Origin of the sequence: Priestia sp. D3YE.R1 (assembly GCF_049199565.1) — a bacterium.
Taxonomy (GTDB): Bacteria; Bacillota; Bacilli; order Bacillales; family Bacillaceae_H; genus Priestia; species Priestia aryabhattai.
Genome location: NZ_JBLTHW010000012.1, coordinates 1 through 49,605, shown reverse-complemented (window position 1 = coordinate 49,605; position 49,605 = coordinate 1). Strand labels below are relative to the sequence as shown.

The 49,605-nt window shown below is 37.7% G+C and carries 51 protein-coding genes, 2 tRNA genes and 1 rRNA gene; 3 read left to right on the top strand and 51 right to left on the bottom strand.

All coding sequences use genetic code 11. The annotated features are described in order from the left end of the window. Nucleotides 1-303 precede the first annotated feature (303 nt). The 15 genes from lysS to spoIIE form a co-directional block, all read right to left on the bottom strand. Nucleotides 304-1,788 (bottom strand): lysine--tRNA ligase, encoded by a 1,485-nt coding sequence (lysS, locus tag ACOZIR_RS27250; RefSeq protein WP_013054894.1) that lies wholly within the window; start codon nt 1,786-1,788, stop codon nt 304-306. A gap of 272 nt (nt 1,789-2,060) precedes the next feature. Further along, nucleotides 2,061-2,606 carry a 2-amino-4-hydroxy-6-hydroxymethyldihydropteridine diphosphokinase gene (gene folK, locus ACOZIR_RS27245; RefSeq protein ID WP_045294797.1) on the bottom strand — a complete coding sequence of 182 codons (546 nt, stop codon included), beginning with the start codon at nt 2,604-2,606 and terminating at the stop codon, nt 2,061-2,063. Next, nucleotides 2,607-2,966, bottom strand: a complete 360-nt coding sequence (gene folB, locus ACOZIR_RS27240; RefSeq protein ID WP_013054892.1) for a dihydroneopterin aldolase — start codon at nt 2,964-2,966, stop codon at nt 2,607-2,609. Between the two features lie 21 nt (nt 2,967-2,987). Beyond that, the gene (pabC, locus tag ACOZIR_RS27235; protein ID WP_045294839.1) at nt 2,988-3,851 is read right to left on the bottom strand and encodes an aminodeoxychorismate lyase; all 864 of its coding nucleotides are present in this window, start codon (nt 3,849-3,851) and stop codon (nt 2,988-2,990) included. A gap of 4 nt (nt 3,852-3,855) precedes the next feature. Further along, nucleotides 3,856-4,437, bottom strand: a complete 582-nt coding sequence (gene pabA / locus ACOZIR_RS27230) for an aminodeoxychorismate/anthranilate synthase component II (RefSeq protein WP_013054890.1) — start codon at nt 4,435-4,437, stop codon at nt 3,856-3,858. 2 nt (nt 4,438-4,439) lie between these two features. Next, a complete protein-coding gene (pabB, locus tag ACOZIR_RS27225; RefSeq protein ID WP_047749540.1) occupies nt 4,440-5,855 on the bottom strand; it encodes an aminodeoxychorismate synthase component I in 1,416 nt (471 codons plus the stop codon). Nucleotides 5,856-5,952: 97 nt separating this feature from the next. After that, entirely contained in the window at nt 5,953-6,891 is a 939-nt protein-coding gene (cysK, locus tag ACOZIR_RS27220; RefSeq protein WP_013054888.1) for a cysteine synthase A, read from the bottom strand. A gap of 201 nt (nt 6,892-7,092) precedes the next feature. Continuing rightward, nucleotides 7,093-7,971, bottom strand: a complete 879-nt coding sequence (gene hslO, locus ACOZIR_RS27215) for an Hsp33 family molecular chaperone HslO (protein ID WP_045294800.1) — start codon at nt 7,969-7,971, stop codon at nt 7,093-7,095. 12 nt (nt 7,972-7,983) lie between these two features. Beyond that, nucleotides 7,984-8,751, bottom strand: a complete 768-nt coding sequence (locus tag ACOZIR_RS27210) for a type III pantothenate kinase (protein WP_013054886.1) — start codon at nt 8,749-8,751, stop codon at nt 7,984-7,986. A gap of 218 nt (nt 8,752-8,969) precedes the next feature. Next, the gene (gene ftsH, locus ACOZIR_RS27205; RefSeq protein ID WP_045294802.1) at nt 8,970-10,880 is read right to left on the bottom strand and encodes an ATP-dependent zinc metalloprotease FtsH; all 1,911 of its coding nucleotides are present in this window, start codon (nt 10,878-10,880) and stop codon (nt 8,970-8,972) included. Between the two features lie 93 nt (nt 10,881-10,973). Then, complete coding sequence (gene hpt / locus ACOZIR_RS27200; protein ID WP_028412649.1) at nt 10,974-11,513, bottom strand: hypoxanthine phosphoribosyltransferase; 540 nt, start codon at nt 11,511-11,513, stop codon at nt 10,974-10,976. Between the two features lie 27 nt (nt 11,514-11,540). Then, complete coding sequence (gene tilS, locus ACOZIR_RS27195) at nt 11,541-13,016, bottom strand: tRNA lysidine(34) synthetase TilS (RefSeq protein ID WP_421536058.1); 1,476 nt, start codon at nt 13,014-13,016, stop codon at nt 11,541-11,543. Nucleotides 13,017-13,112: 96 nt separating this feature from the next. Beyond that, a complete protein-coding gene (locus ACOZIR_RS27190; RefSeq protein WP_034263697.1) occupies nt 13,113-14,078 on the bottom strand; it encodes a protein kinase domain-containing protein in 966 nt (321 codons plus the stop codon). After that, nucleotides 14,047-14,787: a VWA domain-containing protein gene (locus ACOZIR_RS27185; protein ID WP_013054881.1), complete on the bottom strand. Its 741-nt coding sequence runs from the start codon at nt 14,785-14,787 to the stop codon at nt 14,047-14,049. The genes ACOZIR_RS27190 and ACOZIR_RS27185 overlap by 32 nt, the downstream gene beginning before the upstream one ends. Before the next feature lie 71 nt (nt 14,788-14,858). Beyond that, the gene (spoIIE, locus tag ACOZIR_RS27180; RefSeq protein ID WP_421536057.1) at nt 14,859-17,336 is read right to left on the bottom strand and encodes a stage II sporulation protein E; all 2,478 of its coding nucleotides are present in this window, start codon (nt 17,334-17,336) and stop codon (nt 14,859-14,861) included. Between the two features lie 312 nt (nt 17,337-17,648). Between spoIIE and ACOZIR_RS27175 the strand changes: the two genes are divergently transcribed. Both ACOZIR_RS27175 and ACOZIR_RS27170 read left to right on the top strand, forming a co-directional pair. After that, nucleotides 17,649-17,722 (top strand) — tRNA-Met (locus ACOZIR_RS27175). A gap of 10 nt (nt 17,723-17,732) precedes the next feature. After that, nucleotides 17,733-17,804: transfer RNA gene (locus ACOZIR_RS27170), tRNA-Glu, on the top strand. A 119-nt stretch (nt 17,805-17,923) separates the two neighbouring features. Here the strand turns inward: ACOZIR_RS27170 and ACOZIR_RS27165 are convergent. The 25 genes from ACOZIR_RS27165 to metG form a co-directional block, all read right to left on the bottom strand. Further along, complete coding sequence (locus ACOZIR_RS27165) at nt 17,924-18,391, bottom strand: S1 domain-containing RNA-binding protein (protein ID WP_013054879.1); 468 nt, start codon at nt 18,389-18,391, stop codon at nt 17,924-17,926. An 88-nt stretch (nt 18,392-18,479) separates the two neighbouring features. Further along, on the bottom strand, nt 18,480-18,851 hold the full coding sequence (locus ACOZIR_RS27160) for an FtsB family cell division protein (RefSeq protein ID WP_045294807.1): 372 nt from the start codon (nt 18,849-18,851) through the stop codon (nt 18,480-18,482). A 4-nt stretch (nt 18,852-18,855) separates the two neighbouring features. Next, a complete protein-coding gene (gene yabQ, locus ACOZIR_RS27155; protein WP_045294809.1) occupies nt 18,856-19,479 on the bottom strand; it encodes a spore cortex biosynthesis protein YabQ in 624 nt (207 codons plus the stop codon). After that, nucleotides 19,476-19,781, bottom strand: coding sequence for a sporulation protein YabP (gene yabP, locus ACOZIR_RS27150; RefSeq protein ID WP_013054876.1), 306 nt, complete (start codon nt 19,779-19,781; stop codon nt 19,476-19,478). The genes yabQ and yabP overlap by 4 nt, the downstream gene beginning before the upstream one ends. 99 nt (nt 19,782-19,880) lie before the next feature. After that, complete coding sequence (locus ACOZIR_RS27145) at nt 19,881-20,147, bottom strand: RNA-binding S4 domain-containing protein (protein ID WP_013054875.1); 267 nt, start codon at nt 20,145-20,147, stop codon at nt 19,881-19,883. A gap of 20 nt (nt 20,148-20,167) precedes the next feature. Next, the gene (gene mazG, locus ACOZIR_RS27140; RefSeq protein WP_421536056.1) at nt 20,168-21,628 is read right to left on the bottom strand and encodes a nucleoside triphosphate pyrophosphohydrolase; all 1,461 of its coding nucleotides are present in this window, start codon (nt 21,626-21,628) and stop codon (nt 20,168-20,170) included. Nucleotides 21,629-21,640: 12 nt separating this feature from the next. Next, entirely contained in the window at nt 21,641-23,245 is a 1,605-nt protein-coding gene (locus ACOZIR_RS27135; protein WP_328119964.1) for a polysaccharide biosynthesis protein, read from the bottom strand. Nucleotides 23,246-23,474: 229 nt separating this feature from the next. Next, on the bottom strand, nt 23,475-24,011 hold the full coding sequence (spoVT, locus tag ACOZIR_RS27130; RefSeq protein ID WP_028412643.1) for a stage V sporulation protein T: 537 nt from the start codon (nt 24,009-24,011) through the stop codon (nt 23,475-23,477). 424 nt (nt 24,012-24,435) lie between these two features. Then, on the bottom strand, nt 24,436-27,966 hold the full coding sequence (gene mfd, locus ACOZIR_RS27125) for a transcription-repair coupling factor (protein WP_045294815.1): 3,531 nt from the start codon (nt 27,964-27,966) through the stop codon (nt 24,436-24,438). Between the two features lie 69 nt (nt 27,967-28,035). Beyond that, complete coding sequence (locus tag ACOZIR_RS27120) at nt 28,036-28,266, bottom strand: anti-sigma-F factor Fin family protein (RefSeq protein ID WP_013054869.1); 231 nt, start codon at nt 28,264-28,266, stop codon at nt 28,036-28,038. Nucleotides 28,267-28,325: 59 nt separating this feature from the next. After that, entirely contained in the window at nt 28,326-28,883 is a 558-nt protein-coding gene (pth, locus tag ACOZIR_RS27115) for an aminoacyl-tRNA hydrolase (protein WP_052942422.1), read from the bottom strand. 139 nt (nt 28,884-29,022) lie between these two features. Continuing rightward, a complete protein-coding gene (locus tag ACOZIR_RS27110; protein ID WP_028412640.1) occupies nt 29,023-29,652 on the bottom strand; it encodes a 50S ribosomal protein L25/general stress protein Ctc in 630 nt (209 codons plus the stop codon). A 186-nt stretch (nt 29,653-29,838) separates the two neighbouring features. Then, complete coding sequence (locus tag ACOZIR_RS27105) at nt 29,839-30,792, bottom strand: ribose-phosphate diphosphokinase (protein ID WP_014462059.1); 954 nt, start codon at nt 30,790-30,792, stop codon at nt 29,839-29,841. 18 nt (nt 30,793-30,810) lie between these two features. After that, nucleotides 30,811-32,190 carry a bifunctional UDP-N-acetylglucosamine diphosphorylase/glucosamine-1-phosphate N-acetyltransferase GlmU gene (glmU, locus tag ACOZIR_RS27100; RefSeq protein ID WP_014462060.1) on the bottom strand — a complete coding sequence of 460 codons (1,380 nt, stop codon included), beginning with the start codon at nt 32,188-32,190 and terminating at the stop codon, nt 30,811-30,813. A 194-nt stretch (nt 32,191-32,384) separates the two neighbouring features. Further along, a complete protein-coding gene (spoVG, locus tag ACOZIR_RS27095; protein WP_013054864.1) occupies nt 32,385-32,675 on the bottom strand; it encodes a septation regulator SpoVG in 291 nt (96 codons plus the stop codon). A 155-nt stretch (nt 32,676-32,830) separates the two neighbouring features. Further along, nucleotides 32,831-33,208 carry a RidA family protein gene (locus tag ACOZIR_RS27090; RefSeq protein WP_045294819.1) on the bottom strand — a complete coding sequence of 126 codons (378 nt, stop codon included), beginning with the start codon at nt 33,206-33,208 and terminating at the stop codon, nt 32,831-32,833. A 21-nt stretch (nt 33,209-33,229) separates the two neighbouring features. Beyond that, complete coding sequence (purR, locus tag ACOZIR_RS27085; RefSeq protein ID WP_013054862.1) at nt 33,230-34,051, bottom strand: pur operon repressor; 822 nt, start codon at nt 34,049-34,051, stop codon at nt 33,230-33,232. 56 nt (nt 34,052-34,107) lie between these two features. After that, complete coding sequence (gene ispE / locus ACOZIR_RS27080; RefSeq protein WP_013054861.1) at nt 34,108-34,977, bottom strand: 4-(cytidine 5'-diphospho)-2-C-methyl-D-erythritol kinase; 870 nt, start codon at nt 34,975-34,977, stop codon at nt 34,108-34,110. Between the two features lie 198 nt (nt 34,978-35,175). Next, entirely contained in the window at nt 35,176-35,346 is a 171-nt protein-coding gene (locus ACOZIR_RS27075) for a small, acid-soluble spore protein, alpha/beta type (RefSeq protein WP_013054860.1), read from the bottom strand. 194 nt (nt 35,347-35,540) lie between these two features. Further along, nucleotides 35,541-35,774 (bottom strand): biofilm formation stimulator Veg, encoded by a 234-nt coding sequence (gene veg, locus ACOZIR_RS27070; RefSeq protein ID WP_013054859.1) that lies wholly within the window; start codon nt 35,772-35,774, stop codon nt 35,541-35,543. A 273-nt stretch (nt 35,775-36,047) separates the two neighbouring features. Continuing rightward, nucleotides 36,048-36,920, bottom strand: coding sequence for a sporulation peptidase YabG (gene yabG / locus ACOZIR_RS27065; RefSeq protein ID WP_025601509.1), 873 nt, complete (start codon nt 36,918-36,920; stop codon nt 36,048-36,050). 77 nt (nt 36,921-36,997) lie between these two features. Next, entirely contained in the window at nt 36,998-37,876 is an 879-nt protein-coding gene (gene rsmA, locus ACOZIR_RS27060) for a 16S rRNA (adenine(1518)-N(6)/adenine(1519)-N(6))-dimethyltransferase RsmA (protein WP_045294821.1), read from the bottom strand. Then, nucleotides 37,870-38,433 (bottom strand): ribonuclease M5, encoded by a 564-nt coding sequence (gene rnmV / locus ACOZIR_RS27055; protein WP_045294822.1) that lies wholly within the window; start codon nt 38,431-38,433, stop codon nt 37,870-37,872. Before rnmV ends, rsmA begins: the two co-directional genes overlap by 7 nt. A 222-nt stretch (nt 38,434-38,655) precedes the next feature. Further along, on the bottom strand, nt 38,656-39,426 hold the full coding sequence (locus tag ACOZIR_RS27050; protein ID WP_045294824.1) for a TatD family hydrolase: 771 nt from the start codon (nt 39,424-39,426) through the stop codon (nt 38,656-38,658). A gap of 71 nt (nt 39,427-39,497) precedes the next feature. After that, a complete protein-coding gene (gene metG, locus ACOZIR_RS27045) occupies nt 39,498-41,480 on the bottom strand; it encodes a methionine--tRNA ligase (protein ID WP_045294825.1) in 1,983 nt (660 codons plus the stop codon). Between the two features lie 565 nt (nt 41,481-42,045). Between metG and ACOZIR_RS27040 the strand changes: the two genes are divergently transcribed. Next, nucleotides 42,046-42,336, top strand: coding sequence for an AbrB/MazE/SpoVT family DNA-binding domain-containing protein (locus ACOZIR_RS27040; RefSeq protein ID WP_170836841.1), 291 nt, complete (start codon nt 42,046-42,048; stop codon nt 42,334-42,336). A 32-nt stretch (nt 42,337-42,368) separates the two neighbouring features. On the opposite strand, the gene rsmI is transcribed toward ACOZIR_RS27040, so the two are convergent. The 11 genes from rsmI to rrf form a co-directional block, all read right to left on the bottom strand. Continuing rightward, nucleotides 42,369-43,241 carry a 16S rRNA (cytidine(1402)-2'-O)-methyltransferase gene (rsmI, locus tag ACOZIR_RS27035; RefSeq protein WP_045294827.1) on the bottom strand — a complete coding sequence of 291 codons (873 nt, stop codon included), beginning with the start codon at nt 43,239-43,241 and terminating at the stop codon, nt 42,369-42,371. Further along, entirely contained in the window at nt 43,219-43,506 is a 288-nt protein-coding gene (locus ACOZIR_RS27030; RefSeq protein ID WP_421536055.1) for a GIY-YIG nuclease family protein, read from the bottom strand. The genes rsmI and ACOZIR_RS27030 overlap by 23 nt, the downstream gene beginning before the upstream one ends. Next, a complete protein-coding gene (locus ACOZIR_RS27025; RefSeq protein WP_045294830.1) occupies nt 43,493-44,239 on the bottom strand; it encodes a tRNA1(Val) (adenine(37)-N6)-methyltransferase in 747 nt (248 codons plus the stop codon). Before ACOZIR_RS27025 ends, ACOZIR_RS27030 begins: the two co-directional genes overlap by 14 nt. Nucleotides 44,240-44,317: 78 nt before the next feature. Further along, nucleotides 44,318-44,683: a DNA replication initiation control protein YabA gene (gene yabA, locus ACOZIR_RS27020; protein ID WP_013054848.1), complete on the bottom strand. Its 366-nt coding sequence runs from the start codon at nt 44,681-44,683 to the stop codon at nt 44,318-44,320. A gap of 14 nt (nt 44,684-44,697) precedes the next feature. Next, nucleotides 44,698-45,525 carry a PSP1 domain-containing protein gene (locus tag ACOZIR_RS27015; protein ID WP_013054847.1) on the bottom strand — a complete coding sequence of 276 codons (828 nt, stop codon included), beginning with the start codon at nt 45,523-45,525 and terminating at the stop codon, nt 44,698-44,700. Between the two features lie 4 nt (nt 45,526-45,529). Then, the gene (holB, locus tag ACOZIR_RS27010; RefSeq protein WP_045294832.1) at nt 45,530-46,522 is read right to left on the bottom strand and encodes a DNA polymerase III subunit delta'; all 993 of its coding nucleotides are present in this window, start codon (nt 46,520-46,522) and stop codon (nt 45,530-45,532) included. Between the two features lie 33 nt (nt 46,523-46,555). After that, a complete protein-coding gene (locus ACOZIR_RS27005; RefSeq protein ID WP_043979044.1) occupies nt 46,556-46,885 on the bottom strand; it encodes a cyclic-di-AMP receptor in 330 nt (109 codons plus the stop codon). 63 nt (nt 46,886-46,948) lie between these two features. Beyond that, complete coding sequence (gene tmk, locus ACOZIR_RS27000; protein ID WP_045294835.1) at nt 46,949-47,575, bottom strand: dTMP kinase; 627 nt, start codon at nt 47,573-47,575, stop codon at nt 46,949-46,951. A 16-nt stretch (nt 47,576-47,591) separates the two neighbouring features. Next, nucleotides 47,592-49,016: an aminotransferase class I/II-fold pyridoxal phosphate-dependent enzyme gene (locus tag ACOZIR_RS26995; protein WP_421536054.1), complete on the bottom strand. Its 1,425-nt coding sequence runs from the start codon at nt 49,014-49,016 to the stop codon at nt 47,592-47,594. Between the two features lie 153 nt (nt 49,017-49,169). Next, on the bottom strand, nt 49,170-49,352 hold the full coding sequence (locus tag ACOZIR_RS26990; RefSeq protein WP_013054842.1) for a sigma factor G inhibitor Gin: 183 nt from the start codon (nt 49,350-49,352) through the stop codon (nt 49,170-49,172). A 138-nt stretch (nt 49,353-49,490) separates the two neighbouring features. Continuing rightward, nucleotides 49,491-49,605: ribosomal RNA gene (gene rrf / locus ACOZIR_RS26985) — 5S ribosomal RNA — on the bottom strand.

Below are 49,605 nucleotides of genomic sequence, written 5' to 3'. Positions count from 1 at the left end.
CAGGATCAAACTCTCCGAAGAAATGTTTGACTTGCTCAATTTAAAAATAAAAATTAACGTTGACGTTTGTCGCTTTGTTCAGTTTTCAAAGTTCAACCGCCGCTCTTAAGCGACTTTACTATCTTATCAAGTTATCAACGTAATGTCAACAACTTTTTTTATTTCTTTTTGTTGTTTTCGCTTGTCTGCGTTAGCAACAGATATAAATATACCAAATCAATTTTATAAAAACAAGGGGTAAATTAAAAGTTTAAATTTTCTAATATTAATAACTAAAAAAAGATGGCCGTAGCCATCTCTTTTTTAGCGTTGACGCATATGTGGGAATAATAGCACATCACGGATTGACGGTGCATTTGTTAGTAACATAACAAGGCGGTCAATACCGATTCCTAGACCACCTGTAGGTGGCATACCATATTCTAATGCCTCGATGAAGTCATCGTCCATCTCATGTGCTTCATCGTTTCCTTGTTCTTTCTCTTTCAACTGAGCTTCAAAGCGCTCACGTTGGTCAATTGGGTCATTTAGCTCTGTAAATGCGTTCGCGTGTTCACGCGCAACGATAAACAGCTCAAAACGGTCAGTAAAACGCGGATCTTCCGCATTTTTCTTAGCAAGTGGAGAGATTTCTACAGGATGTCCGTAAATGAACGTTGGTTGAATTAACTGCTCTTCTACTTTTTGTTCAAAGAATTCATTTACAATATGTCCATATTGCATATGTTCAGTAATTTCTACCCCGTGTTCTTTTGCTAAAGCACGAGCTTCTTCAACAGATGTTTCTCCCCAGAAGTCTACGCCCGTATATTGTTTAATAGCATCGACCATATGAAGTCTTGTCCATTCTGGAGTTAGATCTACCTCTTGGTCGCCATACTGAATCTTTGTTGTGCCAAGTACTTCTTGCGCAATGTGTGCAATTAAGTTCTCTGTTAAAGCCATGATATCTTTGTAGTCCGCGTACGCTTCGTACAATTCGATCATTGTAAATTCAGGGTTGTGACGTGTAGATACACCTTCGTTACGGAATACACGGCCAATTTCATATACTTTCTCTAATCCACCTACGATTAAACGTTTTAAATGAAGTTCAATCGCAATACGCATATAAAGTTCCATATCAAGCGCATTGTGGTGTGTTACAAACGGACGAGCTGCTGCTCCACCTGCGATTGAATGCATCATCGGTGTTTCAACTTCTAAGTATCCATGATTATCTAAGTAACGGCGCATCGATTGAATAATGCGGCTTCTTGAGATAAATGTTTGTTTGCTTTCCGGGTTTGTAATTAAATCTAAGTAACGTTGACGGTAGCGCTGTTCAATATCTTTTAAACCATGATATTTATCCGGAAGTGGACGAAGCGCTTTTGTTAGTAACGTGAAATCTTTTACTTTAATAGAAAGTTCGCCAACTTTTGTTTTGAATAAAACACCTTCAACCCCTACCAAGTCACCGATATCTACGCTGCTGAAGATTTCGTACTGTTCTTCGCCAATTGCATCTTTACGTACATAAAGCTGAATTTGCCCTGTTAAATCTTGAACGTGAGCGAAACCTGCTTTTCCTTTTCCACGCTTTGTCATAATACGACCAGCTAGTGACACAGGCACTTCATTTTCTTCTAACTGTTCTTTTGTTAACTCGTCATACTCACTAATTAATTGCTGTGATGTATGTGTACGTTCAAAACGTTGACCAAACGGATCAATACCCTGATCTCGTAGGTTGCTCATTTTTTCGCGACGAACGAGAAATTGATCATTTAATTCTTCATGACTCATCGTTTACTCATCTCCATCGTATAATTAAGTTTTCCGAAACAGAAAAAAGGCCAGCATGTTTACTGGCAACTACTACGTTTCTTTAAAATTATTATAGGTTCAGTCGTTTCTCTATGTCAAATCGCTTTATTCTTGCTTCGCTTCTCTTTTTCTTTGATTTCTCTAACAAGCTACCGAATAAACCAACAACCTGCGAACCCAAAGCTCAAAGTTTTTACTCTAAACTCTACTTTACTCCAATATAAAAATGAATCAACTAATAAGATTCGTTTTTACTTATGTAAATCATTACTATTATTTTCGAACATATCTAGTATACCACTTGTTTGCTCTCGAAATAATTTTACATCTTTTAAATCTGATAAACGTGTTGTGATGGTTTCAACTTTTTCTTCTGCTACAGGGAGAATAAGAGATGGAGCTAGTTCGTTTAGAGGAACCATCACAAATGCTCGTTCAAACATTCGGGGATGAGGGACGCTCAGTCTATCCGTATGAATGATTTCATTACTATAAAGTAAGATATCTAAATCAAGGGTTCTAGGTCCCCATACAATCTCTCTTTTTCGACCTGCCGCTTGTTCAATGGCTTGCAAACAATCTAAAAGGTGCTTTGACGAATACGTTGTTCGTATTTTTACTACCATGTTTAAAAAACTTGCTTGATTCGTATACCCGACCGGAGCCGTTTCATAAACAGATGAAACAGCCACTACCTTAATCTCAGAGTGTTTCATCAAGCCAGTAACTCCCGACTTCAAATGTTCCATTCGATTTTCAATATTTGATCCTAATGCAATATATGCTTCTGTTGTCATTCAACGGCTCCTTTTAATTTCAATAGCTACCGATTGATAATAACCGGGAATTGGCGGATCAGGCTTATATACCTTTACAGTACAAGCCTGCACGAGTTCGTAATTAGCAAGCAATTCAGATGCAATCGTTTCGGCCACCGTTTCAACTAACTTGAACGTGCGCTTCTCTACAACTTCCTGGCATGTTTGGTATAAATCTGCATAGCTCACCGAGTATTCTAAATTATCCGTAGTACCAGCTTGTTTTAAATCCAGTTCTACAGCTAAATCCACGTGAAAACGCTGCCCTAATTTATTTTCTTCTGGAAATACGCCATGATATCCATAGAAACGCATATCATTCACATAAATTTTATCCATATTTATCCTATCCTTTCACTTTTATACATGTAGCTGGCATCGACTCATTAGCGACATCGTGTAAGAGCAATACTCTTTTTGCAACTGAGCTGTCAGCGTGTGGTCTCCTACTGAAAACTGCTTATCCTTTATACTTCGAAGAGGTACAATTTCTTGAATGGAATTTGTAACGAAAGCTTCATCACCCTCCAAGAGCTGTTCCACCGTAAATAAACCTTCTACAACCTTTATGTTTTTCTTTTGTAAAAGCGTAAAGATAAACTGTCTCGTAATTCCATTTAAGATACCTGTTTCAAGAGACGGTGTATATACACAATCATCTTTTACAAAAAATAAATTTGACACAATACCCTCAGCTAAGAACTCTTCTTTTGTTAAAAAGATACCCTCTTTATTTAAGTCTGAACCAACTTCTCGCTTAGCTAGTACATTATTTAAATAATGATGAGACTTCAACCTCATGGTTCCTTCAGGCGTATTTCGTTTCGTCTCAAGAATAAGCCCCTCTTTTACAAGGGGGCTCGATGGATGAGGCATTGATTTCATATATACGATTGTAGATGGCTTGTCGTATTCTTCCACTTGCAATCCAATTCCGCCATTTCCTGCTGAGACATTTAATCGAACATACGCATTTCTCTCATTGTTTTTCATTAACAGACTATTAATGATTCCTAACACGTCGTGTGTGGAATAGTCCCATACAATATTTAATTCACGTAAGCTGCTACGCAGTCGATCCAGATGGTCTTCCACTAAAAATGGATGACCTTCATAAACTCGTAGCGTTTCAAACAGCCCTAGCCCATACATATATCCGTGATCAAACGGAGAAATAGTGGCTTCAGACGCAGGCTTTACTTCGCCATTTACGTATATATACATATCATTACACTCGCTTTTTTTCGTAAGTTTCAATAAAATTCTTCAGCATTTCTTTACCGTAAGAAGTCATGATAGATTCAGGGTGGAACTGTACTCCTTCAATAGGTAATGATTTATGGCGAATCGCCATAATTTCATCTTCTGCTGTCCACGCTGAAATCTCAAAACAATCCGGCAGTGAACTTTTTTCTACAATCAAAGAATGATATCGCGTTGCCGTGAACGGATTATCAAGACCTTTAAAGATAGTACGGCCATCATGATGCATTTCAGATGTTTTCCCGTGCATTAATTTATCCGCACGAATCACATTCCCTCCAAAAGCTTGCCCAATCGACTGATGCCCTAAGCATACGCCGAATATTGGAATCTTACCTGCAAAATATTCGATGGCTTCTAGACTGATTCCCGCTTCGTTAGGACTGCATGGTCCCGGGGAGATCATTAAAAAATCTGGATTTAGCACTTCAATTTCAGAAAGTGTAATTTCATCATTTCTTTTTACAAGAAGCTCATGCCCTAGCTCACCTAAATACTGTACTAAATTAAACGTAAAAGAATCATAATTATCAATCATTAATATCATCTTTACTCACCCTCACTCAGCTCATTTTCGCTCTGCTCTTTTGCTTTCCATAGTGCAATTGCTTTTTTCAGTGATTCTTTGTATTCGTGTTTCGGATTTGAATCAATCACAACACCCGCACCAGCCTGCACATAAGCTTGGCCGTCTTGAATAATCATAGTGCGAATCGCAATATTTAATTCCATATCTCCATTAAACCCAATCCAACCAATCGATCCTGTATAAATTCCCCGCCTTACAGGTTCAAGTTCTTCAATGATTTCCATTGTACGAACTTTAGGTGCTCCAGTAATCGTTCCTCCAGGAAAAACCGCATCTACAATATCTACAAAATCTTTATTGCGTGCGAGCTTGCCTTTTACATTAGACACAATATGCATCACATGTGAATATTTTTCAATAACCATAAACTCGTCAACGTGAACGGTACCATATTCGCTTACTCTACCAAGATCATTACGCTCCAAATCAACAAGCATCACATGCTCTGCACGCTCTTTTTCGTTATGAATAAGCTCATCCGCTAACTGTTGGTCTTCTTGATCATCCTTACCGCGAGAGCGCGTTCCCGCAATCGGTCTCGTACTGATTTCGTCACCGGCTTTTTTTACTAATAGTTCTGGTGAACAGCTCACAATGTGAAATTCTTCTGTCTGCATATAAGACATGTAAGGAGACGGATTGATTTTTCGTACCTGTTCGTAGATATGCATAGGATGAGTTTGAAGCTGTTGAGACTGTCGAACAGATAAATTCACTTGAAACACATCGCCTTGCCCGATGTACTCATGTACGCGAGTTGTGGCATCTGAAAAAGCAGCTTCAGACATCGAGACCTCACTCTTTTCGGCAACACGATGAATCCGCTCATATGAGAGTCCTTCAGCACTTGCCTCCATCCAGTCCTTTTTGTATTGATCAATACGCTTATGTGCCTGCTCTTTACAATCTGCTTCGTCATTAACGATAATCCAGAGCTTTTCCTTTTCTTGATCGTATACAAATACGTCATCGAAAATAAGGAAATAAACGTCCGGCGTTTTCAATGAATCTTCAGCAAGATCAGGTATGGTTTCTACATAGCGGATATAATCATAGCTAATAAAGCCAATTGCTCCACCTTGAAAAGGAGGAAGATCTGGATTCACCTCTGCTTCAAACTTCTTCATCCAGTCTCGCATAAGATGAAGCGGATTACCTTTTTGAACAGTAGCTTGGCCATCCGTTTTGATATGAAGCTCGTTTTGTTCGCCTCGCAAAATGGCTACAGGTTTTAATCCCATCATTTGAAACTTTCCGCCTCGACCGCTTTCAAGCAGGATATGATTCGGTTCCTCTTTTGACAACTCTTGATATTTTTTGAACCATTGGTTTTTAGAGATAGAAATAGATTCGCCCCAAGTCATTCTTTGCTGCATTTGTTCACTCTCCTAAAAATAAATCACCTGCTTTCATTTTACATGATTCTCAGATGAAAAAAAACAGCTTCATATAGAAGCTGTTTTTTTATCGTTTTTATGCTTGTGTTTGTTCCTCGAATTGGAACAATGGAGTACTTAAGTAACGCTCGCCGTTACTTGGAATAATCGCTAACACTTTTTTACCTTTTCCAAGCTGTTTTGCAGCTTTTAACGCAGCATAAATCGCAGCCCCAGAAGAGATACCTACTAGTACACCTTCTGTTTTTGCTACTTTACGGGCATATTCAAAAGCTTGGTCGTTTTGAACAGCGACCACTTCGTCATATACTTCCGTGTTAAGCGTATCCGGAACAAAGTTTGCACCAATTCCTTGAATTTTATGAGGTCCTGGTTGACCACCGCTTAAAATCGGAGAATCAGCTGGCTCTACGGCATAAATTTTGATGTTTGGGTACTTTTCTTTTAACACTTCACCAGCACCTGTAATAGTACCGCCAGTACCGATACCTGCCACAAATCCATCTAGCTGATCGCCAAACTGCTCGATAATTTCTTTAGCCGTTGTTTGACGGTGCACTTCTGGGTTCGCTTCGTTTTGGAACTGTTGAGGAATAAAGTAGCCGTGCTCTTTTGCAAGCTCAGTTGCTTTATTAACCGCCCCTTTCATTCCTTCTGGACCTGGCGTTAACACTAACTCTGCACCGTAGGCACGAAGCAGATTACGACGCTCAATACTCATCGTTTCAGGCATTGTTAAAATAGCACGATATCCTTTTGCTGCAGCTACCATTGCTAAGCCAATTCCAGTGTTACCACTTGTTGGTTCAATGATTGTGTCGCCAGGCTTTAACACACCTTTTGCTTCCGCATCTTCAATCATTGCTAATGCAATACGATCTTTTACGCTGCTTCCTGGGTTCATAAATTCTAATTTTAAATATACATCCGCCATATCTTCTTCAACTAGACGGTTTAGTTTTACGATTGGTGTTTGACCAATTAACTCTGTAATTGAATTTGCAATACGTGCCATATGACCACTCCTAATACCAACTAATTTTATTGATTTTGTATACAATTTATCAGATGTTTTCTAAATTGTCAATCATTTTGTCTTTCCATTTACCTAATTTTGTTATATTTTTAGATCAATATATACAGAAATAGAACTTAATATCTATAAAAAAAGGCGCTCATTTATAAAATGACGCCTTTTAAGAATCTTTTATTTCATTTAAATTGCTTGTTCTTTCATTTCTTCAAGCTGCTGTTTATCAAAACGATAGGTCTCATTACAGAAATGACACTGTGCTTCAGCTTGGCCGTCTTCCTCAATCATCGATTGAATCTCTTCTTGTCCTAAGCTGATAATAGCGTTAGCAATTCTTTCTTCTGAACACTGACATTTGAACTCTACAGGCATTGTCTCCAGAAACTTTACATTTTCTTTTCCAAGAACTTCTTCTAAGATTTCCTCAGGAGAAAGACCTTTTTGAATCAGTTTTGAAATTGGTTCAATCGTCTGTAAGCGTTGTTCAATAGCTGTAATCGTTTTATCATCTGTTCCTGGCAGAAGCTGAATGATAAATCCGCCCGCAGCTAAGATCGTGTTATCAGGGTTAACAAGTACACCTACACCTACTGAAGACGGGACTTGTTCAGATGTCACAAAATAATACGTGAAATCCTCTCCTAATTCTCCCGATACGATAGGTACTTGTCCGTTAAATTGATCACGCATTCCGATATCTTTTACGACACTTAGCGTTCCATCTGTACCTACAGCACGTGCTACATCTAATTTCCCATGCTGATTTAAATCGAAGTGCGTTTGCGGATTCGTTACATATCCACGCACTTCCCCTTTAGCATTGCTGTCTACTAAAATAACGCCAATTGGGCCGCGGCCTTCAATTTTAATTGTTAGCTTTTGCTCACCCTTTAGCATGGCCCCCATCATGACTCCTGCAGTCATTGAACGTCCCAATGCTGCAGAGGCTGTAGGCCATGTATAGTGACGGCGCTGCGCTTCTCCAACTGTATCCGTTGTTTTTACCGCATAAGCGCGAACTTGACTATTGTAAGCTAGTGCTTTTACTAAATAGTCACCCATAATATACACCTCTTACTCCATATTTTTTGTATAAATTATTTGCAATCCTTTTAAAGTCAAAAATGGATCCACAATATCAATAATATCCGACTCTTTAGCAATCAATGTTGCGAGTCCTCCAGTAGCAATAACTTTAGGATTTACTGTTGCTTGCTCTTTCATTCTTGCTACAATTCCTTCTACTTGTCCAACGTATCCATATAAAATACCTGCTTGCATCGCAGATACTGTATTTTTTCCAACAATGCTATTTGGTCGCGCAATTTCAATTCGCGGAAGCTTAGATGCTCTTGAATAAAGAGCTTCTGTCGAAATATTAATACCAGGGGCAATCGCACCACCCATATATTGCTTATTTTCATCAATATAGCAATACGTGGTTGCGGTACCAAAATCAACGATAATTAAAGGGCTTCCGTACAGCTGAATTCCAGCAACAGCATTTACAATACGGTCTGCTCCCACTTCACGTGGATTTTCATATTTAATATTTAAACCCGTCTTAATTCCAGGACCAACAACAAGCGGCTTTAAATGAAAATACTTTTGACACATTCTCTCCAATGCAAACATAATAGGAGGAACAACAGAGGAAATAATAATACCATGAATATCTTTAAAAGATAAACTAACGTGCTCAAGCAAGGCTTTGATTGTCATGCCATACTCGTCTTCTGTTTTATTACGGCTTGTTTCTACACGCCAATGGTACTTTAATTCATCTCCATCGTATACGCCTAATACCGTATTCGTATTTCCAACATCTAATACAAAAATCATTTCAATCACCACTTTATATAAATTCAGTATTCACACTGAAACCATCATACCATAACTGGTAAATAGACGTGTATATTCTAGATAAAATAGGAATATAATGACACAATTCTCTAGTGTAGATCCTACTTATCCACTATATATGAAAAACCTTTTACTAAATCTAACTTCTAGCCAACAAAAAAATCAGTGGAGATAGTCTCCACTGATTTTTTATGGTCTTATGCTTTTGGCTCTTCATCGTCTGTCTTTGTTTGGATGTTTACTTTAACATCTTCATCTGTTACATGACTAGAACGGTCTGGAAGAGTTCCATGATCTACTAAGTGGTTGATCTGCTCAGCGTCTAACGTTTCTACCTCTAACAATGTTTGAGCTACAAGCTCTAACTTGTCACGGTTTTCCGTTAAGATCTGCTTCGCACGCTCATAGCTTTCTTTAATGAAACGTTGGATTTCATTATCAATTTCATGAGCAATCGCATCACTGTAGTTTTGTTCACTGTGTAAATCACGACCTAAGAATACTTGGCCTTGTTGTGATTGACCGAATTGCATTGGTCCTAACTTTTCACTCATACCGTATTCTGTTACCATTTTACGAGCGATGCTTGTTGCACGCTGGAAGTCATTGTGAGCACCTGTACTCACTTCGCCGAAAATAATTTCCTCAGCTACGCGACCACCAAGCAATCCAACAATTTTATCCAGCAGCTCTGGCTTCGTCATAAAGTAGCGATCTTCTTTTGGTAACATAACAGCATATCCACCAGCTTGCCCACGTGGAACAATGGTTACTTTATGTACCATATCAGCTTCGTCTAATACGACACCGATAATTGTATGTCCTGCTTCATGATAAGCAACAATATTGCGTTCTTTTTTAGAAATAACTCGACTTTTCTTAGCTGGACCTGCAATTACACGGTCTGTTGCTTCGTCAATGTCGACCATTTCAATTTTCTTTTTGTCCTGTCTAGCAGCTACTAAGGCAGCTTCGTTTAACAAGTTTTCTAAATCTGCACCTGAGAAACCTGGCGTACGCATAGCAATTGCTTTTAAGTTTACTGATTCATCTAAAGGCTTATTGCGAGCATGTACTTTAAGTACTGCTTCACGGCCATTTACGTCTGGACGATCTACCGTAATTTGACGGTCGAAGCGGCCTGGACGTAATAACGCTGGATCTAAGATATCCGGACGGTTTGTTGCTGCAATGATAATGATACCTTCGTTAGCACCAAAACCATCCATCTCAACAAGCAATTGGTTCAATGTTTGTTCACGCTCATCGTGTCCGCCACCAAGACCTGCGCCACGTTGACGACCTACAGCATCGATTTCATCAATAAAGATAATACATGGAGCATTCTTCTTCGCATTTTCGAATAAATCACGAACACGAGAAGCACCGACCCCAACAAACATTTCAACAAAGTCTGAACCACTGATAGAGAAGAAAGGAACGCCTGCTTCACCAGCAACAGCTCTTGCTAATAATGTTTTACCAGTACCAGGAGGTCCCACAAGTAAGACACCCTTCGGAATTCTTGCACCTAGCTCTGCGAATTTACGAGGATCTTTTAAGAACTCAACAACTTCCACAAGTTCTTGCTTTTCTTCGTCTGCACCAGCTACGTCTTTAAATTTAACCTTTTTCTTTTCTTCGCTGTAAAGCTTAGCCTTACTTTTACCGAAGTTCATAACACGACTTCCGCCGCCTTGAGCTTGGTTCAGTAAGAAGAAGAATAGGATGAAAATAATAACAAACGGAATGATTGACGTAAAGAACGTTACCCAGCCGCTTGTTTCATCAGCAGGTTTAAAATCAACTTGTACTTGATTATTTTCTGAAGCAGCGTCAATACGATCAAGAGCTTTGTCACCATCTACGATGTAAGTTTGGAACGTTTGATCCTTTTTATAAGAATCTAACTTTCCTTGCACAACATACACGCCTCTTTCAGGCTTCATAGAGAGTGATTTCACATCACCTTTGTCTAAGTGTTGAACAAATGTATCGTATCTCATTGGTTCTGCTTTTTGATTAGAGCCACTAAAGAAGCTTACCACGCCGATAATGACTAAAAATATAAGTAAATAAAAGATGGTATTACGGAAGATCCGATTCATTTCTTACCTCCTCCCACGATAAACAAATACTGTATTCAATACTAACATAGAACATTTATCCTATCCAATAAATTGCACTTGGATATGTGCTTATTAATTGCTGTATACTTGCGGTTTGAGAACCCCAATATACGGCAGGTTACGATACTTTTCTTGATAATCCAATCCATACCCTACTACGAATGCATCAGGTACTTCAAATCCAACATAATCTGCTTTAATAGCTGCTTTACGACCTGTTGGTTTGTCTAAGAGTGTGACAATCTTAATTGACTTAGCTTTACGGTACTTGAATAACTCCACAAGATAGCTAAGTGTTAAGCCGCTGTCGATAATATCCTCTAAAATAAGAATGTCTCGACCTTCAACTGATGTATCTAAATCTTTTAGGATTTTTACTTCACCAGAAGAAACCATTGCATTGCCATAACTTGATACATCCATAAAATCCATTTCTAAATATGTATCAACACGCTTAATTAGATCAGACATAAAAGGCATAGCACCTTTTAGTACACCGATTACCAAAGGAAAACGGTCAGCGTATTCCTCAGATAATAGCTTACCCAATTCTTTTACTTTCTGTTGTATTTCTTCTTCTGAAATCAAAATTTCTTGAATATCCTGCTTCATTCCTTACTTGCCTCCTAGAAGTTTTCGCTACTTATAGTATAAAATAACATATCTGGACTTATGTGTATGCAGTTCATAAGCAGATTTTTTCAAACCAGGTAGCCACAAAATAGTTCCTTGGCTATCTTCCACTACCGGCCAATGATCTCTGAAGTGTAAAGGGATTTTTTCATCGATAAAAATATCCTTTACTTTTTTATGTCCCTTCATGCCCTTTACTCGCATTTTATCACCATTTTTTCGTGTCCTTACCTTTAATGATTGTAAATCGTGAGCTTCATCTAAAAGAAAAACATCGTTTCCTTTTATATCTTCGACTTTATTATGTATTTCACAAATAAGCTGGTGACCATTTGGAAGCTCGACGACCCCTGGAATCGGAACAGTAAATTCATATGGCTCGATGTTCCCCTCATTAAAGGTGAAAAGACAGTCGTTGTAAGATCGGATAATGCGTAAACCATTTGGAAAGTCAAGCGTCCCAGACGGTTTGTCACTTTCACAAAATCCTACTAACGTGTCAACATGCGCTGAGGAAAGGGTTGGAGGAATTTCTTTATAGAGATAGTTTAATATTAGTTGAATACCACGCCTTTGTAAAGGCTTGCGTATCCTTAGAAAACAATCTCTATCAATGAGAATTTCATTTTGCAATTTCTTTCTCATTACTTTATTCATCACATCGGTCGTTAATTCCTCTAAGTATGCTTGATCTTCANAACAATCTCTATCAATGAGAATTTCATTTTGCAATTTCTTTCTCATTACTTTATTCATCACATCGGTCGTTAATTCCTCTAAGTATGCTTGATCTTCATGCAAGTTCTCGCTAAATTGTTGAAATTTTTCATGTACAGCGGCGTTTTCTTGCTTTAAAAATGGCAAAACGTAATGACGAAACCGATTTCTCGTGTACGAGTCTTTCTCATTACTCGGATCAATTCGAGGTGTAAGCCCATGTAGCTTACAGTAGCGATTGATTTCTTCTTTCGTTACGGCTAGGAACGGCCTAATAATAAATCCATCCCCATATGGTCGCTTGGGCTGCATCCCTGCGTATCCATTCATCGTACTACCTCGAACCATTCGCATTAACATCGTTTCAATTTGATCATCTCCGTGATGTCCTAATGCAAGAAGATTTGCTTTGTGCTTTTTCATAACATGAGTAAAAAACGTATAGCGGCATTCTCTGGCAGCTACTTGAGAAGATAACTTTCTTTCCTTCTGATAGGCAGTAACATCAATCTGCTTCGCTTCACATTTAATATTCAATTGTTTGCAGTAGTTCTGCACATATTCCATATCTTGCTGTGACTCTTTGCCCCGGAACATATGATCAACATGAGCAGCAATAATCGTAAGAGATTTTTGCTCTTTCAGACTCCATAAGAAATGCAGCAGTGCTAAAGAATCAGGACCACCAGAAATACCTACAATCACCGTAGAGCCTGCGGATAATAACTGATGTTTTGTCATAAAATTGTTCACTTGCTTTTCCATAGGAATGACTCATCCTTATAATGTACACGCAATAATGTATCATTAATTTACTTTATACGAATGACTATAAGGAAAGTTTCACAATTTCTCCAAACTTTATAGCACTTGAATAAATAGATACAAAATATAAATCAACATTACAGACGTACAAAGTAGTAGCGTCTCTAACACGTGAGAACGCTTCTTCTTTACTTTAACACGAGGGGCAGACGGTTGACGAACGTTTTGAGGCTTTGTTCCTCTACTTTTTGCCCCTCTTCTTTTTTCGACCGATAACACCTCTGTTTTCATTTCTTTAGCTGACTTATACTTTCCCGTAACCGCTTGATACAAAACATCTCCGAAAGGTTCTAACTGCTTTGTTGTTAATATAAATTGTTTTAATTGTTCAGCCGGTTTGTCTGTTTTATTAATTCGCTTGCCATAAGCTGCGTGAATCAAAACCATGGATACAGCAAACAAATCATAGGTCGGTTCTGCTTTTCGGGAGCCAAGCCCCCAGTGCGCTCGATCATAAAAGTCGGTAAATTCTTTGATTGACCGCCCTTGCAGAGTTGTTCCTCCGACGTCAATCCATCGAACTTTTACGGGGTTAGATGTTACGACCAGGTTTTCTGGTTTTAAATCGCCAAATACCCACCCTTCTTCATGAAGGTTTTCTAAGTCTGTTAAGAGCTGACTTGCAAATACTTGCAGCCATTCTGTCCCTCTTGTTGAGATAAAAGAAAGGAGAGGCTGCCCTTTCACATACTCCATTACATAGAAAGAAAGAGCGTGAGAACCATAGCTCCAATCATCTACATCCAGCAAGCGCGGTCCTAGCACTTTGTCTTTGACTTGAGACAACTTTTTTAATACATTCACTTCTGCTGTAACGGACATGTTGGAAAAGCTTATTTTTAACGCCGCTAGCGTTCCGTTGACTAATTGAACCAAGTAGACAACTCCGGTGGCTCCCACGCCTAATTTCTCAAGAATTTTATAATGGACGTGATGCCATTTTCCTTGAATTTCTGTTCCCGGAGATAGGTTACATACCTGATTCTTCAATGTATTGTTCATTATTTTTTAACAACCCTCTCAATGAGCGCTTTTTGGTGAAATAATGAGTAGCCTCTTTGATAGCCGGTCCAGTAGGCGTAATACCTCCTGCTGTTAGTTTTGGAAAAATCGTTGAAAGCGACTCTAATCTTGGATTCCAGTCCATTAGCTTCTCTACATCTTTCTTTTTCCCAGGAAATAAAAAGATTGAAAATTGATTATGCCCCATGCGAGCATTCAAGCTTAACGATAAATCTAACAGCGACTCCTTTACAGTAGGAAGCTTATTTTTCATACTTCCGCTCATGTCAACTAAAATAAGAATCTCTAAGTCAACCGTTTCCCCAAGTTCATCAACAACTTCCATGATTTCTCCTCGCTTCTCAGGAGATAACTCTTCTAATCTTGAATTAGAGGAACCTAGAATTTGCTGAAGTTCTTTATTTACAACACCTTGAAGTGTTTGCGTCATTGCCTGCCTTGTAACCATTTGAACAGTTTGAGACAGCTGTTTTACGTAAACAATTTGGCTAACGCCACCGCCTGACATAGCAATGCCTTCTATTTCATTCGTGCTTTGCTCATCAATTGTGTCCTCTTCCATCACACCAATAACGTTTACACTAATCCCTTGTTCTTTAGCTAGTGCTGCCATTGCTACCGGATCTTCACCTGTATTCGAACCACCGTCTGTAATTACCAACATCTGTTTCAATGTACCTTTTTTCATAAAAAAATCCCCTCCTCATTATCAGTATTAACATGATAGACGAGGAGGAGATAAAATATACTTCTATCTAACTATTGTGCTTTTTTACGATAAGCGTAAGAAGGAATCGATGACCATTTCGGGGTATTGTGCTGAAGTTTGGCCACAACTACCGTCATATCATCTTCAATTAAACCTGATTTTGTTCGAATAACTTCTTCCATAATTAAGTCTGCAATTTCTTGTGGATCATTTGTTTGAAGCTCGCCAATTTTTCGCTTCATCCACATTTCGTAGTTCTCAACGTGTTTCGGTCCTTCAAATACGCCGTCACTCATCATAATTAATAAGTCTTCCGCCTTCATTTGTTCATTCACAACATCTACTTCAAATTCTTCGATAATGCCCATTGGCAAATTGCTTGCCTGTATTTTAATAACCTTATCTCCGCGTTTGATGAAGCTTGGCGTGGAACCGATTTTCAAGAAATTTACATTAGCATCTTGTAAATCAATCATCGCTAAATCTAAGGTAGAAAAGATCTCATCGTTTGTACGCAGCGATAAAATAGAGTTAATCGATTTAATTGCAATTGTCTCTTCTATTCCTGTTTGTAAAATTTGTTTTAACAGCTGAAGCGTTTCGTTGCTTTCATAGTGGGCACGCTCTCCATTTCCCATGCCATCACTAATAGCTAATGCATACTTACCGGCGTTTAGCTCAATCATGGAATAGCTGTCACCGGATACAAACCCTCCGCCTTTAGCAGCGTGTGCTACGCCTGTATCAACAACGTATGCTTTTGTACAGCCAAACGAAACGTGGCAATAGCCTTGAGGATATTTAGCACATTCTTCGTTCTTTACTACGATACTTTCACCTAAAATATCTGTAAGCATTGGCGCAATAATTTTCTCGCATTCTCCTCTTCCGTGACAATATGGCACCCACATTTCAATATCTACATTTCCAGGTTCTAAGCTATAAATTTCAATTTGATTGATTTCCATTCCAAAGTTACGAAGAGCTTCTAAAATCTGTTCTTCTTGTACATTTAAATTTTCTCGCTCTCGCTTAATTTCTTTTGCAAAATTCCCCATGACTTCAGAGACACCGTGAAGCTGTTCTGCTACAATCCTTCTACTTTCTTGAATTTGGGCTTTTAAGTGCTGATTGGCTTTAAAATACGTCAGTTCATGCTCAATCACATCGATGACTTTTTTCGATTTCACACAATGTTTGTCCATCTCTCGAATTAGCCTTGGATTTTGTTCAAGAGTACCATTATCAACTTCAAGCATAATTTCCTTCATATATTCATAGGTTGTATCAAACTGCTGTGCCCAACATTGTTCTTTTTTAAAACAAAACTGGCACGTCCTTTCGGTAACGCTGCTTAAGAAATAATCAACTTCTTTATCCGCGCTTGGCTTTTCATCATAAAATCCATTTTGCGTAAAGCTTTTGGAAAGTGCTTGAAAAACATTTGAGAACTGTTCTACGCGATTCGCTGTTACATCTCGGATCTTACGCACGTACTGCTGTTGTTCAAGCATATTTTCAGATGTCCCTGGTACTAGTTTACTTAAGTTTTTCAACACAAAAGATGGGGTTAATAAAAATAGGACAACGGCCGTCAGTGATTCATACAAATTAGTCGTCAATCCTTGATCTGCCTGAGCATATAGGCCAATTAGCAATGAGCCAACAACCAGCCCCAGAGCTGCTCCTAGCTTTTTACCGTCTTTTAAAAGTCCTCCAAGCAAGCCAGAGAAAGCGAGTAAACTCATTTCATACAAACTAGAAACGTTCGCGAAACTTAAAATTAAACCGGTTACGACCCCTACCGTAGCTCCTATCGTAGGGCCAGATACAAACGCAAAAACTAATACTAAGTAACGAGATAATATATGTTCAGCCGAAAGGCCGTAAATCATCCACCCTATTGTCCCCGTCATAACAGATGCCAACAAAATAATAAGAGAAATCACTTCTTCTGTTTTTAATGATTGTTTTCGCTTTCGGTATGAAATTAAAGGCACGCTTTGTAAGAAAATCATTGTTAAGATAAAGCTCAACCCTGCTTCTACTGCCACAAATGTAAAATCATACATGGTGAATTCCTTGGTAAACACATAAAAAATAGTTAGTTTTGTAAGTAACATCGCGCTAAATACAGTAAACGGCAGCTTCTTTAACGGATCCATTGTCAGTATGCCGCTAAATCGATGAATTAGTAAGAAAACAAATAGTGTAGCAAATACGGTACCTCCATTTTGAATGGAAACACTAAATGCCCCTGCCAATACGGCTAAACTTGCTAACGGTGCTTTTTCTTTCTTTATAGCCATTACGGCTGCAAAGAATGGCAAAGCAAATGGCATGATTTTCATTAAAATTAACGCTCGTCCTAATAAAAAACCTACGACTAGCAGCAACAATCCCCATTGAAATAACACCTTTTCCGTTTTCATACCCGCCTTTGTAAATACACGGGACATTTCTAATCTAGTTCGGTTAAATACCGCCTCTGTTGTTGGACTTGCAAAATCTCTTTCCGTCTTTTGCATTCTCCCACCACCCGCTAATTATACTTATTCGTTATTATATCGCGGCGAAAGGTGAAATTTTGTCAAACGGACTAGCAAAATACCTATAATCGTTCGACTATTTTCTAGTATTATATTGAAAACTATACAAAAAGATGTACAATCTTACATGGCGATTTAAAAAATATGAGAGATACTGTTCGCCTAAGAGAAAGCCTATGCTCATCATTCTTTTTTAAAAGCAAATAAAAGTCTATAAAAATAACAAAAAAGTTATTGACAATAACCTTACTTTTTTATATTATTATAAATGTCTTTTAGAGAACGTATAATGGCGGTGTAGCTCAGCTGGCTAGAGCGTACGGTTCATACCCGTGAGGTCGGGGGTTCGATCCCCTCCGCCGCTACTCGAATAACGGCCCGTTGGTCAAGCGGTTAAGACACCGCCCTTTCACGGCGGTAACACGGGTTCGAATCCCGTACGGGTCATCAAAAAGCATGTACAATAGTACATGCTTTTTTTCTACTCTTTTTTACATATAAAAAAGCACCTTTTAGATAAAAGGTGCTTTCCAAAAACTCGCTATCTATTTGATATAAGCAGCAAGTTAACCGCGTTTTGCACCGCGTCCACCGCGTTTTGATTCGGTATGGCGTTTTAGGGAAGATAAACGTTCTTCACTGTCTTTTAAGAAACGATTCATTTTTTGTTCGAATGTTTCTTTTGTACGGAAATCATTACCGCCACCACGATTGTTATTACGTTGTGGGCGTGAATCACGTGGACGGTCTGAGCGTGGCGCTCTTGCAGGACGCTCTGGTCTTTCTGGACGTTCTGGTTTGTCTACCGCTTTCTTAATTGAAAGACCAATTTTACCATCTTTCTCAACGTTAATTACTTTGACTTCAACTTCGTCGCCCACTTTTAAATGGTCGTTAATGTCCTTTACGTAATTATCAGCTACTTCACTGATATGAACCAAGCCTGTTGAACCTCCTGGTAGCTCAACAAAAGCTCCAAAGTTCGTAATACCTGTTACCTTTCCCTGTAACTTGCTGCCTACTTCGATTGACATAAAAAAAATGCTCCTCCTTAAATGATAAAAGAAATCAATTTATTATATTATACAAAAAGCAAAAATACACTGTCAACGAACCATACGTTTAGTCTTTTTTTACATTAAAGATAATTTCCCCGTCTTCTGATAAAAAATAATCTCTGCGGGCAATCTTTTTAATATAATCATCGTCATTTAACTTGACGATTTCACCTTTTAACTGTTTTTGCTTGCTTTGTAATTTTGTCAGCTGCTGTTCTAATTTCACCTTCTCAGCTTTTTTGTTCTCAATAGCTGAGGTTTGCGTAATTAAAGCTGATACCATCAATCCACCAATGATTAAGGCCAACACTCCGAAAACAGTCAAACGCCTAATTAAACCGATACGCTTTCGATCTGTATTTTGTTTAATTTGCTCTTGTTTATGGCTATAATCAGTATTTAACTTCGCGACCTTTTTTTTTCGTATCGCACTCATTGAATTAGTCGTCCCCCTTGTTTTTTAAAGTGTTCACCCATGCAACGACTCTCATTATCATATTCTTTGCACGATTGTAAATTCCTTCTATATACCGAAAACCCATATGTAAAAATCGTTTTACAGGTTTAGGCAACATTCTCCAAAATACGAAAAGAACCCACCTGGCCGGTACGTAAATAAGCTTTAGACAGAATACGAGCAGCTTATGAACAGCTCGGTAGATCCCTAAAGCGACTACAAGTAGAATATGAATAAAGAAGCGGATAGGCTTGACCAAAAAAATATTACTAAGTGTTAAAACACCTCGATATAAACTTAATACGCTCGAGACAGTAAATGTTAATACTTTTAAATACAGTGATTGAAATAAGCTTTGATACGCGGCAAAGCCGCAAAACAAAGCAAGAAACGCATACAAACGCAGTTCTCCTTCATTCACTAAAAACAACACATAAAAAATGAGAAGAGCTTGCACCATCCAAAACAATACGTCATTCACAAATACAAACCATGGGCGTGATTTAGAGCGATTAACAAAGTAACGATAAGTATCGAGAGAAGCACCTAAACCGCTTCCCATCGATACCATCGCAAGCATTGTATAGAGCTGAATGTTTAAACTCATCGAAACAACTTACTAAAGAATCCTTTAGCCTTCTCCGATTGGTTCTCATCTAAGTAAACTATATCAAAGATTTTTCCTTTTATCGATACAATTCCTTGATCAACGTCTAAATTTTTCATTTGCAGATTTTGCCCTCTAACTGACAAGAAACCCATCACTGTTTCAAGTAAAAATTCCTCATTGTCAAAGCTCTCTACCTGCTTCACACCCGTGATATCTAAGAGACGCCGACCCTTCATCACTAAATCATGATTTGGAGTATGGTCTTTGTTTGAATTGCTTGTTTCGTAAAATTGGCTCATATCTTCATCCCCACCTCATTCATTAAGAGCATTCGCTCTTGTTATCTGTTGTTTAAAACATATGAATGAGAAAGGTGATTTAGAACAAGCCTTCATCAGTTATACTTCAGATGAAATACGCTCTTCTTTGACAATTGAGTACAAATTAGCCGCTTCTTCTTTTTTAGCTGCTTCTTGAAGAGCCTCTATTTTAACGGTAATTTTCTTCGTACCAAATGTGATGGCTAATTCATCTCCTACTTTCACATTTGTGCTTGCTTTTGCGACGATACCATTAATCGTAATACGGCCCTTGTCTGATACTTCTTTTGCTAATGTACGGCGCTTAATTAAACGTGATACTTTTAAAAATTTATCTAACCTCATAATTCCCTCACCTTTCTGTTTTACAAACCTGTTTTTTTGGCTTCTTCCCAAAATTCATCTAACTCTTTTAACGAAAAAGATTCAAATGATTTTTCAGAAGCTTTCACTTTTTCTTCAATATATTGAAATCGATTTAAAAATTTTGTATTCGTTTTAGCTAATGCAGCTTCAGAGTCAATTTTATAAAATCTTGCAATATTCACTAAAGTAAATAAAATATCTCCAAATTCATCGCTCATTTTTTCTTTATCAGCATGCTGTACTTCCTCTTGGAATTCAGCAAGTTCTTCCTGTACTTTTTCCCACATAGGTTCAACTTCTGACCAATCGAAACCAACTTTTGCAGCTTGTTTTTGGTACCCGTGCGCTTTCATTAAAGAAGGCATAGCCCCGGGTACAGAAGCTAATAGAGAAGAAGGTTCCTCTCCTTTTTCTTCTTTTTTGATTTCATCCCAATTTTTTAAGACCTCATCTGCATCCTTCACGCTCACTTCCCCAAATACGTGCGGATGGCGTCTTACCATTTTCTCTGAAACACTGCGAATAACATCATCAATTGAAAACATTCCTTCATCTTCACCAATTTGTGCATGAAGCAATACTTGCAGCAGTACATCACCGAGCTCTTCAATCATATTATCGTCATCTTGGCGGTCAATTGCATCTAATAACTCATAAGACTCTTCTAGCAAATAGCGCTTGAGCGATTCATGCGTTTGTTTTTGATCCCAAGGACATCCGTTTGGCCCTCTGAGCGTGGCAATAATCCTTCTGAATGCGTCAAATTGATGGTATAAAATTGTTTCGTCCGCTACTGGAGGGACATAGATAGTTGTTAAGTTATTGAGCGACATTTCTCTATCTAATTCATACAGCTTGACCGGCTGGATTTTTTCTTCACAGCTTCCCGCTGCCGTTACAATGTAAACGAGATAATCATCAGGAACGTGTTCCATCAGCGTTAGCTTTACCTCTGAAGCAACGAACTGATCGTACACTTGAGCAATTAGAACATGACCCGTTAATTCTATTTCGTTTCGCTTTAAATCTGTTCCGTCTAGCAGCTGAAACCCTTCAATAGGATCAATCTTTAATGCCCCAAAAATTGGGTCTAAGAAGCTTTGTCCCCCTTTAATTTCAACAGGAATGCTGCATTCTTTTCCTTTTTGTAAAAGTAATTGAACCGTACGTTCTGCCACTAAAGGGTGCCCGGGAACGGCATACACCACTTCTTCTATTGAAGCTTTATCGATTAAATCATTTGATATATGTTCATATACCTCTTCAAATGCATCATGAGATTCGTATACGTCATCATAGGATACATACGTTAAACCTTCACTTTCTAACTCTTTGATTACAGGATGTTCTTTTGTGCGCATATAAATATGCTTTTCCTGCTGTAGCAAGCGATAGATACCTACAGGTAGCTGCTCTAAATCGCCTGCTCCTAAACCAATAACTGTTACTTTACCTGTCATTGCTTCACCTTCTTATTTATTTTTTAATACATATTTAGCTAAAACACTTCCCATTGGAAGTAAACGTAATTCCTCTTCGGTAAAAATATGTTGTTTCATAATGATAAACAAATAAAACAAACCGCCTATTAAAACACCAGCTCCTGTTTCAACCACTTGTTTGCTTGTATCTAAACCATTAGACCATACAAAGTGATGTAAACAAAATAAATAGCTTTGCAAAAGAACGACCATTGCTATGCCTGTTATAAAAATACCTCCACTCGCCTTTTTCGGAACAAGAGGCACAGCTAGCTTTTTATACAGACAAAATAGATTGATTGCTGCAACAATAGCGAATCCAGCAGAGGAAGCAATGGCTGCTCCTACGGTTTGAAAATCTGGTATTAGCCAAAGATTCAATATCAGTTTAACCGTCATGCCAGCGATGACGGCTATTACAGGTGCGAAAACAGCTCCCATCCCCTGCAGCACAGCTCCAGCAGTTGCTGCTACGGTTGTAAATATAACTAACAAGCTCAAAATTTGTAAAACGTCCGTTCCGTGGGAGTCACCGTATAGAAGCATATTAATGGGTTTCATCAGCGCAATCAAGCCAAAAGCTGCTCCAACTCCGACTACAAGCGATAGACGGAGAGACAGCTGAACTTTTTCAACCACAAATGAAAGGTTCTTTTTCGCAATTGCTGAAGAAATAACGGGTACAAGCGAAAGCGAAAAAGCTGTACCTACTACTGTACCTAATTGAATCAACGGAAGACCGCGGTCGTAAATACCTTTTAAAATTTGTGCTGCTTCTTCAGCCATGCCGTGCGCCGTTAGACTAGAATATAAAGTAAAGGAGTCAATAAGCTGGATAAACAGCAGACCCATACCGCTAACACAAATTAATAAACCTTGAATAACCAGGACTTTTACTATTTTTTTGACGTCTGCTTTCTTTATACGTTGAAACATTCCCTTAGAATTTGTCTTTGTTCTAAAAACAAATAAAAACAAAACAATAAGAGATGTTAGACCGCCTGTTATGGAGCCAAAAATTGCTCCAGCCCCCGTAGTATAAGGACCATACCCATGGTGCACAAAGAAAATAGATAGATACAAAATAGTCCCTACTCGCACAACTTGTTCTGCGATTTGAGACAGCGCTGTAGGAAACATATTATATAATCCTTGATAATAACCACGAATAACAGCAATAAACGGAATAAATAAAAAGGAAAATGAAATAATTTGAATGAGAATCGTTAACTCCCGATCTCCCATCCATTCGGCGATTGTTTCTGCAAAGATATATTCGAACGCAAATATCGTGCAGCCTACTACAAACAAAAAAGCAAACGAAACTTGAAGTATTCCCCGTATTTCCTTTCTCCGATTTGTTGCCGCATAATCAGCTACTAACTTTGAAATAATTACAGGGAAACCATATGTACCTAGCTGTAGCGCAATTCCATATAGCGGATAAACTTGCTGATAGATATAAAACCCTATATCTCCCGCAATATGGTGATATGGAATACGATAAGTGGCACTTAAGATTTTCGTAAATAAACCTGCGAGCGTTAAAATAATAGCGCCGTTAAAAATAGAATAGAGCTTTGATTGTTTCTGCATTCCTACACCTTTCACCTGCAGCTTGTAATGATGTGAACAGCTCTTTTTATTAGCCGCTAACCGCAATAGAATAGAGCTTTGTTCTTATAAAACATCCTGCACTTTCCAATAAATAAAATACCGTACCATTATATCATGTTCTCTTTATTTCTAAGGTAAGACAGCATGAAAAAAGGCAGCAGAAACTGCTACCTTTTCAGTAAATAATGTAAAATAAAGATAATTACGCTTACTGCTCCATTTGACGAGATAAGAAGCTAGCTGCCGTTTCGGCTGCTTTATGCTCTACTTCACCAAGAGACTTCTCTTTTGAGAAAATGACAACGGCTCCAATCGGATCTCCATTTGCAATAATCGGACCGATTGTGTAAGAAGAAATATTTTCTTCGTATCCATCGACAAATTCAAGGTTTTTCCCATCAGTTACTAAAGAAGAACTGCGACTTTCCATAACAGATTCTACTAAAGAACTAATGTTTTTATTTAAGTATTCTTTTTTAGAGCTTCCTGCTACCGCAATAAATACATCGCGGTCACAAATAAGTACAGGATGACCTAAGCTATCGTATAGCGCTTCGCCATACTCTTTTGCAAAATCTCCTAGTTCACTAATTGGCGAATATTTCTTTAAAATAACTTCTCCATCGCGATCGACGAAAATCTCTAGCGGGTCTCCCTCTCGGATGCGAAGTGTTCTTCTAATTTCTTTTGGAATCACAACGCGACCCAAATCATCAATACGACGAACAATACCTGTTGCTTTCATTCATTGAAGCCTCTCTTTCATATGATGATTAAAATAGTTGGTGAATATCACTGATGGCTATATGATAAAAGGTTCACCTTTGTTGAGGTTAGTATTCTTCACTCTACAACTTCTATTCACCAACCATCTCTTTTTTTGTTAAAAAGTGTGCTTTTATTAAAAAAATGTCCAAAAAACCGCCAAAACATGGGGATTTGGATATTTTTATTTTGACTATACAAAAGAGGCTGGGACATAACTAACTAAACCTATCCCGCAGGAGTCTTCGTATTGCCCCCCAATCACCAGCTAGAAGGAGCCATATACATGAAACTTGCGTTCACCATATCAATAAAAAAATCCGAACGAGTTGGATTCTTTACCAAGAACCTCAATTCATCGTTCGGATTTTCCTTTAACTAAAATACTTTTGTCCTTGCCTGCTTTAATTCGTAACTTGTTCTTTTTTAACAGTGGCTACTCCTTTTACTAACTGATACACAATATTGAGCCATTCTTTTTGAGCAAGTCCTTTTACGTTAACCACTAATTTTACTTTCTTGCCTTCCATACCTAAGCTGACCATTCTGCCAAATTGATCACCTAGCATGAATAACTTTTGGCCGTCTATCGTTGAGCTCGCTTCTTCAGAAAGCAGAATAGAAATTTCTTGTTTTGACTGAAGAATAGATTCTACTAAGTTCTGCGTTGCATATACTTTTGTTTCAGCTACTTTAAACAAATACTCAACCTCAGCCGGATACTCTCCAAAACGATCAATCATTTCATCTTGCAATTCTTGAATATCCTCTAGTGCTTCAATTCCTCTAAAGCGCTTATACATCTCAATTTTCAAGCGGCCGTCTGTAATGTACTGATCAGGGATATACGCGTCTAAGTCCAGATTCATTTCCACATTAAATTTCACACTTTCTCCGTCAGACCCGCGTCTTTCCTCTATCGCTTCTTTAAGCATTTGTGAGTAGAGATCGAAACCGACAGAATCGATAAATCCATGCTGCTGAGCACCCAGTAAGTTTCCGGCGCCACGTATTGAAAGATCACGCATAGCAATTTTAAAACCAGAACCTAATTCGGTGAATTCTTTAATAGCTTGCAGACGCTTTTCAGCTACTTCTGTCAGTACTTTGTCTTTATGATACGTAAAGTACGCATATGCCACGCGATTTGAACGACCTACGCGCCCTCTTAATTGATACAGTTGTGATAATCCCATCTTATCAGCATTGTTGACAATGAGCGTATTTACATTTGGAATATCTACTCCTGTTTCGATAATAGTTGTACTAACAATAACGTCATATTCGCCTTCTAAAAAGCTTAAAATAACCGCTTCGAGTTCTGTTTCATTCATTTTTCCGTGAGCATACGTTACCCTAGCATCAGGCACGAGCATCGAAATTTCTTCTGCTTTTCGTTCAATATCTTCTACGCGATTATATAAAAAGTAAACTTGGCCATCACGTGCTAACTCGCGCTCAATCGCTTCACGAACTAGAACCGGATTATACTCCACTACATATGTTTGAACCGGAAAACGATTTTCAGGCGGCGTTTCAATAACAGACAAATCCCTTACGCCCAACATAGACATATGTAATGTTCGTGGAATAGGTGTTGCCGTAAGTGTAAGGACATCAACGTTTGCTTTCATTTGCTTGATTTTTTCCTTGTGCGTTACACCAAAACGCTGCTCTTCATCGATAACTAACAACCCTAAATCTTTATAAATCACGTCTTTAGATAGTAAACGATGTGTACCAATCACTACATCTACGGTCCCGTTTTTTAGCCCTTTAATTGTTTCCTGCTGCTGTTTACGGCTGCGAAAGCGGCTCAATAGCCCAATGTTGATTGGATAGTCTTGAAAACGCTCACGGATGGTTTCATAGTGCTGCTGAGCTAAAATAGTGGTTGGCACTAAAATAGCCACTTGTTTTCCATCTGTCACAGCTTTAAATGCAGCACGAATGGCTACTTCTGTTTTTCCATATCCAACATCTCCACAAAGCAAACGATCCATTGGTCTTTCATGTTCCATATCCTTTTTAATTTCTTGTACAGAACGAAGCTGATCTTCGGTTTCTTGATAAGGGAAAGCTGTTTCAAATTCTCTTTGTAAATCGCCATCCGGGGAAAATGCATAACCTTTACTTGCTTCACGCTCTGCATACAGTTTAATTAAGTCATCAGCGATGTCTTGAACAGAAGACTCAACTTTTCGTTTCACTTTTTTCCAGTCATTTCCACCAAGTTTATATACTTTTGGCTCTTTCCCTTCAGAGCCTACATATTTTTGTACTTGATCAATCTGTTCAACAGGAACGTACAGCTTGTCAGAGCCTTCATATTTGATATGGATATAATCTTTATGATTACCGTTAATCTCTAACGTTTCCATTCCTAAATAACGGCCAATACCGTGGTTCACGTGAACGACATAGTCACCTACGTTTAACTCTGAATAGCTTTTAATACGTTCTGCATTGGAAAGCTTTTGACGACGCTTTGATTTCTTTACCCGTTTTTTAAACAATTCTTCCTCGGTTAAAACAGCTAATTTTTGCATCGGCAGTTCAAAGCCCATTTGTAAATCGCCTTCAATAATTTGAACAAGACCTGGCACAAGCTGACCATTTCCATCTAAAATAGATGAATCAATATCATAATCTGCTAGCACACCTTCAAGTTTTTTCACGCGCTCTTTATCTGCTCCTAAGAGGACTACCGTATAATTAGCATTTTTCCAACGTTCAATTTCACTTTTTAATAAGTTCATTTGGCCGTAAAACTGCTGCATCTGCTTACATGAAATATTAATAATATTTTGCGGACTCGTATACGATACGTGCTTCAAAAATAACGATAAGTATAAAAACTGATGTTTTGCTCGCTGAATAAGAGATGGGAGCTTATGAGATAATTGAACGTCTCGAACAATTTGCCCCTGTCCTAATAATTCAGTTATCCATTCAGCTTCCTCTGTTTCAAGCTGATCAGACGTTTCTTGAATTCGAGTGGTTTCATCAAAGATGACAAGGCCGCCTTCTGGTAAATAATCTAGTAAACTAGCAGGCGATTCGTAGAAGAATGATAAATACTTGAACATATTTTCAAGAAGCTGACCTTGACGCAGCTGTTCGATTTCACCTTTAATATTTTCTGTTAAGGTAGCTTTTAGCGCTGCGTTTTTTACTTGTTGCAGCGTCGAAGCCAGCTGTGCTTCTAGTTCTTCAATTCCTTGGGCCACTTCATTTTGGTTCACAATGATTTCCGTAGCAGGACCGATTGAAATTTCTTTTAACTGCTCTTGAGAGCGTTGATCCTCGATTGTAAAAGTACGAATGGAATCAATCTCCGTATCAAATAGTTCAATTCGGACAGGTAGCTCTTCTGTTAACGGATAGATGTCAATGATTCCTCCGCGCACACTAAACTCACCCGGAGCTGAAACCATCGATGCCCGCTCATAGCCCAACTCAACTAACCTTTTTAAATAATGATCAACGTCGATGTCAATTCCCATTTGAAACGGCAGCTGCGTTTGCTCCCATCTTGCTTTAGGAGGTAGCAGCTTTCGAATCCCTGCAAGCGGCGTTACAACTACTCCACCTGTATGTTGACTCCAATAATTGAGTACTTCAATTCGCTGAGCCTTTAATTCTGGACTTGCAATCCCCACTTCTGTAGCAACTAAATCGTTAACAGGGTATAAGAAAACGTCTTTTTCCGGTAAAAGGTGTAAAAGGTCTTCATACACTTTTTGGGCTTGATATAAATTATGAGTCACTACTAATAAGGGGTATTTTTTATCCTCATTTAAGAGTGCCATTAATACAGATCGAGCTGAACCGGAAATTCCCGTTACTAACTGTTCTTTCAAACCTTCTTCTAAACTGCTGACAACAGCTCCAATTTCTTTATTTTCTTCAAATTGCTGTCTAATCCCTCGCAAAGGAATTCCCTCCTCCCATGATATGTCTAAACTAAACAGAAAAACGCTTTGGTTTGAGACCAAAGCTTTTTATTGTATAAATGTTTCGTACTGATGATAGTCTGGATTTCGTTCTAGCGCTTCTTGACAGTCTTCACAAATAATTTTAACCACGATGTCTCCACTATTATGGTAGTGAATAAAGTCTTTTCGTTCATCTGCGGTCAGGTGATTAAAACCGAGTGCTTCTGTATTGTGAGCTGTCTTTTCTATCATACCGACTTTTGCGCCACAATGTCTACAGAAATAATGAATAGACATACAAATCCTCCCAAATCTTTTAGTGTTAGTATGGACGATTGAGAGAAATTTTATTCCGCTTAATTATAGCGATTCATTACTTCTAAGAACGTTTTACCTAAAAAGTCTTCACTCGCGTGCACAGACGTTTTCATCGCTTCTTCCATATGAACCATTTCATCTTCTGTAAAGCGTCCTAGTACATAGTCAACTACTTTCATACCGTTTTTCGGACGATCAATTCCAATACGAATTCGGTTAAACTCTTGGGTTTTTAAATGCTGAATAATTGATTTTATTCCATTATGGCCGCCTGGACTTCCTTTTGTACGCAATCTTACTTTTCCGCACGGTAAATCTAAGTCATCGTAAATAACAAGCAAGTCTTCGACGTCTATATCAAAATAGTCCATTAACGGGCGAATACTTTCTCCTGATAAATTCATATATGTTAGAGGCTTTAATAATATGACTTTTTCTCCTCTTATTATACCTGTTCCATATATTCCGTTAAACTTTGTTTTATCTAATGAAATCATAAACTGTTCGGCAATTTTATCAATTGCCATAAATCCTATGTTATGGCGAGTACGGTCATATTCTTTTCCAGGATTTCCTAAACCAACGATTAATTTCAAAATAGATACTCCTTTCCACTCTATGTAAGTTGTACATAATAGGTAAATGTCTTTAATGTTTTACATTACTATATAGTATCACTTTTATTATAATCAATTCACACAAAAAGACGTAACCTTTTGGTTACGTCTTTTTATATTATTCTTCGCTATCTTTTTCTTTTGTTGCTTCAACATCGCCTTCAGCATCCTGAACTTCGCCGCTGTCCGGCTCTTCTTCCTGTTGAGGAGGTAGTACAGAAGCAACTGTATCTTCTGCATCATGCGTAATTTCTAGCTTTTTATCTACCTTAATATCCCCTACTGTAATTGTATCGTTAATTCCCAAATCTGATACATCTACATCAATAGATGATGGGATATCTTGCGGCAAGCCTTTTAATGAAATTTCATATAGAGACTGCTGTAATACGCCGCCTTCTTTTGTTCCTTTTGCTTCTCCCACTAGAGATAAAGAAACTTCAGTATCAATTTCTTTCTTCATGTCGACCACTTGGAAATCGGCGTGGACAATTTCGTTTTTTAATGGATCGGTTTGAATATCATGTAACATTACGGAATATTTTTGCTTGTCCACTTGTAATGTTAACACTCCATTGCGTCCTGCTTCACGAATAGTCTTAATAAAATCAGCACTGTTTAAGTAAATAGGTGTGGATTCTGTTTTATTTCCGTAAACAACCGCTGGGAAGTTTCCTTCGTCGCGAATTTTTCTATTTGTAGAATTTTTAAAATCCGTTCTTTTATTTGCTTGAATTGAAATACTCATTTTATTCACCTTCCAGTATGTTTTCTACTTAAAATGTACCCTTTTTAGAAGGCTGCTAAACATAAAACTCGTTTCAATCAGCAATATATCTTTGCTCACCCCGTCCAAATCCCTTTAAAATCAGGGATTAGCACATTTAATTTTTTTCAAAAAAACCTCTTTCCATTTGGAAAGAGGTTCTGTTTATCAATCAAATAACGTACTAACTGATTGCTCTTCGTGAACACGAATAATCGCTTCACCAATTAACGGAGCTACTGAAAGTTCTGTTACTTTACCAATTTTCTTATCTTCTGTTAAAGCAATAGAGTTTGTTACAGCTAGCTCTTTGATTGTAGAGTTTTGAATACGCTCAATCGCAGGGCCTGAAAGAACCGGGTGTGTACAACAAGCATATACTTCTTTTGCACCTGCTTCAATTAATGCACTTGCACCAATTGTAATTGTACCAGCTGTATCAATCATGTCATCAATCAAGATTGCTGTTTTTCCTTCCACTTGTCCAACAATGTTCATAACTTCTGCTACGTTTGGACGTGGGCGACGTTTGTCAATGATAGCGATCGGCGCTTTTAGACGTTCCGCTAAACGGCGAGCACGCGTTACGCCACCGTGGTCCGGAGATACAACAACAACGTCATCAAGGTTTTTACTCTTGAAGTATTCACCTAAAATTGGCACACCTACTAAATGGTCAATTGGAATATCGAAGAAACCTTGAATTTGAGGAGCATGTAAATCTAATGTGATAATACGAGTAGCTCCCGCTTTTTCAATGATATTTGCTGCTAATTTGGCAGTGATTGGTTCACGTGCACGAGCTTTACGATCCTGACGAGCATAGCCATAGTAAGGCATAACGATGTTAATTGTTTTAGCTGATGCACGTTTTAATGCATCAATCATAATTAATAATTCCATTAAGTGTTCGTTAACTGGAGCACTTGTTGATTGAATGATAAATACATCACAACCACGGATACTTTCTTCAATGTTAATTTGAATTTCACCGTCACTGAAACGATCAACCGAACATTTACCTAATTCCACACCAATTACTTTTGCGATCTCTTCAGCTAAAGCCTTGTTTGAATTTAGCGTAAATAACTTTAAATTTTCATCAGCATATACATTTGACATTTTATTGTGAAACCTCCGTCAGGATTTTTTATTAATATCAAGCTTTTCAGCATAGTTTTCTTTATTTACTTGTTTTGCACGAGCAATTGATAATGCTTTTCCCGGCACATCATCCGTTACGGTTGAACCAGCTGCAACATAGGCGCCTTCGCCAATTGTTACAGGTGCAATTAAGTTTGAGTTACATCCTACGAATGCCCCATCTTCAATCTTTGTTAAAAATTTATTTTTCCCATCGTAGTTAACTGTAATAGATCCGCACCCTAAGTTTACACCTTTTCCGACCTCTGCGTCTCCAATATAACTTAAATGAGAAGCTTTGCTACCTTTGCCAAAAGATGCTTTTTTAATTTCTACAAAGTTTCCTACGCGCACTTCATCTCCAATTAATGATTGAGGACGAATATGTGCAAATGGGCCAATTGTGACTTCGTGACCAATTTCACTATCGTGAGCAACAGAATGGCGAATAGAAGTATTATTACCTATTTTGCAGTCTTTAATTTCACTGTTAGGTCCTACTTCACAATTCTCTCCAATTACAACTGTTCCTTGAATAACCGTACCAGGATAAATAACCGTATCTCTGCCAATGACAGCATCTGCTGAAATGTACGTGTTAGAAGGATCCACAATCGTCACTCCATTTAACATATGCTGCTTGTTGATGCGCTTTTTCATTGTTTCTTCTGCTTGTGACAGAGCAAATCGATCATTAACGCCCAATGTTTCAGCAAAATCGGATGTTTGATATGCAGAAATAATTTGACCTTCATTTTTTAGAATTTCGATAACATCAGGTAAATAGTACTCTCCCTGAACATTATCATTTGAAACTTTTGAAAGTGTCTCAAATAATTTCTCATTATCAAAACAATACGTACCAGTATTAATTTCCTGTACAAGACGCTCTTGTTCTGTGGCATCTTTATGCTCAACAATCTTTTCAACAGAGCCTTGTTCATTTCGAATGATGCGTCCATATCCTGTTGGATCTTCTGCATGAGCCGTTAAAATAGTTGCCATTGCATTTGTTGCTTCATGATGCTTTAATAAAGATTCAATTGTTTCAGCTGTAATAAGCGGAGTATCTCCACATACAACAATTGTCGTACCTTTTTCATGTGCAAGTAAAGATTCTGCTTGCATTACTGCATGAGCTGTTCCTAACTGCTCTTCTTGTAAAGCAAATAAGCTTTTATCTCCAACATGTGATTTCACTTTTTCGGCACCGTGACCTACAACTGTAATTAAATTTGTTAAATCTAAGCGTGATAACTGATCAATTACGTGTTGCACCATCGGTTTGCCACACACAGGGTGTAACACTTTATATAAAGATGACTTCATACGTGTACCCTGACCAGCTGCCAATATGACTGCATATCTTTTTGACATAACAGGCCTCCAATTTTACCTTTTTATCCATTAAGAATATTATATCAAAAATGACAGCATTTCAAGGAATCATTTATAAGTCATGAATTTTATTTTTTGGTAATGCTAAAGTTTTACAAAGGTGTGAAATTATATAAGTGGTAATCAAAAAGAAAAGAGCCTACTTTTCAGTAGACTCTTAATGTATCATATGTTTACGAAGCACCCGCTTCTTCGAATTCAACTTCTACCTCACCTAAACGATGATATTCTGCTAAAACAGCATCTTGAATCTTTCCGCGAGTATTTGAATTGATTGGATGTGCAATATCACGGAACTCACCATCCGGTGTACGTTTACTTGGCATGGCTACAAATAAGCCATTATTACCATCAATCACACGAATATCATGAACAACAAATTCACCATCTAATGTGATTGAAGCAATCGCTCTCATACGTCCTTCAGTGTTCACGCGGCGTAATCTTACGTCAGTTACTTCCATCTTGTTCACCACCTTTTTCTATGCGAAGCTTTACATACTTAATTCCACAGAATTTTGTGTTTTCCTGCTATTCAGAAAAAATTTTTAGAAAATTTTCGCAAAAAAAGTGAACAATTGGAAGTTACTTGCTTTTTGTTAGAAATTTGTTAATTTAATTACCCTTTAACAAGCGCAATAACTTCAATTTCAACAAGTACATCTTTAGGTAGTCTCGCTACTTCTACACATGAACGTGCCGGCTTATGGTCGCCGAAGTAGTCACCATAGACTTCATTTAACGCTGTGAAGTCGTTCATATCTTTAATGAACACGGTTGCCTTTACAACTGTATTTAGAGAAGCTCCAGCTTCTTCAAGAACTGCTTTTAGATTTTCAAATACTTGAGTAGCTTGTACTTGAACATCGCCTTCGACCAACGTACCATCTGGACGAAGTGGAATTTGACCTGAACTGTAAAACAAGTTATTCACAACAATTCCCTGTGAATATGGACCAATAGCTTGCGGTGCATTTTTTGTTTGAACCTGTAACATATGTTCCTCTCCCTTACTTGATCAAATATATTTTAAGTAATTGCCTTCCTGTACACGAATTTGTTTATCTTTAATATTTACATCTGTTAATTGTACAAGAGACACATACTCATCCACTAAACGTTCTTCAATATCTTCTGATTCTACTAAAACTCCAATACCAGCAACAGTTGCATCGAACTCTTCAAGCAAACTAACCATTCCATTTACAGTGCCGCCAGCTTTCATGAAATCATCAATGATGAGTACATTTGACCCCACCGCTAAACTTCTTTTAGCTAACAGCATCGTTTGAATGCGCTTAGATGAACCTGACACGTAGTTAATACTAACGGTCGATCCTTCAGTTACTTTACTGTCTCTGCGCACAATAACAACGGGCACGTCTAAATACTGAGCAACCGCATACGCAATAGGAATACCTTTTGTTGCTACAGTCATCACAACATCGATTTTGCGGTTAGCAAAAAGCGATGCATACAAGCGACCGATTTTATTCACAACGCGAGGGTTCCCTAAAATATCAGTTAAATATAAATATCCACCTGGCAATAAACGCTCAGGTTTTTCAATCAACCCACATAATTCTTGAACAAGCTGACCGGCTTCTTCATTCGTCATCTTTGGAATGAATTTAACTCCGCCGGCAGCCCCTGGTAGCGTAACCAAGGTTCCGATACCCTGCTGTTCAAAAGTTTGTTTAATAATCGCCATATCTTCGCTAATAGATGATTTTGCGGAATCATATTTATCTGCAAAATACGTAAGAGGGATAAGGCGCTGAGGGTTTTGAATGAAATAGTTGGTCATATCAATTAATCGTCCACTACGTCGAAACTTCATAACATCCTCCTGAAAATCCGAATATTGTAATGTAAATATAACATTAACATACGGATTTATTCAAGCGTTATTCGTTCACCTAGTAACCTAACTGCATAAACTTTATCACAAAAGCCACGTAATCCATTATAAATGCGATGCATACGTGAATCATGCTGTACAAGTCCAAATACAGTCGGCCCACTGCCGCTCATGAGTACAGCATCGGCGCCAAAACGCTTTATTTGTTCTTTAATGAGAGCTACTTCCGGATGCATTTTCAGCGTTACTGCTTCCAATACATTTCCGACAAGGCTACACATTTGATCATAATTTCCTGATTGTATGGCGTGAACCATCTCATCTACTTTAGGATGATCCATCTCCTCAATTTTTAAGTTGCGATATACATCTGCTGTAGAAACACCTATTTCAGGCTTAGCCAAAATCACCCAGCAGCTTGGAGGTGCCTCAATATGCTCTACAATCTCTCCGCGCCCTGTAGCAAGAGCTGTCCCTCCGTACACGCAAAAAGATACGTCAGAGCCAATCTCAGCCCCTATTTCTGCAAGTGTGTCTAATGATAAGCCTAATTCCCATAACGTATTTAAACCGCGTAATGTAGCAGCCGCGTCACTGCTGCCTCCAGCTAATCCAGCAGCTACTGGAATATGTTTATCAATTAATATATTTACACCTTTTGAAATGTTATAACGTCGCTTCAAAATCTGCGCTGCCTGATAAGCGAGATTTCGCTGGTCATCTGGAACAAAGCGATTATGAGAATAAATAACAATTCGTCCATCTTCACGATCAGAAAGTTCAATTCTGTCCGCTAAATCAATTGTTGTCATAATCATCTTAACTTCATGGTAACCATCTGGGCGTTTATGTAACACATCAAGTGACAAATTTATTTTAGCCGGTGCTTTCACCATTAATTTCAACTTACTTCACCTACTTCATCTTATCGAGTTTAACGCTATTTTATCATAAAATGAACAAGATATAGCTGTTCATTTAAACATCTTTGTTTAATCCTCTGTTTTATCTTTCATTTTGGGACAAAAAAACCGAAGCGGTTATACACTTCGGTTTTCCTCATTTCACTTTAAATAATCGTATAAGCATTGATTTTCACTATGCTATTGCTTTAGCTGCTGCTGTGCAAGCTCTACAGCTCGCTTCACCATATTACCTGCGTCTTTTGCCCGAATAGCGCCCCAGCCTTCTGCTTGTACAGTATCGTAAAAACCAAGTTCTTTAGCCAGTTCTTCTTTCAGCTTCGATGACATAATCCCTCTACGCCTTGACATTGCACATGGCTCCTTTACGTATAAAATGAAATTTCAACCTGAATCTCCTCGCTCACTTCCATAAGAAACGCGAGGACGATATGTATAGTATGTATAAAAAATAATGTATATATAATTTGAAAAAAAGACCAATAAAAAAGCAGTAAACCAATGTCCACTGCTCATCACCACTTGCTATATTGCCTATGTCATTCTTAGAAAAATTTTAGTTGCACTGTTTCCGTTAACACATCTGCGTAACTATACGAAACGCGCTCCAAAGAGTTTTCCTCTTGATCTAATTCAACGATAAAAACAGATGGGTACGTTTCTGTTAATACACCTGAACGTTCTACTGTTTTTCTACGACCACCGTTTGCTTTTAAAGTTAATCGTTGGCCTAGGTGCAAATCCAGCGCTTGCTTAATATCAGACAAAGTTTTCGCCATATTGGTCCACCTCACTATGTATAGTGTAACACATGTTAGAAAAATAGTCAAAAACATAAAATTATAACAATCTATCTCTAATTGTGTCAATAAATAATTTTCAACATGAATCTACATTTCGCTGTTAGTATGCTCGTTTTTCAACGAAATATGTATATCTTTAGCAAATATTGAAAATGATTTTGTGTAATTAAGCGTATACTTTGGGTTCATACGAAAAAACAACTGGTTGCACATCATGCGTGTACATGCTGTAACCAGTTGTTTTTATTTCTACTCATCGCTTTCATAAGGCATGCCCGTGCGAAGCAGCCCTTTTGTTTCTACTCCTCCTAAACCTTTAGCACCCGTTAATGTATTACGTAAGACGTCCCATACGTTAATACGATCCGTGAAAGGAGTAAAACTTAGTTTTGCTACTACATACACAGGGTCAAGCGCATGAATATTTACACGCGAAGGTGAACTAGCAAAGTTTGCTCCAGCTTGAATCAATAATTCAAAATGCGATTGACAGGCACCTGCAAAAATCACCAGCTGATCTAAATTACCAACTCTTTTTCTTGCTTCTTGGACTGTTTGAATATAGTGCTTGGAATGTCTATAAGCAAGGAGATCATCTTTATTTCCTTTTCCTTTGGAATAGGCATCATGCCCTGTCAGCACCAGAATATCGGGTCTTACATCCTCAATTAGCTTTCCAACTTTCTCCGGCATTTCTGACTCTACGCAATGAACACCATAAACAGGAACACCAATTTTTTCGTAAACTAACAAACATTTACGTAAATAATTAGGGTCTCCGTCTACGTGCAGGACCTTTCCTGGAATTTGAAATAAGCGATGTGAATGGCTGTATCCATTTGTCATGCTATATTCAGTTTTCTCTCGAACGAGCCGATAATCCTGTTGAATAAGCTCCAAGGATCTTTCTAAAAGTTCTTCTTCTTGTTTTTTTCTTTGATCCTGTTCTTTAGCATCCACAACCTCTAGATCTGTACAAGGAGCGTCGGCAATCAACCGAACGTCTTCTCCTATTAAAGTCGCATATTTCCCCGCTTCGCTGTCATTAATAGCTATAACACGAAAAAGCAAATCTCTTTGATAAGAAGGTCGTGTAACTATATCACCAATTTTGATGTTCATATGCTTCACTCCGTCTTTGCTACTTCAAAAATAAATTCTCTTCATAGCCTATGACTTCATGATAAAAATGTGATGATTTAGCGAAATGATTTTAAAAGTTGGTCACTTAACGTTCCGAATTCTTGAATAGACAGCGTTTCGCCTCTTCTTTTCGGATCAATTTCAGCAGTTGCAAGTGCTTGCTCAATGTCCGCTTTTTTCTGCTTCCCATTTGGCAAGTTGTTCACTAGATTGTTTAAAATGGTTTTTCGGCGCTGTCCAAAACTTGCTCGTACAACTTGGAAGAAGAATGCTTCATCTTGTACTTCTACCGCTGGCTTCGGTCTTCTCAGCAGCCGAATAACAGCTGAATCTACATTAGGCTGCGGATTAAATACTGTTTTAGGCACAATCATAACCGTCTCAGCCTCTGTATAGTATTGAATCGCAATAGAAAGTGACCCGTACTCTTTTGTTCCCGGTTTAGCTGCTATACGGTCGGCAACTTCTTTTTGAAGCATAACAACGATTCCCCGTACCGGAATTTGCTCCTCTAATAATTTCATCAAAATTGGTGTCGTCACGTAATACGGTAAATTCGCAACGACCATTAAATCTTCTATGTTTTCGAATTCTTGTTCGAGCGTCTCTTTTAAATCCGCTTTTAACACATCTTGATGAATAACTTTTGCATTTGGGTAAGGAGAAAGAGTATCGGCTAAAATCGGAAGCAGACGCTGGTCGATTTCAAATGCCAGTACTTTTTTTGCGCGCTTTGCTAGCTGTTCAGTTAACGCTCCGATACCAGGTCCAATTTCAATTGCTCCCGTTTCTTCTGTTATTTCTGCATGATCAACAATACGATGTAAAATGTTCGTATCAATTAAAAAATTTTGTCCCAAACTCTTTTTAAATGTAAAACCGTATTTCTTTAAAATTTCCTTGGTTCGATTAGGCGTTGCAATATCTTTTAACACGATTCCTTTTCCTCCTTATTTATCTGCTCAACAGCTTTGATAAACTCCTCTTTTGAAATTTGGAACATCTGTAATCGTTTATGGAGCTGCTTTCCGTTGGCATAGCCTATTTTTAATAACTTTCCTATTCTTTCACGTCTAGACTTGGCTTGACTATCTCCTACCAAACGAGCTACGATTAAATCCTCTTGAGAAATCTCCATATCTGCTTCTACCCACTCTTGCTTTACATCTTTTAGTGCTTTTTGAATAGACGCAATAGAAGCATGTTCAACTCCAATACCTTTGCCGTTTTTAGGGCGAGCCTCTTCTTTATCTAAAAATGCATGTTTACATCCTGGAACACGTTCTGAAACAATATTTCGAATTCGCTGTCCTGGGTAATCTGGATCTGTAAAAATAATCACGCCTCTTGTTTTTTGAGCTAATTTTACTTTTTCGATGGTTTCTTCATTTACAGCTGATCCATTTGTCTCGATGGTATCTGCATCCACTGCACGTTTAATCGCTACAGTGTCGTCCCGACCTTCTACTACAATAATTTCTTTAATCTTCATTTCTTCCTCCAAAACATTCAGTTTTGTTCATTTGCTTTTCAGTAAAAATGAAATGCTCGTCACTCACATCATTTTTCTTCTATGAAATCAACGTTTTATCTTATTATCAACTAAATTAAAAAGCACTATCTGTTATTTTAACTGAAAAAGGCAGAGGATAACATTCTCCTCTGCGCCTATCTTTACTTTAACACGAAAATGATTGTTATATGAGAAAAAGTTTTAATCATTAATGCCAAATAGCTTTTTGGCGTTAGCTGTTGTAATATCAGCCAATTCTTCATACGTTATCCCTTTTAACTCTGCAATTTGCTCCGCTACGTATGACACATAACCAGGTTCATTGCGCTTGCCGCGGAATGGATGAGGAGTTAGATAAGGACAGTCTGTTTCAATTAATAGTTTATCTAAAGGAAGTTCTGCAGCAACTTCTTTTGGTTTTTTTGCATTTTTAAATGTAACAGGTCCACCAAAAGAAATATACATATTCATATCCATACACTGCTTCGCTACTTCAATACTGCCCGTGAAGCAATGCATAATCCCGCCTACTTCTTCTACATGCTCTTCTTTTAAAATTGTTACTACGTCTTCCGTTGCATCACGATTATGAATAATGATAGGTAAATTCACTTTGCGCGCTAAGCGAATTTGACGGCGAAATACGTCCTTTTGAACCTCTTTAGGTGATTTATCCCAATGATAGTCTAATCCCATCTCTCCTAAAGCCACAACTTTCGGATGCTGAGCTAACTCTTCAATCCAAGCTAAGTGCTCATCCGTCATATCAATTGCATCTACTGGATGCCATCCTACACTAGCATAGATAAATTCGTACGTTTCAGCTATTTGAATAGCTTTTTTAATGGTAGGTTCATCAAATCCAACAACCACCATGTTTTGAACACCTTTTTCTAACGCGCGATTAATTACTTCTTGCAAATCATCTTCATACTGTTCTGCGTTTAAATGAACATGTGTATCAAACAACATCTAATCGATCCTTTCCATGAATAAAAGGGGGTCCTCGCATGTTACACGTGAAACACCCCTTTTACCTATACTTATTTTATCTTCGTGCCGTTTGCTAAGTTTTGATCTACGCTTGCTAGTGAAAGACCATTCTCATCTTCACCCGCTAAAATCATTCCTTGTGATAGTTCGCCGCGCAGTTTTACAGGTTTTAAGTTGGTTACACAAATTACTTTGCGACCTACTAATTCTTCAGGCTTATAAAACTTGGCAATACCTGATACAACTTGGCGTTTTTCATAGCCAAGATCAAGCTGCAGCTTTAATAGTTTATCTGCCTTTTTAACTGGTTCTACTTGCGTAACTTGCGCTACACGAAGCTCTACTTTCATGAAATCATCAATCGTAATCTCTTCAGAAGGCTCTTCCTTTATAACAGGTTTTTCTTCTTTCGGAGCACTTCCTTGCATCTGCTCTTTAATAAATGCTACCTCTTCTTCTCGATCTAGACGAGGGAACATTGGCTCACCTTTTTCTACTTTTGTGCCTTCTTTAAGCATATTAAAGCGCGTCGTGCTTTCCCACGTTTTTAACACACCTTCTTTTACACCGATCTGAGCAAAAATTTTCTCAGGTGTACGTGTTAAGAATGGCTGTAGTAATACAGCAATGTGACGAATTGATTCAGCTAGATGTGTCATAACGGAAGCAAGTTCTGCACGCTTATTCTCATCTTTTGCTAACGCCCAAGGCTGCGTTTCATCAATGTATTTATTCGTGCGGCTTACATATTGCCAGATAGAAGCAAGAGCCACTGAAAACTCCATATCCTCCATCGCTTCTTCATATTTATTTACTGTATCTTTTTGAGCTTGTACGATAAGTGCATCAAACTCTGTTACATTTCCTTCATAAGTCGGAATAACACCATCAAAATACTTATTAATCATCGCCACTGTACGATTAACTAGGTTGCCAAGGTCATTTGCTAAGTCAAAGTTAATACGTTCAACAAACGCTTCTGGTGTGAATACACCGTCTGAACCGAATGGAACTTCACGAAGTAAGTAGTAACGAAGGGCATCTAATCCATAACGGTCAATCAATGTCACTGGGTCTACTACATTCCCTTTTGACTTCGACATCTTTCCATCTTTCATTAATAACCAGCCGTGAGCAAATACTTTCTTAGGAAGTGGCAAATCAAGTGCCATCAACATGATTGGCCAATAAATAGTATGGAAACGTACGATTTCTTTTCCTACTAAATGTACGTTAGCCGGCCAGTATTTTCGATAGTTTTCATCGTTCTCTGTATCATACCCAAGAGAGGTGATATAGTTAGAAAGCGCATCAATCCATACGTAAATAACGTGTTTTGGGTTACCTGGAACTTTTACCCCCCAATCAAACGTCGTACGAGAAACAGCTAAGTCTTCAAGGCCAGGCTTAATAAAATTATTGATCATTTCGTTTTTACGGGATTCTGGTTGAATAAATGAAGGGTTTTCTTCATAAAAAGCTAGTAAACGATCTACGTATTTCCCCATTTTAAAGAAATAGGACTCTTCTCGAACGAGCTCTACAGGGTGTCCGCTATCCGGGCTTTTTCCGCCTACAACTTTTCCATTTTCAACGATTGGATCTACTAGTTGATGCTCTGTATAGTACGTCTCATCGGGAACTGAGTACCAACCTTCATACTCATCAAGATAAATATCACCTTGTTCTAAAAGGCGCGCGAAAATCTTTTCCACGATTTCTTTATGTCTTGGTTCTGTTGTACGGATAAAATCGTCATACGAAATATCCATCTTATCCCAAAGCTCTTTGATTCCAGAGACAATATCATCTACGTATTGCTGAGGTGTCACGTTTTTCTCTTCTGCTTTTCGCTGAATTTTTTGACCATGTTCATCCGTACCTGTTAAATAACGTACGTCAAACCCTCTCAAACGTTTATAACGAGCCATTGCATCTCCCGCTACCGTCGTATATGCGTGCCCTATATGTAATTTACCACTCGGATAATAAATCGGCGTAGTAATGTAAAATGTATTATTTCCATCTGCCATGTTCATAACCTCCAACATTCCATTTCAACATTTTGATTTATATGGATGTAATCATATAAACCCTGTCTTCTTATTCTACTATCTATCATACTATTTTACATGATAATTTCAAAACATTCTCTTCCTATATACATGGGAATATGACGGATTCACTTCATTTTTAAATAATCGTTATTTTTCCAAAAAATAATCCTGTTAATTGTATCAGCTTCGCCCTATTTTTATATAAAATATACCCCCATTCAAAAAGTCACTTTGATAAAAACGACAAATAGGTCTAATTTTGTCGTTTTATGTCGAAATATATTTACCCTATCTTCAAAATAGTTAATATCAAGCTATTTAGGGAATTAATCTTTTTTCCAACGAAACCCCTTGTCATCCCTTGACTGACGGTCACAATTAGCTTGTAAACAAGTCTCGAAAAAATTTTTTCCCAGCTACATTTTTTTACATATAAAATGATTGACTAGTTTTGGAAACGCTGGTATTATGAAAGTACGTTGAAATTGTCGAATAATGACGAAAGTAATAACATAGAAAAATGATTATCGAGAGGAGAACGATTAACATGAAATCTACAGGTATTGTTCGTAAAGTTGATGAATTAGGACGCGTAGTAATTCCAATTGAATTACGTCGTACATTAGGAATTGCAGAGAAAGATGCTCTAGAAATCTATGTAGATGAAGAGCGCATCATCTTAAAGAAATATAAACCAAACATGACTTGCCAAGTAACAGGTGAAGTATCTGATGATAACATTCAACTTGCTAGCGGTAAATTAATTCTAAGCCGTGAAGGTGCAGAACAAATCATGAAAGAACTTCAAGATTCTTTACAAGCTTCTAAATAAAACGAAAAGCTGTCTATGATAGACAGCTTTTTTTAATGTACGTGATATTCACTATAAATGTCTCGCTTTGACACATCTCGGTCTTTTGCCACTTGCTTAATAGCTTCTTTGTTTGAAAGTCCTTCTTCTACATAGTGATCAACATGCTCGATAATAGTGAGATGTTCCCACCATAGATTACTTTCATCTGGCGCTTCTTCATTTGTTCCTTCAAGAATTAAGCAGAATTCGCCTCTAATATCTGTGGAATTTGTCCATTCAATTGCTTCTAATACGCTTCCTCTTAAAAATTCTTCATAGCGCTTTGTTAACTCTCTACATAATACAATAGATCGGTTCCCTAAAATTTCTTCTATACTTTTTAGCGTTTCTTTTAATCGATGAGGGGCTTCATAAAATATCATGCTTTCCTTAATATACTGAAGCTCTTGAAGCTGTTCTTTACGCTGCTTTTTATTTCTGTTTAAAAATCCATAAAAATAAAACTGCCCCGTAGGTAGTCCAGAAGCAATTAAAGCTGTTAATGCTGCGTTAGGCCCCGGCAGCGGAACAACCGTATATCCTTCTTTAACGGCAGCTACCACTAACTCATAACCAGGATCTGAAATACAAGGCATCCCTGCGTCGCTTACTAAAGCAATATTTTTTTCACTGTCTAAGTCCCTTAACAGCTGTTCACTTTTTGTATGTTTATTATGTTCATGATAACTTGTAATAGGCGTATCGATCTCAAAGTGGTTACATAGTTTTTTCGTTTGTCTCGTATCTTCTGCGGCAATATAATCAACTTCTTTTAAAATTCGAATCGCACGAAATGTCATATCCTCTAAGTTTCCAATAGGAGTGGGAACTAAGTATAAAACGCCTCGTTCATTCGATACATCATAACTTTTTTGTGATTTCATTCTGCTTTTCTTGCTCCCTTCGAATGTAAGCCTGTTTTTGCACTCTGCTTAACTGTTTGAACCAATACTCTTTTTGCATAGCTTCTGTTTTAGAAGCAAACACCTCATGCCAAATTAATGAAACAGGCCTTCTTGCTCTCGTATATATTGCCCCTTTCCCTTCATTATGGACAGAAATACGTTTTTGCAAATTATTCGTGTAACCAGCGTAATACGTACAGTCCTTGCATTCAACTACATAAAAATAATGATTATTTTGTTCCATATAAAATCCTTTTTAATTCATCCGTGTATTCATCGTTATCTTGATAGACCACAAGCGGAGGAAGAATCTTTAAATCTGGACTTCCATCCTTCGTACCTTCAATTAAAAGTGTATTTGCTTCTTTTCCATCTTTAGGATAGACAAACTGAAGTCTCTTTGGCTCTAAACGATATTGCCTCATTAACGTAACGATATCTAATAGTCTTCCTGGACGGTGAACTAATGCCACTTTTCCACCTTGTTTCACTAGTTGACTGCTGGCTCTAATCACATCTTCCAACGAACAATGAATTTCGTGGCGAGCGATTGCAAAGTGTTCGTTTTCATTTATTTCTTCTTTACTAGATGTGGTGAAATAAGGAGGATTGCATGTTACAACATCATATTTTCCATAACCCAGTTCTTGAGGTGCATTTTTTAAATCACCATGTATCATTTTAATCTGCCCATCCAGCTGATTATACGCAATGCTTCTTTGCGCCATACTGTGTAGCCGCTCTTGAATTTCTACACCAATGATTTTTCCCTTTGTTCGTTTAGATAAAAATAGTGGGATTACACCGTTTCCTGAACATAAATCAACCAAGTTACCTTTACGAATTGGGACATAAGCAAAGTGAGATAAAAGCACAGCATCCAATGAAAAGGAAAAGACAGACGGACTTTGAATAATGCGCATCTCCTCATCGGCTAATAGATAATCTAAACGTTCATCTCCATATAACTCAACCATAATCGTTCTTCTCCTTGTACATCTATTATTTACATCTTTTACTCATAAAAAGAACCTCTCCAAAAGGGAGAGGTGTTGTTACTTTTTATTTAAAAATGACAAGCAAAACAAACAGTCTCCATCTTTACGCACACTTCCATAATGAATGTTACAAATATGAAAACCCTCTTGGTAAAGGCGAGCCAAATTGTCATATCCTTCTCCGATATCAATTTGTTTTTGCTCCTTTGTTTGAGCGCTTGCTTTTGAATGTCTATTTTTCAGCTTCGTTTCGAAGTTTGTCTGGTCAAGGCGACGGCGCAAATGATCATTTTCTATTTGCAGATGATGATTTTCTTCAATTAGCTCAGCAAGATGCTCTTTCAACTCACCTAACTGCTTATATAAATGACCAATTTGTTCCTCCATGTTTGTCACCGAATCAAAAATCTCTTTTTTATCCACCTTTGCCCACCTCGTTAATCTGTGGCTTGAAACGAAACAGCACCTTCATTATTGATCTCATCCAGAGTATACTCTAAAATTTGTTCGTGATCTGACAGTTCCACTTGAATAATTCTTTCCAAAATATTCAAACCCACTACACGTCCTGAACCGTCTGAAGTTTTAATTGTTGAGCCTATATCAGGAAGCTGTTCTTTTGCCGTTTCATACTCATCATTTTCATATTTTAAACAACACATCAAACGTCCGCATAAACCAGAAATTTTCGTTGGATTAAGCGATAGGTTTTGGTCTTTGGCCATCTTAATAGAAACCGGCTCAAAATCACCTAAAAACGTTGAGCAACATAGCATACGTCCACAAGGGCCTATCCCGCCCAACAGTTTTGCCTCGTCTCGCACACCAATTTGACGAAGCTCAATTCGCGTACGGAAAATAGCAGCTAAATCTTTAACTAACTCTCTAAAATCAATACGGCCGTCTGCTGTAAAATAAAAAATGACTTTATTACGATCAAACGTATATTCTACATCTACTAACTTCATATCTAAATCATGTGATTGAATTTTTTGCACGCATACGTCATACGCTTCTCTAGCAGCTTGTTTATTTTCATCCACAATCAGCCTGTCTTTTTGTTCAGCAATGCGGATTACTTTTTTCAAAGGAAGTACGACATCGTGTTCACTTACTTGCTTTTTGTTAATAACCACTCTGCCAAATTCAACACCACGAACTGTTTCTACAATAACAAACTCACCATCTGGAATTGTAAGTTCTCCAGGGTCAAAATAATATATTTTTCCCGCTTTTTTAAAGCGAACGCCTACTACATCATACAAGCTTTTATCCCTCCTGCAAATCCAACACCAGCTGTTCCATTAATAACTGTAGATTCATATTTGAATTTAATTTATTTTTGGCCTTCAAGATAACCTCTAAGCGGTAAATCGCTTTTTCCTGCGTTGTCTGAAGAGCTTGCTGTTTTAATTCTTCTATTTTATGACGATAGACGATTTTAGACTCTTGTCCAACTTGCAGCGTCAACAAATCACGATAAAGAAGCATCAATAAAGTTAAACCAATATGAGCTTGTTCTTTTTCTTTAAAATGTGTTACCCACTTTTCATGAATAAAAAGAAGAGCTTGTTGAGGTCTCGTTGTTAACACTTCATATAATTGTATCACTAACTTTATTGCAAGTCCAAACCATTCATCTTTACTTAATTCAATTGCTTCATCAATGCTGTTTGTTAAATTAGACAAGATGGACGCATCCGCTGAGGAAAGGCCATTTTCTATTAGTTTTTCAGCTAACTGTTCTGGTGTAAGAGATCGAAATGATATTACTTGGCAACGTGAGATAATCGTATCTAATAAGCGCTGTATATTTTCTGTTAATAAAATTGCATAAGTTCCGTTGCCAGGCTCTTCTAAAAATTTCAGTAAACTATTTGCTGCGCTTACTGTCATTTTATCAACATGATTCACAATATATAACTTTTTATTAGATTCAACACCGGTTTTTGTGAATTCTGATTGCAAGAATTGAATTTGCTCTTTTTTAATCGATAAACCAGCTGGCTCAATCAAGTGAATATCTGGATGATTACCTGAATCAATTCGCCGGCAGTTACTGCACTCATGGCATGGCCTATGATTAACTGGATTTTGGCAAAACAGTGCTTTAGCAAACAAAAAACTAATTTGTTTTTTACCTGTTCCTTTGCTTCCTTCAAATAAATAAGCATGAGCAACGCGCTCTTTAAGTAAGCTGTTTTGCAAAATCTTTAATACGTTCGGCTGAAGAGCTTCAAGCTGTTCCCATGTATTTCCCATTCAATCATCACTTTCTATTTAAAATCTTCTCTCTTAAAATTGATGAAATTGATCTACTGGTAGTACGAATACTGTAGCTCCGCCCACTTCAACTTCAACAGGATACGGAATGTATGAATCTGCATTACCGCCCATCGGTGCCACAGGAGAAATCATCTGTCTGCGGTTTTCACATTGGCCTTTAATAATATCAAGTACTTCATCTACTTTATGATCATCTGTACCAATCATAATTGTTGTATTCCCTGATTTTAAGAATCCGCCCGTACTTGATAATTTGGTTGAACGAAACCCTCTTTCTACAAGTGCATTTAAAAGCTTTGAGCTATCTGAATCTTGAATAACGGTCATTACTAATTTCATGAATAACACCTCATTTTACTTTTTTGTTAAGAATAGTATAGCAAGAATAACGATCATCTGTATTTATTTTAAAATCGATTGTATCTGTTTATAAGCTTCGGCACAGACTTTTTCAACGGATTGATTTGCATCAATTCGGCGAATACGTTCTGGAAATTCACTCAAAAGAGATAAATATCCATCTCGTACTTTGTAATGAAAGTCTAAGGATTCTAAATCTAATCGATTAATCTCATCTTTTCGACCTTTATTAATTCTTTCTAATCCTACCTCAGGATCAATATCAAAATATAAAGTGGCCTGTGGCATCGTTTGCTCAATAGCAAATTGATTAATAGCAAAAATATCTTCTACACCTATACCTCGCGCATTTCCTTGATAAGCAAGTGAGCTATCAATAAAACGGTCACATAATACTATATTCCCTTTATTTAGCTCAGGAATCACTTTTTCTACAAGATGTTGTCTTCTAGCCGCAGCGTAAAGAAGTGCTTCAGTTCTGGCATCCATTTCCGTGTTAGACGGATTTAAGATGATTTCACGAATTTGTTCAGCAATTCGTATGCCTCCAGGCTCTCTTGTTAATACAATGGTATACCCATCTTGTATTAATTTTTGTTGAACCATATGGATGATGGTTGTCTTACCAGCACCCTCTGGCCCTTCGAATGTAATAAACGTTCCTGACATGTATAAATTCCTTTCTCTATTTAAATACTTCTATCTTTCCTTCTTCCATACAAGAGCCGCCTTGAATATGACCATTTAACCTTTGAATATGCAAAATATAATCAATATGATTGCTTGTAATCGTTTCTCCCTCCATTAAAATAGGAATTCCAGGAGGGTATGGAATAATAGATTGTGCGCTTACACACCCAATCGCTTCTTCAAACGAACACATATGCTTTGTCCTTAGTTTTCTTTCTTCCATAGACAGGAGAACCGTTGCTCTTGAAAAACGAAATGGTTTGATGAGTGGTTTTTCATATGACTTACGCTGTATATTCGCTACTGCTTGTCTAACCCGCTTAATTGTATCATTAAAATCCCAACTGCTGCTTAACGGTAGAACAAACAATACATAGTTAACGTCAGCTAGTTCTGTATAAATATCTTGCTTTTCCAGTTCCTTTTGCAAATGATATCCTGTTGCCGCCGAACAAGTCAATGTCATTTTCAAAAGGTCGGTAGCAGTTTGATCTGTTTCTACATCAATAGTTGAAAGTGTATCAATCTTATTAATCTTTTCAACAAACGAATGAATATTGTCAGTCACTCTATCGATATCATGCTGTGTAAACTGTTGCAGATAATACCGTGCTAAATCGAGAGAAGCCATAATAGGGTATGAAGGACTGCTTGACTGCAGTACTTGTAGATAATGCCGTACCGCTTGCTTATTTACTAATGTTCCTTGCATATGTAAATAAGAACCCATTGTCATAGCTGGCAGCGTTTTATGTGCTGACTGAACGACAAGGTCGGCTCCATACGTAACAGCTGAAGAAGGAAAGGGATTCCCTAAAATAAAATGGGCTCCATGAGCTTCATCAATAACTATAGGAATATGGTAGCTATGAATAAAGTCAATGGTCTCCTTTAAATTTCGTGCCACCCCGTAGTAAGTAGGATTTGTTAATACAAATGCTTTTATATCCTCAGAACGCTCTAAAGCCGCTTTAATTGTTTTAATGGATACACCTGTACTAAGATGTGTTTTTGAATCTATTTCAGGAGCTAAAAAAATAGGTGATGCCTTTGATAAAGCAATAGCATTAAAAATAGATTTATGAGAATCTCTTTGAACAGCAATTTTATCTCCTTCTTGACAAAGAGATAAAATTGCTGCGAGATTGCCTACAGTAGAACCATTAACTAAAAAAAAACTTTCATCTACTCCATACAACTTTGCCGTTAACTCTTGTGCTTCTTTAATAACAGATTCTGCTTCATGTAAATCATCTAATCCGCTAATTTCTGTTAGATCGTATTGCAAAAAGTCTGCGTAAGAAGGCTGAATATGTGAAGGTAGAATTTGACCATTTTTATGGCCGGGCACGTGGTAAGAGAGTGATCTCTTTTCGCTGTGCCTTACTAAACGGTTATATAAAGGTAAATATGTATCCATACATCCATTCCTTACTTTTTGTAAATATAACATTATTAACTTGATAAAAGAATATGTAAGTATTTTTCCTATCAAAATTCATTTTTCTTTCATTATAACAAACTTAGATGATTTTTTTGAGCCATATAAAGAAGCCCTTATAAAAAAGGGCTTTTAGTAAGAAAACGCTCCTGATATTCTCTTTAATTGATCTACTAACAATTGATAACGAAAATGAGATGAATCCACCTCTACAATCTCTACCTCGCAGTGTTGGCATATAAAGCTGGAAAACACCTCAATACCCTTTGTATGCTGTTCATGGCAAACGGAACATGTTTTAATTTGTTTTTCCATTACTCTCCACCTCCACTAAATAAGTATCGACAAGATGTAACTTGTTTATGCAGTTCATTTACCCCATTTTATGTAGATAGCTTATACTCTGTGAATAATAAAAAAAGACTAGCTAAAATAGCTAGTCTTTTTTCAAGTGCCTGGCAACGTCCTACTCTCACAGGGACAAAGTCCCAACTACCATTGGCGCTAAAGAGCTTAACTTCCGTGTTCGGTATGGGAACGGGTGTGACCTCTTCGCTATCGCCACCAG

Bases quoted from the DNA above. Each gene is read 5' to 3' on its own strand.
- ACOZIR_RS27110 (WP_028412640.1), bottom strand. From the start codon at position 29,652: ATGAGTATTTCAATTCAAGCAAATAAAAGAACGGATTTTAAAAATTCT.
- pabC (WP_045294839.1), bottom strand. From the start codon at position 3,851: ATGTATATATACGTAAATGGCGAAGTAAAGCCTGCGTCTGAAGCCACT.
- ACOZIR_RS27145 (WP_013054875.1), bottom strand. From the start codon at position 20,147: ATGAGGTTAGATAAATTTTTAAAAGTATCACGTTTAATTAAGCGCCGT.
- ACOZIR_RS27120 (WP_013054869.1), bottom strand. From the start codon at position 28,266: ATGTCTATTCATTATTTCTGTAGACATTGTGGCGCAAAAGTCGGTATG.
- ACOZIR_RS27050 (WP_045294824.1), bottom strand. From the start codon at position 39,426: ATGTTGTTTGATACACATGTTCATTTAAACGCAGAACAGTATGAAGAT.
- yabG (WP_025601509.1), bottom strand. From the start codon at position 36,920: ATGAACATCAAAATTGGTGATATAGTTACACGACCTTCTTATCAAAGA.
- rsmI (WP_045294827.1), bottom strand. From the start codon at position 43,241: ATGAAATCACAAAAAAGTTATGATGTATCGAATGAACGAGGCGTTTTA.
- ACOZIR_RS27030 (WP_421536055.1), bottom strand. From the start codon at position 43,506: ATGGAACAAAATAATCATTATTTTTATGTAGTTGAATGCAAGGACTGT.
- ACOZIR_RS27135 (WP_328119964.1), bottom strand. From the start codon at position 23,245: ATGCAGAAACAATCAAAGCTCTATTCTATTTTTAACGGCGCTATTATT.
- folK (WP_045294797.1), bottom strand. From the start codon at position 2,606: ATGACAACAGAAGCATATATTGCATTAGGATCAAATATTGAAAATCGA.
- lysS (WP_013054894.1), bottom strand. From the start codon at position 1,788: ATGAGTCATGAAGAATTAAATGATCAATTTCTCGTTCGTCGCGAAAAA.
- veg (WP_013054859.1), bottom strand. From the start codon at position 35,774: ATGGCGAAAACTTTGTCTGATATTAAGCAAGCGCTGGATTTGCACCTA.
- metG (WP_045294825.1), bottom strand. From the start codon at position 41,480: ATGGCAGATGGAAATAATACATTTTACATTACTACGCCGATTTATTAT.
- ACOZIR_RS26995 (WP_421536054.1), bottom strand. From the start codon at position 49,016: ATGGATACATATTTACCTTTATATAACCGTTTAGTAAGGCACAGCGAA.
- pabA (WP_013054890.1), bottom strand. From the start codon at position 4,437: ATGATATTAATGATTGATAATTATGATTCTTTTACGTTTAATTTAGTA.
- mazG (WP_421536056.1), bottom strand. From the start codon at position 21,628: ATGACAGGTAAAGTAACAGTTATTGGTTTAGGAGCAGGCGATTTAGAG.
- rnmV (WP_045294822.1), bottom strand. From the start codon at position 38,433: ATGAAGATTAAAGAAATTATTGTAGTAGAAGGTCGGGACGACACTGTA.
- ACOZIR_RS27075 (WP_013054860.1), bottom strand. From the start codon at position 35,346: ATGTCAAGGCGTAGAGGGATTATGTCATCGAAGCTGAAAGAAGAACTG.
- ACOZIR_RS27190 (WP_034263697.1), bottom strand. From the start codon at position 14,078: ATGAACAATACATTGAAGAATCAGGTATGTAACCTATCTCCGGGAACA.
- yabQ (WP_045294809.1), bottom strand. From the start codon at position 19,479: ATGAGTTTAAACATTCAGCTCTATACAATGCTTGCGATGGTATCGATG.
- ACOZIR_RS27160 (WP_045294807.1), bottom strand. From the start codon at position 18,851: ATGAGTGCGATACGAAAAAAAAAGGTCGCGAAGTTAAATACTGATTAT.
- hpt (WP_028412649.1), bottom strand. From the start codon at position 11,513: ATGAAGCAGGATATTCAAGAAATTTTGATTTCAGAAGAAGAAATACAA.
- ftsH (WP_045294802.1), bottom strand. From the start codon at position 10,880: ATGAATCGGATCTTCCGTAATACCATCTTTTATTTACTTATATTTTTA.
- hslO (WP_045294800.1), bottom strand. From the start codon at position 7,971: ATGGGTGACTATTTAGTAAAAGCACTAGCTTACAATAGTCAAGTTCGC.
- glmU (WP_014462060.1), bottom strand. From the start codon at position 32,190: ATGTCAAAAAGATATGCAGTCATATTGGCAGCTGGTCAGGGTACACGT.
- holB (WP_045294832.1), bottom strand. From the start codon at position 46,522: ATGGGAAATACATGGGAACAGCTTGAAGCTCTTCAGCCGAACGTATTA.
- yabP (WP_013054876.1), bottom strand. From the start codon at position 19,781: ATGAGCCAATTTTACGAAACAAGCAATTCAAACAAAGACCATACTCCA.
- spoVT (WP_028412643.1), bottom strand. From the start codon at position 24,011: ATGAAAGCAACAGGTATTGTTCGTCGTATTGATGATTTGGGTCGCGTT.
- ACOZIR_RS27105 (WP_014462059.1), bottom strand. From the start codon at position 30,792: ATGTCAAATGTATATGCTGATGAAAATTTAAAGTTATTTACGCTAAAT.
- cysK (WP_013054888.1), bottom strand. From the start codon at position 6,891: ATGGCACGTATTGCAAATTCAATTACAGAGTTAATTGGTCAAACACCA.
- ACOZIR_RS26990 (WP_013054842.1), bottom strand. From the start codon at position 49,352: ATGGAAAAACAAATTAAAACATGTTCCGTTTGCCATGAACAGCATACA.
- purR (WP_013054862.1), bottom strand. From the start codon at position 34,051: ATGAAGTTTCGACGTAGTGGACGATTAATTGATATGACCAACTATTTC.
- folB (WP_013054892.1), bottom strand. From the start codon at position 2,966: ATGGATAAAATTTATGTGAATGATATGCGTTTCTATGGATATCATGGC.
- tmk (WP_045294835.1), bottom strand. From the start codon at position 47,575: ATGTCAGGAACGTTTATTACATTCGAAGGGCCAGAGGGTGCTGGTAAG.
- ACOZIR_RS27165 (WP_013054879.1), bottom strand. From the start codon at position 18,391: ATGTCAATCGAAGTAGGCAGCAAGTTACAGGGAAAGGTAACAGGTATT.
- ACOZIR_RS27210 (WP_013054886.1), bottom strand. From the start codon at position 8,751: ATGATTTTTGTATTAGATGTTGGAAATACGAATACGGTATTAGGCGTA.
- spoVG (WP_013054864.1), bottom strand. From the start codon at position 32,675: ATGGAAGTAACTGACGTAAGATTACGCCGCGTGAACACTGAAGGACGT.
- pabB (WP_047749540.1), bottom strand. From the start codon at position 5,855: ATGCAGCAAAGAATGACTTGGGGCGAATCTATTTCTATCTCTAAAAAC.
- ACOZIR_RS27185 (WP_013054881.1), bottom strand. From the start codon at position 14,787: ATGAAAAAAGGTACATTGAAACAGATGTTGGTAATTACAGACGGTGGT.
- ACOZIR_RS27005 (WP_043979044.1), bottom strand. From the start codon at position 46,885: ATGAAATTAGTAATGACCGTTATTCAAGATTCAGATAGCTCAAAGCTT.
- ACOZIR_RS27090 (WP_045294819.1), bottom strand. From the start codon at position 33,208: ATGTTACAGGTTCAAACAAAAAATGCACCGCAAGCTATTGGTCCATAT.
- spoIIE (WP_421536057.1), bottom strand. From the start codon at position 17,336: ATGCAAAAGACGGAAAGAGATTTTGCAAGTCCAACAACAGAGGCGGTA.
- ACOZIR_RS27025 (WP_045294830.1), bottom strand. From the start codon at position 44,239: ATGGTTGAGTTATATGGAGATGAACGTTTAGATTATCTATTAGCCGAT.